This window comes from Peribacillus sp. 05N428 (genome assembly GCF_056397085.1).
Genome location: NZ_JBFTMS010000005.1, coordinates 57672 through 115342, shown reverse-complemented (window position 1 = coordinate 115342; position 57671 = coordinate 57672). Strand labels below are relative to the sequence as shown.

Below are 57671 nucleotides of genomic sequence, written 5' to 3'. Positions count from 1 at the left end.
CAGGTATTGCAGGATCTCCCAAAACCTTTTACGGTAAAATTCTATATCACCCTCTATCGATTCAGGCTCCATAAAAACGAAAAGGCCATGCCTTATATATGGTGGTTCTTGAAATAAATCAAGAAAGCTTTCCACTGCTTTTGGGAGATTGGACCAATCTTCCTGTGTGATATAAGCATAACGAAGTTCCCCTTTATTTTCAGCTTTCATACCAAAATAACAAGGAAAGGTTTTATCGGTCACTGTTTCATGGAATGTTTGATATTCCTTGATCAGCCATTGTGGCACTCGATCGGGATTTGTCATATCTTCTTTTGTTAACAAGCTTGAATTCGCAGTCAGCATCATTTTTCTCCTTAAATCGTTTTATTATATGTTACCCGCTTTAAATAAACTAAAACTTCTTCGAATTGCAAATCAGGTTTATCATTTTCATTTCATTAGGATAACCTAAGAAAAAAATAGGAGGAGTGTTGCTGAATGGCAAGGAGAAGGAAAATATTAGTATCTGAAGCGCGACAAGGCCTTGATGATTTAAAAGCCAAAATCGCTGGTACAAAGAATCCCGAAGAGGCAAAGTTTGAAGTAGCAAAAGAAATTGGCGTACCGTTGAAAAAAGACTATAACGGTGAACTGACATCCAAGCAGAATGGAAAAATAGGGGGAAAGTTAGGCGGAGGCATGGTCAAGGAACTTATAAAGATGGCACAGGAAAACTTAGGAAAAAAACATTAACCAGAGTCTATCACTGTTGTTCTTAGACATCAGATAACGAAATGAACTGTTTGAATGAAAAATTTTGGGGCTTAACACGTTACAACGCAATAAAAGCCAACCTTTACGGGCTGGCTTTTTTAGTATCAGTTAATTTTCACGGGTGAAACTCTTGAAACAACTGACATTATTAATTCCTCCGACATTGGATAATTAGCGGCAGCTGGATCGGTCATTACTGCTTTCAGAATTCTTTCCATATCCGACTGGTTAATTTCATAGGCGCTGAAGTCTGAAGCCAGACCAAGATCAGATAGGAACACACGTAGCTTTTCTACCACTTTCGCTAAGATCCTTTTTGAATCTTCATCCTGTATTTTCACACTAAAGGCTTCAGCTATCAAATGGGCCTTTTGAAGATATAAATCCGGGATTGATTCCATGACGACCGGTAATAATACGGCATTTGCCAGTCCATGCGGAATACGGAATAACGCCCCATATGCGTGGGCAAAATTATGAACCGGAATCGCATTCAATGCACTACAAAATGCAGTGATTCCCATCATGCTTCCATGCAGCATTTCCATTCTAGCCTCAATATTCGTTCCATCTTTTACGGCCCTCGGTAAATTTCTTTCAATAACTCGAATGGCCTGATATGCATATGCATCGGTTATTGATGTCGCAGCAGGTGAAATGATCGCTTCAATTGCATGTGTCAATGCATCGGCACCAGTAAACGCCGTAATGTCAGACGGCAGTCCGACTGTTAACTCGGGATCAAGAATCGCAACATCCGAACTTAAAAAAACATTGTAAATATTCATTTTGACTTTTTTATGTTCATTATATATGACTGCGATCGGGGACACTTCAGAACCGGTTCCTGCTGTTGTGGCTACGGAAATATGCGGGATATTCATGGATTGTGCTTTTGGAAAACCCTCATATAGAAAACCGCTTGGTATTGAATCATTTATATCCGTAATTCCTTTATATAATCCGTATTTCAATGCTTTTGAGGTATCGATGACGCTCCCTCCACCAATGGCAAGGATGGCATCGGCATGAACTTCGCGTGCATATTTCAATGCTTCGTTTACACATTTACTCGCCGCGTCTTGTGTTACACCCAGAAACTGTCCAACTATTTCAGCTTTGGCACCCAATTTCTGCTGCTCAAAAGTTTCGGCAACTTTTTTAACGACGCCTGCATTTTCCAAGCCAGCATCACTCACGAGCAGAATCCTTCTTGCCCCGAGACCATTGAATAGGCCCGGTATGAGTGAACGAGTGTTAGTGCCACTGTAAACCGAAGACCTTAACCAAAAATTCGAATGAGCATTTACCTTCATATCGTTTCACCTCGGATTTAATAGTCAATATTCGGAGTTTAAGCTCCTTCATACGCTGCATTCAAGTTCCTGACGGCCATCCATTAACGAATGTAAACTCACATTATGCTTGTATCTTATTTCGGCATTACAAAACCCCATATTCAATTTCATTACTTTGATAGATTTCTTCAATCCCTTTCCCTTTTGCCCTGGCTAATATCTCCATCCGCACTGATAATTGTTTCAGGGTAAAATTCAATACAGCTTGTTGGTCATTACCAAAAGGATTTCCTAACCGATCATATCCCTCCGTATTTAACGTGATGGCCAGTGGTGAAAGCTCCTCCATCCTCTTTTCAACCTGTTTAAAGATATGTGGATGTTCACTAATGATTCGCTGCAGCAGGAAAGTTCCATATGCAATATGGCGTGATTCATCCTTCTTCAATAAACCCACACCTTTTAATAAACCAGGCATCATTTTATTAGCTTCAAGAGTCTGATAGAACCCGAAATATCCAGTTTCTGCAAGAACGCCTTCGGTAAACATATTATAAACAGTGGCTGCTTCTGCCAAGGCTTCTGGTGATTGATCGGTTAAAAGTTTCTCCATCGTTTCAGGCAATATTTCATAAAAAATCGATTTATAAGTGTCTGAGTGATACACCGTCAAATCACCCGTTTCACCAATTTGATCTAATGTATAGCGAAAGAACTCCATATGCTTCGCTTCCTCGAACAGAAATGTCGTTAAGTACATTTCTTCTTCGATCCGGCCTTCTTTGGCTATCGTCATTATGAGCGGCAGCAAATCCAAAGTCACAGCTTCTTCCCCGCCCTGAAAAAGGGAAATGATCCGTAATAACACTTCCCTTTCAATGTCAGTAAATGACTTCCAATCTTCTTTATCCTGGCTGAAATCAATGTCTCGAGGATTCCATATACCGAATTTCTTTGCCTTTTGGTAAAGTTTAAATGGTAGGGTATCTTCTCTAAAACTCCTGCTTGTGGTCGTTAAACTCTTTCTTTTCATGGTAATGCCTCCTTGAAATGAACTTTAAACTTTTGAATCTCTAAGGATTTTTAAATTTGTAAGAGTTTTCTTTATATTGTAAGATATTAGTAGTATTTATCCTAGTACTGAAAATGTAGGGAGGAATTAAGTCGAATGCTTGAGGAAACTCTGATGAATCATGTAAAAAAGATTTCCCACCAAAAAGATACGGCAAATAAATCACAAATGATCGTAAAGGGCTGTGTGGATTTTTTTTCATTTCAACGAGCATCTTTATTCAGTTACTCAAGTTTAACAGGAATGGGTGAAGGAATTTGTGCATGTACAAGTGAAGATACTTTTTCATTACATAATGTTAGAGAAAATATTCATGATATATACCCGATCCACCAAGCAGTCATCCATAACAAGCCCATATACTTAACCATTCAGCATGCTAAATCCTCCATCCCTGCAAAATACGTTAAAAGATTTTCCATTTCTTCATTGGCAATCATTCCGATAATTGTGAATGACTTGGCCATCGGTATAGTGTTGGTTGACCCCATTCACGCCAACGAGCCCGTTACCAAGAATGATTTAATGAAGCTTTCCCATTATTTGAAACTGGCTGTCAGTTCAACATTCGATTCCACCCCTCCCACCTACCTTCTAAGCAAACGTGAAGTGGAGGTCCTTCAATATTTAGCCAATGGGATGGGATTAAAGCAAATGGCACCAAAAATGGGCGTTAGTGAATTTACTGTCAGAGATCATATTTCTTCTGCTATCAGGAAATTGGGAGTGAATCACCGGACCGAGGCCGTCGCAGTTGCCATAAGGCACAAAATGATTATCTGAAAGCAAAAAAAAAACCTTCAAAGAAGGTTTTTTTAAGTATCATTGAGTCACTTTTTCTTCAACTTTCGTAGTCCAGCTCAACTCGTCTGCGACTTTACCTGTTTGGACACCTGTCAGTGTATCATAAAGCTTTCTGGAAAGTTCGCCCGTTTCTCCGCTTTGAACAATCATTTCTTCACCATTCCACAAAAATTCACCAATTGGTGATATGACCGCGGCTGTTCCCGTTCCAAAGGCCTCTTCCAAGTGACCCAATTTATAGGCTACATGGACTTCCTCCATCGAGATGCGTCTTTCCGACACGGGAAGACCCCAATGTTTCAGCAATTCTATAATGGAATCACGAGTAATACCCGGAAGGATGCTTCCATTTAAAGCAGGGGTGATGATTTCACCATTAATTTTGAAGAAAACATTCATGCTTCCAACTTCTTCGATATATTTTTTCTCCACTCCGTCTAACCAAAGAACTTGAGCATAACCCATCTTTTCGGATACTTCCTGGGCTTTTAAGCTCGATGCATAATTACCGCCCGTTTTGGCTTCACCTGTACCTCCATTAACTGCACGTGTAAAAGCTGACTCCACTGCAATTTTAACTGGATGGATGCCTTCTTTATAATACGATCCCACTGGTGACATGATGATGATGAACTGATACTTATTCGATGGAGATACTCCAAGATAAGGCTCAGTAGCTATAATGAATGGCCTGATATATAATGATGTCCCTTCTGCCTGGGGAACCCAATCCTTATCAACGCTAATTAAAGTCTTTAAGGCCTTCAACGCGAAATCAACGTCGACATCCGGTATGCATAATCGGCTATTCGAACTATTTAAGCGTTGGAAATTCTTTTCCGGACGGAATAAGATAATTTCATCCTCAGGTGTTGCATATGCCTTCAATCCTTCAAAAACGGATTGACCATAGTGAAAAATCATAGCTGACGGCTCCAATGAGAGCGGTTGATAAGGAACAATTCTTGGATCATGCCACCCTTGCCCTTGTGTGTAATCCATAATAAACATATGATCGGTAAACTGCTTACCGAACTCAAGCTGGTCCGCTTGTGGTTTTTCTTTCTTTGTTGTACTAAGCGTGATTTGCATGTCATGTTCCTTCATTACCAAAACCCCTTGTTGATTAAATTTACAAGATTTCACTTCCATAAAATCTATCTTTCATTAGTTTACTCCTATAAGGAATCATAGTTCAAGCCTTTAAGACGAAATTTTCGGAATTTTTTAAAATAAATTGGTTTTTCTTTGATTTCCAGACTATGATACCTGAAAAAAGAATCAATTATTCCTGAAACCACTAAAAATATCAATTCCGAGTGGTACGCTAATATGTCTTGAATATTAGATTAATTTTATCAAACTAATCACTATAAAGCCAATGAGAATAAATCTGGTTCATCGCACCTTAAGAGTAAATTCAATCGTTTCCCTTTTTGTAACCAGGAAAATCGATAAATGAAAAGACTTCGTGAATAATGCACCAAAGCAATACCTGCAAACCTTATATGTATATTAAAAGCCTTAGAATAAATAACATTTTTAATTCGAATCCATAAAGTGTTTTTTCCCAACTCTAAACACCGAGGAAAATTTTACATGAATTTCAATTTAGCAGTTTACTACTAAATAATATTCTTATATACTTATCCCACGAGATAGATAAAATGCATGCAAAACGATATATTATAGATAAAATGCATGCAACTTTCTTATTCTTTAACGAAAAGGGGTAACAACATGACAAAAAACAGATGGTTAATCGCTTTATCCGCTATCGCCATTCACCTATCCATTGGCGGTGCATACGCATATAGCGTTTACAAAAAACCATTAGTCGAGACCATGGGGTGGTCAGAAACTGAAGTTACGTTAGCATTCACAATAATGATGGCGCTTGCAGGAACTTCTGCTGCCTTCTTTGGCAAATTCGTAGAAAAAAATGGTCCAAGGAAGTCAGCTATGGTCGCTGCCGTATTATTCGGATTAGGACAAGCCGGTTCCGGTTTAGCAGTAATGGTCGATTCACTTCCGCTTTACCTATTGACATATGGGGTGTTAAGTGGACTTGGTATGGGGATTGGGTACATTTCACCAGTATCCACTTTAGTCAAATGGTTCCCAGATCGCAGGGGATTGGCAACAGGAATGGCAGTATTAGGTTTCGGTGCCGGAGCTCTCATTACAGCCCCAGTCGCTGCAAGCCTTATGGAATCCGTTGGCATTTATACTACATATTATATTTTAGGCGCAGGCTATTTCATACTGATGTTCTTAGGGGCATCCTATATTGCACCTCCAAAAGCCAACTGGCTACCTGAAGGAATGAAGAAAGATATTGAGTCCGGTAAGAAAGAACTGAAGAAAGACCTAAGGCAATTAACTGCAAAAGAAGCGGTTAAAACTAAACACTTCTGGATGTTATGGTCCATGAAACTGATAAATACAAGTGCAGGGATCATGATGATTTCGGTAGCTTCACCTATGGCTCAAGACGTTGTCGGGCTGTCTGTAGCAGGTGCAGCAACATTAGTTGGTATTATGGGAATCTTTAATGGCGGAGGAAGACTTGGCTGGGCAGCAGCATCTGATTATATTGGACGTCCAAATGTTTTCGTCATTTTCTTCATCATTCAAATCGGAGCGTTCCTTTTACTTCCTACCACTACAAATACACTATTGTTCCAAGGACTCATCTTGCTGGTCGTGAGTTGTTACGGAGGAGGATTTTCAAATCTCCCTGCGTTTGCCGGGGATTTATTTGGAACTAAGGAAATTGGGGCCATCCACGGTTACCTTTTAACTACATGGTCTCTAGGCGGAGTTTGCGGACCTATGTTAGTTACCGCAATCAGGGAAAGTACGAACAGTTATATCCCGGTATTCTATGTTTTCGCAGTATTAATTGCGATAGCATTCGCCATTTCCATCTGGTTGCGTCTGGACATCAAAAAAATGCAAAGAGAACAGAAACAAGGCGCAACGAACACATTAAGTAAAATATCCTAATTTAATAACCTTTATAAAAAGGCATGATCAAGTAAACTTCCATAACCGGAATTTACCTTGGTGATGCCTTTTTTGTTTTGGCCTAACCGGCGGCTGCTCTTAAAAAACTTTCGGATATCTTCCGGATCGATATCTTTTTGGGAACTTTTTACGATTTATCATCCCAGCAGGATTTCTAGCTGGTGCAGTTTTGCGCATTGCTTAAACTTAACCGCAGTAGTCTAGGAAATGCATTTATTGGGCTTATCGACTTATGAACGTGAGGACAGGTAAAAATCAAAGTGACCAAATATTTTTAAAAGTTGACTTTCTTATTTCAGTGAAATTCTTGTTTTTGTTTGCTTGCCGCTATATTAACAGACTGTATTCCCATTTAATTCTGGTCAGCCATATCGAAAAAAGTTGAATGATCATTTTACACCAAACAATTAGAACAAGTTATTTAGTTTAACATTAAGCTAAATCAGGGAATCAAGTAAGAGATGGAATTAGGGGGGATTGTCTTGTGGATCAATAAACCGTTTTTCAAATATGCTTGCGCGATAATTTTGATCATTTTGATTATTTTTTTACTGGGTAAGATTGATTATGTTCTGCTGCCGCTGCAAAAAATCATTGCTGCCATGTTTTTTCCTATTATTGCGGCTGGGCTTTTATACTATATATTACGGCCGGTCGTTAACTTGTTAACTGAATTTATCCCGAGGTCAGCTAGCATCTTTACCGTGTTTTTGATTATATTTAGTATGATTGGGATGGTAGGTTACTTTGGCAGTCCTGTAATCGTTGACCAATTTCAAAAGTTATCTGAAAACCTCCCCAGCAAAGTCAAGGAATTCTCTAAAGAATCTGAAGTCATGATTGAAAAAAATGATTTTGGCATGGTAAATATGGAAGAGTTGAAAGAAAAAGCGGTCACACATTTGAAAGATTATTCGGAAAAACTCATCGTGAATGTCAATACCATTTTATCCACGGTCACTAGTGTATTAACAGTATTGGTCATTACACCATTCATCTTATTCTATTTCTTGAAGGATGGAGATAAATTACGACCATTTCTATTAAAATACATACCGAACGATGTAGAATCAGAGGGGAACACAATTTTAAAAGACGTCGATAAAGCCCTCTCAACTTATATTATCGGTCAATTCATCATATCAATTGTCATAGGGACTTTGATGTATGTTGGCTACCTTATTATCGGTCTCGATTATGCACTCGTATTAGCCTTATTCGCCATGATTTTTACCGTTGTACCATTCCTTGGTCCATTAATAAGCATCATCCCCGCCCTTTTCATTGCCTTGCAGCAAGACATTGGGCTGGCAGTGAAAGTACTCATTGTCCTTACTGTCGTTCAACAGGTCGAAGGGCACTTGGTTACACCGAATATAATGGGTAAACGGCTTAACATTCACCCGCTTACCATTATCCTATTGCTGCTTGCTGCTGGATCAATATACGGATTCATTGGCATTTTAATCGCTATCCCTACCTATTCCGTAGTAAAAACGATTATAGGGAATTTCAGGAAGTTTTACAGGTTACGGAATAGGGTTACATAAACAGGAAAAGTTGTATACACACTTAATTAAAAGAACGATTAAAAATAAAAACAAAAAGCACTCGTTTCAGACTGTAGACCAACTCTTAAGTAAGAGAATTGAACTGCCCCGTAAATGTTAGACACCAAACTAACATTTACGGGGTGTTTTTTCTTTCAAAAAAAGTTCCATTCCATTTCATAAATCACTAAAAACCATTATGGAAAACCTAGTCTTACTATCATGGTCCGGAATAGTCCATTCCCCCCCTTTTTTTGTAGACAAACTAAAAACGTTGATAGTTACATCAACGTTTTTTTAATAATTTTTTAACACAGCGTTTAAAAAAGGCTGTGAAGCTTTTCTTTTTGATGACTTGCTGGGCATGAATTTGCTTCTCTATATAAATTTCTTCTTTGTTTATGGCGTTACTTTCCGCTAACACCAGACCCAAATCGGAGTTATGATCTTTGTTTAGGACGATTTTGTAAGGAATATCATGACTCATTGCCAATTTAATATATTTTCCTAGATATTGATAGTCCATCTGCCCATTTAAAAACAACTTTGAATGGGGATACTGCTTCATCATTTGCTCTATCTCCGGGTATACATTCGTTTCAAAGACTTGGCTTCTTTTTAGGACGATGACTACGCGTTCCCGTAATGTGCCCAGAAACTCCCTTCGTTCACCAGCCTTGATTTCTTTTGGACCATGGATGCCTTGTTCTAGATAGTCCTCCACCTTTAGGCGTGACAAATCTTACCCACCTCCGCTTTCACTTCAATAATGTATGTAATATGGCCAAAAATAGTGCCCATCATTCTTTTGATATGCATAAAAGTGAAATTGGATCTAAGTTTGACTTTTCCCATAGTTAATTAGTCTACCCTTTTTTAAAAAAATTGTCACTTTAGCCTCACTTCATGCATAGGATAGTATATGTGTAAATGTAGGTTGCTTAAATGAGGGACGGGGAAAAACATGAAAAAATTAATTGTATTTATTTTGATTTTCGCCTTTAGTTTTTTGGGGTTCAGTAATACTTCAGGTGCGGCAGCAAGACAACTGATTATCATCAATAAAGCCAATAATCAGCTTGCCTATTACGAAAATGATAAATTGGTGAGGGTATTCATCGTGGCGACAGGTAAGAAAGCCTCCTACACTCCTGAAGGAAAGTTTAAAGTAGTGACAAAGATTGTGAATCGACCCTATTATAAAGGCAACATTAGAGGCGGAGACCCAAAAAACCCTCTAGGTAAAAGATGGCTGGGGATCAATGCAAGGAATACACCAGGAAATACGTACGCAATACACGGCAATAATGATTCTACAACCATCGGGAAATATATAAGTGCCGGTTGTATTCGTATGTATAACAATGATGTACAATGGCTTTACGATAGGGTGAGAATGAATACTGTAGTATTGATTGCCAGTTCGAATAAATCATTTGCCAACATAGCTGCCACGAATGGATTTAAAGTGAGCGGATCTGTGAGCCTTCCGGTAAATACAAACGCTACCCTGAAGAAAGGAAGCAGTGGCCCCCAAGTTATCGAACTGCAAAAAAGATTAACTAAACTTGGATACAGCACTAAAGGAGTAGATGGGTCATTTGGAAAAAACACCGAAACAGCCGTAAAGAAATTCCAAAAGTCCAAAAAACTTACTTCTGATGGAATCGTCGGACCAAAAACAAAAAAAGCACTAGGACTTAAATAATTTTCTCACTGATATCCACTGATTAGAGGATATCTTTTTTATATTTTAACTGTACACCCTATACATTATTCCCCATATCGTCTTTAATTTTCCACCAACAGATATTGACTTTATGTTATAATTTATACATCAACAGCTAATCATAATCGCACTGTCATTACATACAAGGAGGTAATACAAATGTACGATGAAATTCTAGTGAATTCCATTAAAGCAATTTTTGTTATCGGCACCATTTCGATGTTTGTGATTTTAGGATTCGTAAAAGGACGCAGGTTTTAACTTTATCCAATCGTTAAAATATCTCCACCTGCCTGGTTTCTTGTATTATTTTCGTACAGGTAATCAGGCTATGTTCTCTTTAAAAAAAGCATATCCTCTATGGGCATGCTTTTCTTTACCAATTCCAATTATCCGTATTATCTAAAAGTTGATCGATGTCAAATGTATCTAGATGGAATGGAACTGACTCTTCTGCTATCGCTTCAGTGGCTAACAATAATTGGTCGATATCAATAATGGCCAAAACAGTCCTCTCCCTTTTTTAATGGTCTTTACCCTCATTTTTAATACTTTAAACAATTCGTTCAAAAGAAATTTTATTAGAGGGTATCCTTAAAATTTTACATTTGACATTTATTTAAGATGCAGTGAATCTTGTTCAGATCCTTCCGGAGAAAGCGTATGTATCAATTTAACCAGCTTATAAAAGGTCCCGCTGCAGATTGTTACCTCGGGCAGATTATGAAATATTGATTTTTTATTAATATGATAATTGTCTTTCTCAGGCGAATATACAATTATTTTCTTATTTAAAGATAAAGCATAGCCAAGCTCATATAGATTACCTTTTCCTGCGGTTAGGAAGATTAGCATGAAATCGGCTTCCTCTATCCCCTTTTTTTCATATTCTCCAATGTCGTCCGTTATTTGGTTTTTCTCATCATTCGTAATTAAATTCATGTCATTCACACAAGTAAATCCTTTTGAAGTCAATTTCTTGATCAATGATTTTACTTGCTTCAAATTTTTTTCGTCTGATGCTATATAATATTTCACACACACACCTCCAAAATATATAACTATTGATACTTTTTACCTATGTTACCTATACTATACATATTCGTTATAAAGAACGCAATATCCTTTCCCCAAAAATAAAAAATAATTAAATGGCGAATTTTTTAGTGAAACTAAAAACCATCATTCCTTTTACAGGTAATGATGGTTTTTTTATATTTTATGAAGTGGCACTATTATCACTATCGACTTCAGCTTACTAAAAAAATAATATGTATGTACTGGTCTGACATTCCGGGTTACAAATTCAAGTAATCCAAAATAAAAACCTTGTCCTTTAACCGGCAAGGTTTTTTTATTTTTCATATGTGATATTTTCTATTTCAATTCTGAAGGGTGCAGCCTCACATATATTAATTCCCCGATCCAGATTCACCTTTTCCATTTCGCTTGCATCCGGGATTGTTTTTTTATCGTGTATAAAATGTTCGACCATGGATTCCAACAGTTCTTGAGCACAAGCTAAGGCATCTACCCGATTCCTACCGCTAACGGAAGAAATAATTCCTTCTCGCCTAAAATCCGGGAAACAAACTTGAACGGAAAAAGAGTCGATAATCAACGGGTGCTTTTCATAATAGAATACGGCTGGGTACTCAAAGATTTGAATGGTCAAAATATCATCCCTTCATACAATATTTAGATATTTATAATAATTATAACATGAATTTCCATTTTATATAGGTTTAAATTACTTTTCTTTGTTTGTCAAGTTAATACTTACATTCAATAGGTTGATATGTCCGTATTGACTACGAAATAAAAAAACACCATGAAAATCAAAATCATGAGAACATTCAAGATTATTCCTATAATGCTGCACACTTTTCCAGCTGTCACTAAACCATTTCCAGATTCACCAGTAAGGTTCATTTCTTGTTTACTCTTCGATGCAAATATTAACCCTAAAATACCTAATATGATGCCGATGATTGGAATAAACAGGGATAATACCCCCATGATCAATGATACAATCGCTTTGCTATTGCTTCTTTTAATTTCCGACATATATTCCACCTTCTTTCTTCCTTTATATATACGGTTATTAAAAGCAAAAGATTCATTTTTTGTGTACTCATTCATCATGTAATATTCGAGTTGATTCCAGAGGTCCGCTCCCTTTCCGACGGCTATCTGCCAAGCCGCGTCAAAGTAAACGTCTCCGGGGTCTCGGCTAGCCAGTATTTCGGCAGGAGTGTCGTATATCTCTTCAATCCATTAAGGATTACAGTATAGAACCATGAAGGATAACTTAGTTTCAACTTGTTTGGGATGAGTCCAGCCTACGGTTGCTTCTTAAAATATTATTCCAGTCGATTTCAGAACTCCGCTCCTTTTCCGCTGACTGTCTGCCAAGCCTCCTCGGCACAAGCGCCTGTGGGGTCTCGGCTAGCCAGTTATTCGGCAGGAGTGCCGCAAATTTCTTCCATCCATTAAGGATTACAGTTATAAAATCATGAAAGATAACCTAGTCTTAAACTCGTTTAGAATGAGTCCAGCCTACGGTTGCTTCTTAAAATATTATTCCAGTCGATTTCAGAACTCCGCTCCTTTTCCGCTGACTGTATGGATCATGGAGTATAAACAAGTTTTAAAACAAGGTTGAGGGTGAGACACTTCCGAATCTCCTAGACAAATAGAAAACGACTCATTTCTGAGTCGTTTTTTTAGGTTCGTTTCAATTCAAGTCTCTGGGCTACCAAAGAAAGGCTATAGTTAACTATGAAATACATGAGAGCCACCAGGATCAAAATCGGTATTAAATACTTTTGACTTTGTCCATATATGATTTGACCATGATGCGTCAGCTCCGGTAAAGAGATGACAACAGCTAAAGAGGTGTCCTTTAATAAAGAAATGAATTGGCTGACAATAGGAGGAACCATGCGGCGCAGCGCTTGGGGCAGAATAATATGTATCAATGCCTGTGTATAGCTCAAACCTGATGAACGGGCAGCTTCCATTTGGCCTTTATCAATGGATTTTAGCCCACTTCGAATGACTTCAGAAAGCATGGCTGACTCGAAAATTGTCAAGGCAACTATGGCTGCTGGAATGATTTCCAGTTTAATCCGTATCTCCGGCAAAGCAAAATACGTAAAAAATATGATTAATAACAGAGGCAAATTACGTACAGTTTCTACAATCAAAGCTAATATTTGTGATAACACCGGCACTTTTGCGTATCGGATTATACCTACAAGACCGCCAATAATGAAACTTAGAATAATGGATATAAAAGCTACCTGGAGCGTTACCCAAAATCCTTCTAATAAAAACTTAAGATTATCTGGTGTATAGGCACCTGCAAAATCCATATCTTATACCTCCCTCAATTACTCTTAGCCAGACGTTTTTCCAAATAACCAACGCCAAAACTTAAAGGAATGGTAAGAATTAAGTAAAACGCTGCCACGAAAATGTACACATCAAACACGACAAATGTCCTTGAAGAAATCAAGTCCCCGTGGTACATAAGATCGAGTCCTGCAACAACGGCCAAAATGGAAGAATTCTTTACTAGATTGATAAATTGGTTTCCTAAAGGAGGAATGACTATTTTAACGGCCTGCGGCAGAATGACGAGCCTCATTGCCTGTCCATAAGTCAGACCTGATGAACGGGCAGCTTCCATTTGACCCTTTGGCACAGAAAGTATGCCTGCTCGAATTGCCTCAGCTATGAAAGATGAAGTGTAAATGGTCAAGGCTAATGTACCTGCGTATAGCCCGCTTAGTTTAAGACCGAGAAAGAAGAAAAAGGTAATGATCAATAACGGGATGTTCCGAATGAACTCAACATAGGCGGTACCCAGCCAGTTTAGTGGCTTTAATGGTGCAATCCGCATGATGGCAATTAGCACCCCAAGAATCAAACTCGCTATCAACGCGACCAAACTCGACATGATCGTATTTTTAAAGCCTAATAAATACATATCCAGATTCTCTGTTAAAATGGAGAAATCAAGCACGGCATACACTCCTTTAACTAGTAAGGATGAGCAAAACGCTCATCCTCACAGACAAATGTTATTTAAGGTCAGCTTCCCATATCCATTTGCTAAAATGTTTAATGTTTAATCCATTTATCATGGATTTCATCGTACTTGCCTGAATCTTTAAGAGACTTAAGGGCTTTATTCAACTCTTCAACAAATTCAGCATTTCCTTTTTTCACGGCAATACCATAAGGTTCTTCCGTAAATGTACCGCCAACAAGCTCATAACTCGGATCTTCATCTGCCATTCCATAAAGGATGGAATCATCCGTTGTCAATGCATCCCCTTGTCCGGATTTAAGTGCAGCGAACGCTTCGGAATAGTTTTCAAATTCAAGCACTTGTGCTTCAGGAGCTTTTTCACGGATATTTATGGAAGAAGTAGAGCCTTTGACAGCCAATACCTTTTTCCCTTTTAAACTATCAATACCCTTGATATCGCTGCCCTTTTTAACTAACAAAGATTGTCCTGCGTCGAAATAAACATCTGTGAAGTCTACTTCTTTTTTACGATCTTCCGTGATTGTCATGGTCGCTACAATCGCATCGATATCACCATTATTCAATAAGGCCATCCTGGTTTTAGAAGTCACTTCTTTAAATTCAACTTTAGTCTCATCACCAAGGATTTCTGCTGCAAGAGCTTTGGCAATATCAATATCAAAGCCTTCAACCTCTCCAGTACTAGGATTCTTCAAACCGAATAGTCTTGTATCATTTTTCACCCCAAAAACGATCTTATCCTTTTCCTTCACTTGTGCGAGAACATCTTTTTCTTTGTCTTTGCCTCCACCCTCTTCAGCTTTGTCTGAATCGTTCCCCCCGCCGCATCCAGCTAATAAAATGACAGCCAGTAATGATAGCAAAGATAATTTTAACCATTTCTTTTTCTTCAACATGTAATTCACCCCTGTTTTTTATTTAATGATTTAATATACGGCTAAGGAATAAACGAGCCCTCTCTTCACGAGGATTGGCGTAAAACTCAGCCGGTGTTGCCTCTTCTAAAACACTGCCTTCGTCCATGAATACGATTCGATCCGCCACTTCACGGGCAAATCCCATTTCGTGCGTGACCACTACCATCGTCATTCCTTCATGGGCAAGTGCTTTCATTACATCCAGTACCTCGCCAATCATTTCCGGATCCAAGGCTGAGGTAGGTTCATCAAAAAGCATGATTTCCGGTCCCATTGCCAAACCTCTGGCAATAGCTACCCGTTGCTGCTGTCCACCTGAAAGCTGGGAAGGAAATGAATTTGCTTTATCTCCAATCCCCACTTTGTCCAAATACTTCAGTGCAATCTTTTTCGCTTCCTCTTCGGATTGTCCCAGGACTTTCCTTGGAGCAAGCATGATATTCTCAAGCACGGTTTTATGGGGATACAAGTGAAAATGCTGGAAAACCATACCGATATTCCGACGGAGTTTGTTTATGTCCGTCTTTTTATCCGCTACATTTAACCCATTTATTGAAAGGGATCCTTGCGAAATGGTCTCTAGACGATTAATGCATCGGAGCAGTGTACTTTTTCCTGATCCGGAAGGTCCGATGACCACTACCACTTCCCCTTTTTTGATTGTTAGGTCAATTTCTTTCAATACATGGAAATCGCCATAATACTTGTTCACTCGGTCAAAAACTATCATAATTAGCCCCCTGTCTAAAACTGAAAATTTATAATAATCAGAATTCTAAAAGCGTAATATATCACTCTCTTAACTCGAAACAAATCTTATGTATAATCCTTTCTGCAAAAATTATTTCCCAATATTTCATAATTCATTGTGAAAAGTCCATTTTTATTGTTATTTTAAACTAGTAATTCAAATAATATATTCAATATTCACATTTTTATTATATATAATATTTCTTAAAATTACCATATAAACTTTAAATTGTTAAAATGATATTATATTTCATGATATTATTGCTATATTTCATAAAACTGATAAATTTAAACTGATATCCCATAAAAAAATTCCCTCTTTTTGTAAAAATACATTTATTTCCCGAAGGCTTAATAAGCTCTTAAAAATACAAAAAGACAGCTATCGCTGTCTTTTTCATCATTCCTTTATCGCGTCTTTAAATGGGGCTGAATATAAACCCCTTGGCGCCAGCATATCCGTATCCGATTCACGGGTTTTCCCATTGTGGGTATATGGACCTGCTGAAAAAAAATCAAACAAATCACTTTCCTTATGTATGATCAAGAAATAATCGTATAAATCATCCATAAGTTCCTGATGTTCATCTATTTTCACGATTTCGCCATATTCATCAATTTCAAAGTTTTCATTTATCGCATCCTGAAGTTCCTCATTATTTGAATACGCGATATAAAAATCGACATCACCGCACTCCATGCATAGTAAGAGTTTTTCTTCCAGTGATTCTTCATAGGTTTTCAGAACGATTCCCTTTAAAATGGCATCAATCTTTCCAGTATTAGTCAGTTTAATTTTAGTCTGGAACATAAAACCCCTCCAATCAAATACAGGCATTAAAAAAATAAACGCCAGTTTAACAAGCTTGCCCTTTAATTTTAAATGAAAATGTTTGGACACCTAAATCCAAGTCCACAAGTCGTTCACTAACCGCGAGGTCAAAGGTAATCCATCCGGATCCCTCTTTTAATTACCAGGATGCTTCCGCTTCTTGTATATAATAAGTTTGCCCACATAATTAGAATCATAATCTCCTATAATACAAAGAAAAATATGATTGGAAGCGTAATAAGGCTTAATGATGTACTTATGAACGTAGCACTTGATACGAATTCAGGCTCCGTGTTGAATTGGAGCGCATACATCGTAGTGTTGGCCGCCGTTGGCATTGCAGCTACGATGATCATGATATGCCTGACCATATCACCCACTGGCAGGGCAAGAGATAGCAGGAAGGCAATGGCAGGTGACACGGCAAGTTTAAGTAGCAGCGAAACTGATAGCTTCCGATAGGCTATTTTTTTCAGGGAAATGTTGGCCAGCTGCATTCCCAGTGTAATCATTATTGTGGGGATCGCTGCATTTGCAACAAGGTTAATAGCTTCCATGACCGAATTGCTTAAAGGTACGTTACCGAACTGAAATATTATACCGGCAATGGCTCCATAAACAATTGGCATTCGACATACCGCTTTAATCGCTGTTTGAACTCCGTTACCTTCCGGGCTGCCCTTTGCTGCGAAATAAATGCCGATCGTGCACATCACTAACTGCTGTCCCACCATAAGGATGATTGCATAATCGAGTCCTGCGGCTCCGAATAACAGGAAAATGACGGGTGTTCCGTAATTTCCGTTATTCATGAATGCAGATGCCAATATCATGCCGCTTGTCTCAGTGACTGTATAATTGCGAAAATAAGATATGATGTAGACTACCAGTATGAGAGAAAGGCAAAGTACTATCGTGAATAAGAACAGGTAAAAATAATTAATCGTAAATTCTGCGGAATAAAAAGTCCGGAACACGAGAAAAGGTGACATTAAATATAATGCCATCGTGGAAATCGATTTTGTATCAAGATTAAACTTTTTCTGACCGATGAACCCTAAAACAAAAATACCGAATATCGGTAAAAGAACTCCCAAAAACCCCATGCACTTCACCTTCATAATCTCAATGATTTTCTTCTAACAATATCAGTTTTATTACTATTTGTAAAAATTCTTTTAAACCAATTTGTTTGCAGTTCATATATTTTAATACGAACTGAATTTTCCTTATTTTCAGAAAATAATATTCCATTTCCCCAGACATATGGTATATTGTTTATTATATTTACGTTAATAAACGTAACATTAACACTTTTGGGTTATTAATATATGAAGGGGTGTTTTTTAGTGGATGTAAAATTCATGGAAATGGCCGTTCGACTTGCAAATGAAAATGTATTGGCGAAGAACGGAGGTCCTTTTGGTGCTATTATCGTAAAAGATGGCAAAGTCGTAGGCAGAGGATGTAATAATGTGACAACGGCCAACGATCCTACAGCGCACGCCGAAGTACAGGCGATTCGTGATGCATGCAGGAATCTCGACAGCTTCCAGCTTACAGATTGTGAAGTTTACACTAGCTGCGAGCCATGCCCCATGTGCATCGGTGCTATTTATTGGGCACGTCCAAAAGCCATTTATTACGCATGCACTAAAGAAGACGCTGCAGTTATTGGCTTTGATGATCACTTTATCTACCAAGAACTTGCCTTGCCAATGGAAAACCGTACAATTAAAATGAAACAATTGTCTTTTAATGACCACGATTTACCATTCCGAACATGGGAAACCAATACGGAAAAAGTGAAATATTAACCGGTTATATATGGCCAAAGGGGTTATGAATATGAAAAAAAACTTGCTTAAAAGGAGAATTGACGTTGCATCAGGAAGAACACCTGCAGATTGCGTCATTAAGAACGGGCAAATCATAGATGTATTCAATGGTGATATCTATACTGGCGACATTGCGATCACCGATGGTTATTTTGCTGGAATTGGGCATTATGAGGGTACTTCGGAAATCGATGCTTCAGGAAAATTCGTATGCCCTTCCTTCATTGATGGCCATGTTCATATAGAATCATCGATGGTCAGACCTTATGAACTTGCAAAAATCCTCCTTTTACATGGTGTGACCTGCATCGTTGCAGATCCTCATGAAATTGCCAATGTTTCTGGCAAGAAGGGCATGGAATATATGATTGAACAATCCGATCAACTTCCTTTTGATTTTTACTTCATGATGCCCTCTTGTGTACCTGCTACGGAGTTTGAACATTCTGGTGCTGTCTTAAGAAGTGAAGATTTAATTTCCTTTTATCAAAACCCGAGAGTGCTTGGATTAGCCGAAGTAATGAATTTCCCTGCCGTTTCACATACAGATGAGGATATGCTGCAAAAAATATACGATGCAAACAGACTGGGCAAAAGCATCGATGGTCATGCAGCTGGATTATCTGAACAACAGCTCGATGTTTATCTAAGTGCAGGCATTAAAACAGATCATGAATGCACTACAGCGGAAGAGGCAAAAGAAAGAATGCGTAAAGGAATGTATCTTATGATCAGGGAAGGCACCGTCGCCAAAGACTTAATTAACCTGATTCCAGTTATTAATGAGAAGAACTCCCGCCGTTGTTTATTCGTCACCGATGACCGGCACCTAGATGATATAGTTTCTGAAGGAAGTATCGATCACAACGTTCGACTTTCCATAGAAACAGGTGTCCCGCCAATTACCGCCATTCAAATGGCGACCATTAATGCAGCAGAATGCTTTGGATTAAAGGAACATGGTGCAATTGCACCTGGATACAAGGCAGACTTCCTACTACTGGATGATCTTGATTCAGTCATCCTCCATTCGGTCTTCAAAGATGGAAAGCTTATGGTACAAAATAATCGATTGCTTAACTATCCAGCTGATGAGAAACAGGTTATTACCGACGGGTTGAAGCACTCTGTTCAATTTCATGAAATAACCGGAGATGATTTCGCGATACCTATTAAAAATGAGTTTGCTAATATTATTGAGATAACTCCAAACAGCTTGATTACAAAGCATTCGATTGAACCGGTCACAATTAATCATGATGGTCTATTTCAGTTCTCCGAACATGTTGATCATCTAAAACTTGCTGTTATTGAACGGCATCATATGACCAAACAAGTGGGCCTGGGAATCGTCAAAGGGCTCGGGTTGAAATCAGGAGCCATTGCCACGACAGTAGCTCATGATTCACATAATTTGATCATTGCCGGAACGAATGACCAGGATATGCTTCTGGCAGCTAAGGAAATCAAAAAAATGCAGGGTGGATTGACTGTAATCCAAAATGGGGAAATACTAGCTTCCCTTCCCCTTCCAATAGCTGGATTGATGAGTGAATGCAATTATATGGATGTGGTCCATTCATTGAAGCACATCGATGAAGCCTTATTGAAACTCGGTGCTAACAGGCATTTCAACCCTTTTCTTACACTTGCCTTCTTGGCGCTACCAGTCATCCCTGAAATCAAACTGACGGATCAGGGTTTATTTTCCGTTTCTGAGTTTAGGCATATACCCATCGAAGCATCAAAGCCAGTCGATTTAAATTAACCCGCTAGGCGGGTTTTTTTCTTATCACCCAAAAAAATTCTAAAAGAAAAAGGTTCCGACTCAACATAAAATGGGAAAAGGATATATGCGCATCATCTATGTTAAAATAAAAATAAACACAATTCTTTCTTGGAGGAGATAAATATGGCAAAACATGATCAACAGAACATCATTGGATACATAGGCACTTACACAAAAGGAAACAGCGAAGGTATTTACCGATTTACTTTAGATACAGCAGAAGGAAAGCTCAGCACACCGGTTCTTGCAGCAGAATTGACCGATCCGACTTATGTCGCCATCAGCCAGGACAAAAAGAATCTCTACGCCATTTTAAAAGAAGCGGGTAGCGGTGGAGTTTCAGCCTATTCGATTAATGAGGATTCAGGTGAGCTTACCTTCTTAGGCAAACAACTTACACCAAATGGCTCTTCCTGCCATATAAGTGTCGACAGCAAGAAACAGGTTTTGGTCACTTCCAGTTATGGAGAAGGCGTGATTGAATCATATCCGCTTCATGACGATGCGACACCTTTGCCTGTATCATCAACTGTTCAACATGAAGGGCATGGACCGAATCAAGAACGTCAGGAAAAAGCACACACTCACTTCGCTGGTTTCACGCCGGATGAAAGGTTCATTGCTGTTGTCGACCTCGGAATAGATAAAGTAATAACCTATAAAATACATAATGGGGTTTTGGAAGAAGTAAACAGCTTATCTGTTGCTCCCGGCAGCGGACCACGGCATCTGACCTTCCACCCAAACGGTAAATTTGCTTATGTCATGGCAGAACTTGTACCAGAAGTGATTGTTTTGAGCTTCGATAGTCAAACCGGTAGTTTTTCTGAATTGCAAACGGTACGGACCGTCCCGGAAGATTTCAAGGAAAATAACCAAGGAAGCGCCATTCATATTTCTGATGACGGGCGATTCATATATGCCGCAAACCGCGGACATGATAGTATTGCCGTTTACGAAATCAATCAAGAAACAGGCAAACTGGCATTCGTGCAGCTGGTTTCCACCGAAGGACATTGGCCGCGTGATTTTTCATTGGACCCTAGCGGAAAATTTCTGATCGCTTCTAATGAACAATCAGGAAACTTGACACTATATGCCCGGAATGAGCATGACGGAAAATTAACATTATTGCAAAAGGATGTTCAAGTTCCCTTCCCTGTTTGCGTTAAATTCTTATAATTCATAATAAAAGAGGATTGAAGCTTTAACTGCAGCTTCAATCCTCTTTTTTATGCCCTACTTTAATTCCAATTCTCTGCCATTTCGGGAAAATCTATATATGGGTTACGATTACCCTGCATTTCATGTATAGCGAGGTTTCTATGTTTTTCATAAGTGCTGACGGGAAAAAGCCGATGCCATTCCAAAAGCAGTGCCAGGTCGATTTTGCCGCTATCGATGATTCCCTCATATCTGAGTAAAAAATACAAAGTTGCCCTCGCCACGATCCCTTTTCCGTATTCGGGCTCGAATTTACTTTCGTCTGATTTCCCGCAACCCGCTTTTATACCGGCAGCCGATCTTTCAGGGATATAATCCTCAAAATCATGGTATGGATAGTTACTCCGGCTGCTATTACACGTTGGTTCACAGGCGAACAGATGATGCAAATCCCCCCTCATCGGTTCTTTTTTATCGAACCATGATTGAGGTACTACATGTTCACAATTAACGAGAATATTCTCCGAATTTGTTGATTCAATACCTCTTGACAACACTTCCAGTATACGGATATCTTCCTCAATCACTTGTGCAGGATCCATCCCTTTACCGGAATACAGACTTTTTAGCTGGCCATCTTCCTGTAAGTCCACCCATGGGTAAACATGACGATGCGGTGAGTAGTTCAGCTGGTTTTTATGGGTTGCCACAAGTAGGTCCTTCAATCCTTCCCGGTCCAAGGAACCATCTTTGTAGTATGCCAGCTTAAGTTCCTGATCTTTGGTTTCATCATAGTATTCGCGGTTTTCATTAAAGTTGACTAGTGCAGCCATTGCCATTTCCCGTTCTTTTTCAAGTACTTCAAAACTATACTTCATCCACTCATCCCCCCGCTTCTATTAAAAACCTAACTTTTACCATAATTAAAGTTTAATAGAAATAGACCGAAAAAAAAAGGTGCTTTAGAAGGGTCTAACGAAGAATTTCAATAAAATGGGTAAGGATTTTCGCTGTCATTCCCCAGATTACCCGACCATTATATAAGTAAAAATACTCTTCCATCTGTTTTGGCTGCCATTTATAATTCTCCCCGCCAACGACTAAATCATGGGGGAAGTTTGCATGCGGTTCCACTTTATATTCCACATGATAAATTTCTGGCGGTTTTTCCATGAAAAAGGAAAGCGGGACCGTAAAAATGGTTTCTACCTCAGCTGGATTAGGTATTATCCGTTGATGGTTACGAACAAATCCTGCATAAGGATAGACAATCATCCCGAATGGAGATACCAAATAATCGATTGGAAAGACGTTTTCGATATCTTCTTTTCGCAAATTAAGTTCCTCATATGTTTCCCTTAGGGCAGCAGCCTGTTCATCATGATCCAGCTTGTCTATTTTCCCGCCCGGAAAACATATATCCCCCGGCTGCCTCCTCAGTTTGTGTGAACGCTCTTCGAAAAGAACATGAATTCCATCTTCTTTCTCTATTAGCGGTACCAATACAGCATACTTTGAAAAATTCCCACTCCCTAAAATTTCAGGGATATGTAATGTTAATTTTTTTGTTATATCTTCATTATTCATGTCCCTCACCTCTTCTGCCGGATAATATAGATATTCTATCACTACTCCTTATCATTCCATTTTCGAACATCCGCTATAACTAAGCAAGGAAAACGATTCCAAAATATCGCCTATAATTTCTATTTGATTCCTTTACCTCTTATTCTTCCTTGATCATAGACAAAAGCACCGTTCAAAGTTCCGAACGGCGCTAAAACTGACGTATCAGCCTCATTTAAAAAGCAAGTTATGTGTATCAACAGGCACCTGCATGAAATTATTGAATATTCTGTTTTTTCATTTTATTTTCATAGTTCAGCTAACGTTCGCTTTACCGTCGCTATGATGAATGCAAAATCCTCTTCAGTTATACTAAGCGGGGGAGCAAGAGTCAGGATATTATTGAAACCTGCTACTGTATCGCCATTTTTCCCTATGATCAGCCCCTTTTCTTTGCATGAAGCAATGACTTTATTGATTTTGGAAAGTTCGATCGGCTGTTTTGTCAGTTTATCTTCCACTAGTTCAATGCCTACCAACAAACCTTTCCCGCGTACATCCCCAACATTGGGATGAGATTTGATTTCTTCAAACTCTTGCAGAAAGCGTAGCCCTAACTCCTTGGACCGTTCTATTAGATTTTCATTTTCATATATTTCAATATTCTTCAAAGCGACGGCACAGGCAGCAGGATTGCCGCCAAATGTATTTACATGCCGAAAGCGGTCATAAACGTCTGAGCCAATATACGCTTCATAAATTTCACGTTTGACGGCAGTAGCTGATAATGGCAAATATGCGCTCGTGATTCCTTTAGCCATTGTTACGATGTCTGGTTTTACATCATAGTTCATAAATCCGAATTTCTTACCAGTACGACCGAACCCGCAAATGACCTCATCCGAAATGAGAAGGACACCATTTTTCTCACAAATTTCTTTGACACGTTTCATATATCCATCGGGCGGCATCAAAATTCCGCCCCCGGTGATGATTGGTTCCATGATGACCGCAGCCACCGTTTCGCTCAGCTCCCATGTAATGGTACGTTCAATTTCCGCTGCACTTTTTTCACCGCTTTCATCCTCTGGATTTCGGTAAGAATCTGGCGGTGATACATGAAGAAACCCTGGGGCGAGAGGTTCGTATTTATATTTTCGCTGTGCCTGCCCGGTAGCTGACAGGGCTCCCATTGAATTGCCATGATAGCCGCGATAACGCGAAATGAATTTATAGCGTCCATGTTCACCCTTTTGCTGATGATACTGCCGCGCAATTTTAAAGGCCGCCTCATTGGCTTCTGAACCGCTGTTAGAGAAGAAAATCACATAATCCCCACCAAGCCATTCATTTAATTTCTCCGCTAGCTTAATAGCCGGGATGTGGCTATTCGTTAAAGGGGCATATGGAAGTTCCTTCAGCTGCTCGTAAGCTGCTTCAGCCAGTTCCGTGCGGCCATAACCGACGTTGACACACCATAAACCAGACATCCCATCCAGGAAGCGATTCCCATCAACATCCGTAATCCATGCTCCTTGCCCGTTTTTAATCACCATTGCACCAGGGGTGGGTTCAGCCCCTTTCATATGATGCCACACATACTTACCATCCATCGCTTTAAGATCCTGACCCTGTTTTTCAACCTGCATAATCTACACTCCTCCTAAAATAATGTATAAAGGAAGGCCGACCACAAATTGCGCCGACCCCCTTTTTCCTATCAGTATCTTGCCGTTAACATTTTCTTTCTCGTGTAAAATTCCACGCCGTCTTTCCCATTGGCATGAAGGTCCCCATAAAACGAACTTTTATATCCGGAAAATGGAAAGAATGCCATTGGCGCGGGTACCCCAAGGTTAATACCAAGCATACCTGCATCAATTTCTTCGCGAAATTCCCGGATGGCTTTTGCACTATCCGTATAGAGGCAGGCACCATTGGCAAATTCGGATTGATTGGTCAATTCAATTGCTTCTTCAAGAGTATTAACTCGTACTATGGATAAGACAGGAGCAAAAATTTCATCACTCCATATTTGCATGTTTGTTTTTACATGATCAAATAATGTCGGCCCAACGTAATAGCCTTTTTCCTGATCGCCTTCATTCCTGCCATCACGAAGGAGGACAGCTCCTTCTTTTTCCCCGATTTCAATATATTGTTCTGTTCTTTTTTTATGAGTATCACGGATTACAGGTCCCAGGAAAACGTCCTTATCCATTCCATTTCCAATCTTGATGTTATCCGCTGCAGCCTTTAATTTCTCAACGAGCGTATCTCCCACTTCTCCCACCGCAACAACCACTGATGCAGCCATGCAGCGCTCGCCTGCAGATCCGAAAGCTGCATTCGTTATGTTCGTTACGGCATTATCCAAATCTGCATCAGGCATGACGATCGAATGATTTTTCGCACCCGATAAAGCCTGGACACGTTTTTTATTGGCAGCTGCCGTTTTGTATACATACTCTGCGACAGGCTGGGATCCCACAAATGATACCGCTTTAATGTCTTCATGTTCCAAAATCCCATTCACGACATCGTGGGCACCATGGACAATATTGACAACACCATCCGGAACACCGGCTTCTGTCAATAATTCCACGAGACGGTTGGCCAAAAGCGGTGTCCGTTCTGAAGGTTTTAAGATAAACGTATTTCCACAAGCTATTGCCAGCGGGAACATCCAACATGGCACCATCATCGGGAAATTAAACGGCGTAATCCCGGCAACGACACCCATTGGATAACGATACATGCCAGATTCAATGCCTGGGGAAATATCAGGAAGCTGACTTCCCATCATCAAGGTAGGGGCACCTGCTGCGAACTCCACGCATTCAATCCCGCGCTGAACCTCACCATATGCTTCTGTATAGCTTTTTCCGTTTTCGATAGTGACCAGCTTTGCAAGCTCATCCCAGTGTTCAATCAGTAATTGCTGGTAACGGAATAAGAAGCGAGCTCTTTTTGGAACGGCGACCTTTTTCCATTCTTTATACGCCTTTTTAGCAACCTCCACCGCTTGGTTTACATCTTCCTTAGTTGAAAGGGGTACGATTGCCAATGCTTCTCCTGTTGCCGGGTTAGGCACTTGTTCATGTTTCGAAGTTGTGGAATCAACCCATTTGCCACCGATATAATTTTTCAACGTTTCTACTTCATTGATAACTGTCATTAAATAAACCCTCCATTTCAACACGATTTCATAGTTTCATTATATTTTTCAAAACGACTTTTTACATTAGACGTTTTGTATAGTTTTTGATTCAATATTTGCACATATTGTTTGTTTCTGGCTTTCCCATATCCATCATAATCAACAACAGAAATTCACGCTTCGCAAACGATGTATATTTTTCTTATTACTTTCCCTTTAATCAGCTGACTTCGCAGCCATCATTTTATAATGGAATATAGCTTTAGGTCTTGATGCTTCCCCTTGACGAGCATTCCTTTTCTTATGATTCCCTCAAAAGACATACCAGCCTTTTGCATGACTCGCTCTGAACCTGAATTTTCAACGAAGCACCTTGCTTGTATTCGAACTAGGTTCATATTTTCGAAGCCAAAGGCGATTATCTTTTGGGCTGCCTCCGTCATCAAGCCACTCCCCCAATATTCTGGTGCAAGCACATACCCTATTTCCGCACTATGATGGTCAACCTGCCATGAAACAAAATCAATGGTACCAATCAACTTACCGCTTTCCTTGTGTTCTATGCCCCATGGAGCGATTTTCTTATCCTCATAATTTTGAAGGATAAATCGGATAAAATCTTTTGTATCACTTAGGGAACGATGGGCTTCCCATGTGACGTAACGGGAAACTTCATTGTTGGATGCATAAGCGAACATGTCTTCGGCATCATTCATGGTGACTTTCCTCATGATCAATCGTTTTGATTCCAGGGCAGGCAGCTGTCCATATATCTCTTTCACGTTCATGATTACACCCCATTCCATTGATTATTAGTATTATAGCAAGATTGGTAAGCAATCGCCTTCCCAATTGAAATATTGTCGAAACTTACGTATAATTCAGAAAAAATATCCAGGGGGATAATTATGACAAAAAGAAAACTCATAATAAGCCAAAATTTGAATGAAATCTTATTACAGAAGATCCAAGAATTGATTCCCGAGTGGACTGTTATCACCGGGAGATCCCCGGAAAAATGGAGAGATCATATTGCCGATGCAGAAGTCATCGCAGGCTGGAAAGCGGAAATGTCTGTATCGATTGCTGCAAGCGATGTTAAATGGATCCAGACATGGAGCGCAGGAGTGAATGCTTTACCCCTGGAAAATTTAGAACAAAAGAATGTTTAGATTACAACTGCAAACGGCGTTCATGCGTATCCCATTTCAGAGACAATTTTCGCGTTAATGCTTGCCTTAACAAGAAAAGTAGATACATATATTAAGCAACAGCAGACAAGGACCTGGCATCACGCACATATGAAGCAGGAAATTCATGAAAAGACCATCGGAATCATCGGTGTCGGGAAAATCGGAAAGGAAACCGCAAAAATTGCCAAGGCTTTTGGCATGACCGTATTAGGGATGCGCCATTCCGGTGAATCAGAAGAATTCGTAGATGAGATGTTCACACAAAAACAATTGATTGATCTTCTTCCTAGGTGTGATTATATTGTCGTGACATTACCATTGACCCCAGAAACAAGGAATATGTTCGGTAAAAACGAATTCAAGTTAATGAAGCGCTCCGCATTTTTCATTAATATAGGAAGGGGAAACCTGGTCATTCAAAACGAATTGATTCAAGCGCTTAAGGACAAAGATATTGCAGGTGCTGGTCTTGATGTGTTTGAAACGGAGCCACTTCCTGAGAATAGCCCTTTATGGGAGTTGAACAACGTAATCATCACGCCGCACACATCCGGAAATACGGAATTTTACGACCAAAGGCTAATTCAGGATATTTTCATGCCGAATTTAAAGGACTATCTAAATGGTAAAACACCTTCAACAAATTTACTTGATTACAAAAAAGGGTATTAAGAATTGTTCATTTTCTGTATACATTAATAATCTTTCCTTGTTAGCTTGCAGATTCCGACATTATCTGTTATATTTAAAAAGAATTATTTTTGTTCGGGAAGATTGATAAGTGAAAAACTTTTCGTCTAATGATTGAGCAAGGGTAGTAACACAATGTGTGGATTCACACTAGGAGGCAACAACAATGGAACAAGGTAAAGTAAAATGGTTTAACGCAGAAAAAGGATTTGGCTTCATCGAACGCGAAAACGGAGACGATGTATTCGTACATTTCTCAGCTATCCAAAGCGAAGGATTCAAATCATTAGACGAAGGTCAAGAAGTTACTTTTGAAGTTGAGCAAGGTCAACGTGGACCCCAAGCTACTAACGTTCAAAAAGCATAATTTTAAATACAATATATAACGGACCCTACTTGTAGGGTCTGTTTTTTTTGATCAAAAAAACAATCATAAAAAAACCCTATTCACAGGGAATAGGGAACATGAAACAAGTTTAGTAAATGGTAAACCTAGTATAACACACTAAGAAAAGAAACCCTAATTTATCCGAAAAGTAAAAATTATCAAGCACTTCCGAAGCCCTCGATATCGACTTTACCATTCATTCATTTCTTATCCGCTTCATATGTTCGATCCGTTCCCCACGGATAAAACGGAGGCATATCCGTGCTGCTTTTCATTTTGAAATCGGCTTTCCTTTTTTCGAGAAAAGCTTCGATTCCTTCTAGTGCATCAGCTTGTTTTCCGGTCCAATGAATCATTTTCGATTCTATTTTGTGTGATTCAACAGGATGGTTCGCACCGAGCATGGACCACATTAACTGCCGGGATAGCGTCACAGAGACAGAAGATGTATTTTCCGCAATGTCTGTCGCAATCTCCATTGCTGCAGACATCAATTCTTCTGGCTCGACGATCTTGTTTACCAGCCTTCCCTCATATGCTTCACTGGCCGTAATCATCCTGCCGGTAAAAATCCATTCGGAAGCTTTGCCCATTCCAACAAGTCTAGGCAAGAACCAGCCGCTGCATGCCTCCATCGTTATCCCCCGCCTTGCAAATACAAAACCCATCTTTGCATCTGTTGAAGCAATTCTAATGTCCATGGGCAAAGTCATTGTTATCCCAATCCCGACTGCCGCTCCATTAATGGCAGCTATCATAGGTTTCTTCATCTCAAAAATCCGTAATGACAACATTCCTCCTGCATCGCGATATTCAACCAAAGGAGTGTGATCCATAAACGTTTCTGCACCTTTTTCCAAATCCATTCCAGCACAAAAAGCATCCCCAGCGCCAGTTAATATGACGGCTCTTACTTCATCATTTTCATCCGCTTCATTAAAAGCGCGAATCATCTCCTCACACATCTTTTCATTGAAAGCATTCATTCTCTCTGGACGATTAAGAGTAACAATCATGACACGATCGACGATCTCACTAGTTATCGTGGAATACAATAACAGTCCCTCCTTCTCTCACAAATTGAAACATTCAACAGAATTTTATATTTACATATAATTACATTTTATATGTTTTATTTTCAGATTCCTAGTTTTTTATTTTGACATGCTGATAAATAATTTGATAATCGTTTCTATTCTAAAAATATTTTACATAAATGTGTAAAAAAAGACCAGTCGCAAATGCAACTGGTTTTTTTTGTTTACCAATATAAATGACAAGCAACGAAATGTCCTGGTTTTTGTTCTTTCCATTCAGGTACAGCACTGGAGCATATCTCCATCGCCTTAGGGCAGCGCGTCCGAAATACACAGCCGCTCGGCGGATTGATCGGACTTGGTACATCGCCTTTAAGGACGATCCTTTCCCGTTTAATAGTCGGGTCTGGTATCGGCACTGCGGATAGCAAGGCCTGTGTGTATGGGTGTAGCGGATCTTTCGTTAAAGAATCACTATCCGAAAGTTCCATCATTCTTCCAAGGTACATGACTAAAATACGATCTGAAATATACTTGACCATCGATAAATCATGCGCGATGAATAAATAAGTCAATCCCATTTCTTTTTGCAGTTCTTTTAATAAGTTGACCACTTGGGCCTGTATCGAAACATCCAAGGCAGAGATTGGTTCATCACAAACGATGAATTTAGGATTTAAAGCCAAGGCCCTTGCAATTCCAATACGCTGGCGTTGTCCGCCACTGAATTCATGCGGAAAACGAGTGATATGTTCCGGACTTAAACCAACCAGCTTTAACAGGTCTTCCACCCGTTTTCTTCGCTCTTTACCTTTTGATATCCCATGAATGGCAAGTGGTTCCCCAATCAATTCCTCCACCTTCATCCTTGGGTTCAAGGATGCGTAAGGATCTTGGAAAATCATTTGTATTTCACGGCGGATATGTGACATTTCCCCGGGTTTGTAATCGAAAATATTTTTCCCCTGAAAAAGAACTTCTCCATCTGTCGGTTCATATAATCGAGTGATTGTACGACCTGCAGTCGACTTACCGCAACCGCTTTCCCCAACAAGACCGACAGTTTCCCCTGGATAGATTTTGAGATCCAAACCATCTACCGCTTTCAGCGATTGAGAACCGATAGGAAAATGCTTCTTCAGATTCTTTATTTCAACAAGAGGAGAATTTTCGTTGTATGTCTTTTCTTTTAAGGCCTTATTTTTCAGTGAAACCATTGGTTCTCCTCCTTTATACATTAGTCGGTGCTTGTACCTGCGCTGCCTTGGCCATCGGGTGGTGCAGCCAGCATGCGGCTGTCTGACCTTCTTCCACTACTTCAAGCTCCGGATCATGGTCTTTGCACACTTTCATTGCTGATTCACATCTTGGGTAAAATGGGCATCCTTTTGGCGGATCCAATAAATCCGGTGGTGATCCGATAATCGGAACCAACGGAGCCGTTTTTTCCATATCCAGCCTTGGCACCGTTTTAAGCAGACCTCTTGTATAAGGATGCTGCGGGTTTGAAAATATAGCATCTACCGTACCCGTCTCCACAACCTTGCCTGCATACATGACGACTACCCGTTCACAAGTTTCCGCAACCACACCTAAATCATGAGTGATTAAAATGATGGAAGTATCCATTCTTCGTTGGATATCTTTCATCAGTTCCAATATTTGCGCTTGTATCGTTACATCCAATGCAGTTGTAGGTTCATCGGCAATCAGCAATTTCGGTTCGCATGCAAGGGCCATCGCTATCATTGCCCTTTGGCGCATACCACCTGAAAACTCATGCGGATATTGCTGCATTCTTTTTTCCGGCTGTGGAATACCTACTAGTTTCAGTGTTTCCAACGCCCGTTCGTATGCATCATTGCGGGACATGTTTTTATTATGCTTTAAAATGCCTTCCATGATCTGGCTGCCGATTTTTGTCGTTGGATTGAGCGAAGTCATCGGATCCTGGAAAATCATGCTGATTTCATTCCCGCGAATCCTCTGCATTTCCTTTTCACTCATTTTAAGAAGGTCTTTACCGCCAAAGTTTATCGACCCTTTTCCATACTCTGCCGGGGGTGTTTCCAATAATCTCATGATAGATTTCGCTGTAACACTTTTGCCGCATCCGGACTCCCCAACAATCGCAACGGCTTCCCCCTTTTTCACGCCAAAGTTCACACCGCGAACCGCTTGCACTTTACCTGCATAAGTATGGAAGGTGATTTGTAAATCGTTGACTTCTAATAGGTTCTCCATCATCGTCCCTCCTATTCTAGTAATATCAAATCATTATGTTAGGACTCATTTATTTCCGTAGTTTTGGATCTAAGGCATCCTGCAATCCGTCACCAACCACATTGAACGCGAACATCGTTAAGGAAATCAAAATTGCCGGGATTAACAGTTGATAGAAATTCCCTACCAGAATGCTTCCCAGTGCATCACTTGTCAATGTTCCCCAGCTTGCCTGAGGTGCCGGAACTCCCAGTCCCAAAAAGCTAAGTGTAGCTTCGGCAAAGATGGCAGTAGGTACAGTCAACGTTAAATTGACAAGGATCGGTCCCATTGTATTTGGAATCATGTGTTTTCTTAAAGTCCAGCTCGTATTGGCTCCAGAGATTGTTGCAGCATGGATATATTCATTCTCTTTCAGTTGTAAAACCTGGCCCCGTACCAGTCGCGCCATCGGAATCCACCCCGTAATCGACATCGCAATGATGATCGGCAGAATACCAGGTTTTAATACGACCATCATCAAGATAACCATCAATAGGTATGGAATCGCATAGATCACCTCAGCGAAACGCATCATGATATTATCCGTGCGTCCGCCGCGAATGGCAGAAATCCCGCCATAAAGGACACCAATTAAAAAGTCGATCAGCGCTGCCATCAATCCAATGAACAAGGATATCCTTGCACCGTACCAAGCTCGCGTAAATAGATCCCTTCCTGATGAATCCGTTCCAAACCAATGCTCGCTATTTGGGCTAAGATTCTTTTTCTCGAAATCTTGTCCATAATAAGTATATCCGTTAATGTACGGACCAAAAATCGCCATCAAGACCAAGAGAATTATTAGAATAAACCCCGTCATCGCCAGCTTATTTTCTTTAAATCGACGCCAGACGTCAGACCAATATGAAACTGTAGGTCTTGCTATTTTTTCAGCTTCCTTAAAGTTGCCTTCGGCGGGTTGGAACATATCTTCGGTTAAATGCACTTTATCTGCCATTATTTCTTCTCCCCCGTCACTTTAATTCTAGGATCAATCAACGTATAGGCTATATCAACGATGAATATCAATAGAATAAGCACCGCACTATACACAATTGTGGAACCAAGAATCACCGGGTAGTCCCTGTTGGATATTCCCTTTACGAACATATCACCCATGCCCGGAATACCAAAAATACGTTCAATGATGAAGCTTCCTGTCACGATATTAGCCGTAAGGATGCCCAGAATCGTGATAATCGGCAATAACGCATTCCGAATCGCATGTTTGATTATGACACCGCTCCGTTTCAATCCTTTGGCTTTTGCTGTCAAAATGTAATCCTGCCCCATTACTTCAAGCATGCTTGTCCGCATCAGTCTCGCGATGAAAGCAAGCGGCATCATGGAAAGGGCAATGGATGGTAAAATGGTATGCTGCCATGTCGCCCATGTAGCAACCGGGAATATATTCCATTTAATTGCGAAATAATTGATTAAAATAGTCGCAAGGATAAAGTTAGGAACGGAAATCCCTACGATGGCAATGATCATTGATAAATAGTCGGGCCATTTATTTCTTTTCAGTGATGCCACGACACCCAAAATGAGGCCAAAGAAGATGGCAATCACCAAAGCTTGTGCCCCTAAGTGCAATGACACCGGAAACCCCTTCAAAATGTAATCATTCACGGTAATGGATGAAGATTTCAATGAAGGACCAAAATCAAATTGAACGACTTCCAATAAATAATTCCCATATTGGGTCAACAACGGCTTGTCCAATCCATAGTGGACTTGAAGGTTTTCATAAACAGCAGGAGGCATGGCTCCTTCTTTTGCAAATGGATTTCCCGGAATCGTATGCATTATGATGAACGTTAATGTAATAACAGCCCATAAAGTAATAATCGCCCATTTAAAACGGTTTAATGTATATCTCAACATGGTAATCACCCCAATCATCGATTTTCTAAGAAGTTGAAAACGGAAATGAATGCATGAAATATTCAAATTCGCAATTGAAAAATGGGGTATGACCTTAATCGGACATACCTCCCATTTCACTATTATCCTTCTATTATTTTTTATCCGCGTAAATAAAGTTCGGATAAGCGTTAATTGGAGCAAAAACTCCAGTAACATTCGATTTAACCATATATGGTTTTGTATAGAAGTAAACCGGAAGGATCGGCATTTCGTCAATCATGACTTTCTCTGCTTTATGCAAAGCATCCATGCGTTCTTTTGGATCCATTGTAGATTTTGCTTCTTTTAATAAATTATCATATTCTTTGTTTGACCAACCTGCATCATTATAGGCGCCGTCCGTTTCCCAAAGCATGAATGTCATCGGGTCAACATAGTCACCAACCCATCCTGCACGGGAAATTTCAAAATCACCAGCTTTTTCACGGTCAAGCTTAACTTGGAATTCTGCATTTTCAAGTGTCACTTCAACACCCAGGTTATCACGCCACATTCCTTGAACCGCTTCAGCAATTTTCTTGTGTGAATCTAAAGTGTTATACAAAATTGAAAACTCAGGTAATTCTTTCATGCCTTCTTCAGCAAGTCCTTCTTTTAACAATTTCTTAGCTTCGGTAACATCTTCCTTAAATAGGTTACCTGTATTTTCCTGGAAATCTCCAGATGCATCAGGAATACCCGGAGGGACTACGCCGAAAGCAGGCTTTTGTCCGCCTTGAGCAACATTTTCGGTGATTTTTTGACGCTCGATAGCCATTGAAAGCGCTTTCCTTACTTTAGCATTATTGAAAGGTTTCACTTCTGTATTAAAGTTGTAATAGTAAACGGCAAGTTCTTTGCCCATTTTGAATTCTTTATCATCAGAATTGACCATTTGACCTTGAATATCCACTGGCAGTGGATAAGCGAGGTCCAATTCGCCACTCTGATACATTTGCCATGCTGTATTTTCATCTTCAATTAGAGCAAAGTTAACCGCATCCAATTTGATTTTATCTTTATCGTAGTAATTTTCATTCTTTTCGATTTTCAGGCTTTCTTTATGTTTCCATTCCGTTAATTTGAACGGCCCGTTTGAAACGTGAGTTTTTGCATCCAAAGCCCATTTTGGATTTTCTTCCTGTACCTTTTTATTGATTGGATAGAAAGTATAGAAAGATGTCAAGTCAAGGAAATATGGTGTAGGCTGTTCCAAAGTAACGACCAATGTATGTTCGTCTGTCGCTTTAACCCCTACATCCTCTTCCTTCCCTTTCTTACTGTTGTATGCTTCCCCGCCTTTAAGATAATAAAGTTGGTAAGCATAATCTGCAGCCGTTTCCGGTTTCAAAGCATATTTCCAAGCGTATTCGAAATCATTGGCTGTAAGCGGATCTCCATTTGACCATTTCAAACCATCTTTCAATTTGAATGTCCAAGTTAATCCATCTTCACTGATTTCCCATGATTCTGCAGAACCAGGGACGATTTTGCCTTCCTCTGTTTTCTTTGTCAGCCCCTCGAACGTATGTTCAAGGATCCAAGATTCATGAGTACCTTGAGCATTTGCAGGGTGAAGCGAACCAGGTTCACTCGAATTGTTTACGTTTAATACTTTTGATCCGGATGAGTCACCCGAGCCTCCTTCTTTTTCATTCGAAGTTTCCTTCGAACCGCCATTGCATGCCGCAAGCATAAGCATGATGGCCATAAGAAGAGCAAGCACTGAAAATTTAGACTTTTTCAAAAAATATTCCCCCTCATCTTTAATCTTTCTTAGGATATTCCCATTTAAGAGATTATCCTTCTAACACCTATTAATCTTCCGTATAGTACATATAATGATTGCGAGGAAAAGTAGAAGCATTCATTGCAGAAATTCACCCAAATCAATTAGCGAACCGTTTGCATAAATCTTAATTTCTACCTAAAAATAGCAATTAATGCAGTTTACTAGGTAAAAAATCACCTTTTTTTCACCTCGCCAAGGATACTATACCTCGAATTAAAGATGTTGAATTTTAAGTATATTACGAATAAATCAAAAAATCAATAAACCGGTGAGTACTTTTTCACAATATAGTAATTAATTGCTAATCAATTCGATCTAGATACTAGGTAAATAGAAATAATCAACTAAAAGGACTTCCGACTTCCAGGTGTTTTTACAAACCCCTCTAAATCAGTATTCATATAGGTTCTCTTGTCTATTTATTTCTAAATATTCTAATAATTCATATCAGGTTGATTACTAAGACAACTTTCCTAGCAAACCATCCCCTCTCAAATAAAATATTTTAGCAGGATAATGCATTACTTCGTTAAAATATTTAGTTCTCTTTAATCAATCTCCAAATAATAGGCATTAACTATAGGAGAATAGAAATATTCCCCTATATGCACCCGTCGTTTCAATGAAAAGTGCCCCTTCTTCATTTATGATTAAACAAATATAATGACACGAAAAGTAAACAAATTCCTACCACCTTTTTCGCGTCCAATGGGATGCGTACGCCTCCAAATAAACCGAAATGGTCAATGACTGCCCCAATAATTATCTGGCCTGCTATAACCCCGACCAATGCCGGTGCCACTCCAATCCGAGGCACGACCAATACGATCACAATGACATAAATAGCCCCTAACAGTCCGCCTGTTAATTGCCATTTGGGTACAGACGCGATGGCAGAAATATTTCCATTTCCCGCAAACAAAACAATAAATAATAAAGCGAGAGTCCCGATTCCAAACGAAATGAAGGAAGCTTCAATGACCCCCACTTTTTTTCCTAATCCACCATTGATTTGTCCTTGTATGGCAATGGTGATTCCGCCCAGGACCGCAAGCAACGGAAATAATATCTTCACAATGATTTTGCTCCTTTTTATGTCCATCCGGACTGATTAATGAATTCGCATACCATTTTAACATGAAAAATATGTATATTGTCCTTTACTGATATAAAATCATCTGCAAATAAAAAAACTGGCACTTTGGGCCAGCTGCAATCTTCTATACCAAACTAAAATCTATATGATTCCTGAACACTTTGTTGCCTTAACTGGCAATACTCCGTATTCAACAAGGAAAATACCAGGGCATCATGCGACTGATCACGAAGAAATAGATAACTTCTGAGGCTGCCTTCCTCTTTGAATCCAAATTTCTTCAGAAGGTTTCTGGATGCAATATTATCCTTGAAAGTTAAAGCGGCGATTCTGTTTAGTCTCAATTCTTCAAAGCAATAGCGCAATACTTCGTTGACAGCTTCAGACGTAAAGTGTTTCCTCCAATATTCAGGATGGATTTCATATCCTATTTCGGCGCGTTTGTTGGCTAGGCTTAATTGATGCAGGCCAACAGTACCGATGAATTTGCCTGAATCCTTTAGAATTACTCCCCAGCGCATCCCTCGTTTGTTTATATAAGCACTTTTAAACGAGTCGATTAAGCGGCGGGCATCTTCTACTAGAGTTAAACTTTCTATCCCATCATATTGGGTCACTTCATCTTTAGAGAGGATTTCAAACAGACTCTCGGCATGATGGTGACCTATTTCGATTAAATGCAGCCTTTCTGTTTCCAATTCCTTAAACCACATCGAAAAATCCCTCCGTATATTCAGCTGTCTACTTAATTCTATTCATGATGAAGAGATACCTGTCTTAATGGACAATACTTTTTGAAAAATGCCTTTCCTTAACGTACAATGCAGAGTCCTCATGTCCTCCCTTTGTAATCAAATCCCTGATGATTTGGGAAAGGATGACACTGTAAACCGTCCCATTCCCGCCATAACCCAATAAGAAGTAGCAATTAGGATGGTCAGGATACATTCCTATTGTCGGTAAACCATCTTGGCTCTCACCAAAAAAAGCTCCCCAATAATAATCAGCCCAGATCCGATTCTCTAATTCTGGAAACAGATTGAAAAGCTGCTTTATTAATTTATCTCTTTTGTTCAAAATCATTGAATCCCTTTTCTCCAGATAACCGGTCGATTCATCAAGGCCACCAATGATAATTCGATTGTCAGGAGTTTTTCTTGCATATAAATAAGGCCGTGCCGTTTCCCAAATCATCATATTATCATGCCATTTAGCTTGATCGGCTATTTGATTTGTTGCTATGGCATATGAACTGAGAATCACTGCATTTTTATCCTTCACTTCTTCTTGGGCTTCATAACCAATTGCCAAGATGACCGTCTGTGCATGTACCGTGTGACCCGTTTCGGTAAATAACTGGGTTTGATTCTCTATCTTTTCATTGATTTTTGTTGTTGCATAGACACTTACGCCTCTCGAAAAAGCCTTTTCAATCAATAAATGTGCATGTTTATAAGGATTGATTTCAGCATCATTATCTGGACCAGCGCTCCTGCTTTCGGAAACGAAAATTTTCGGTTAATCTCTTTTTCTGTATAATATTCAACAGGGAAATTGCGGGTTTTAAGATTCCTATATTCTTCTTTAAGCTTAGAAACGTGCATGGGATTGGGTGCATAGTACAAGCTTTTTCTAATTTTAAAATCCGGATTTTCCTTTAAACTTGGAACGACCTCTTTCTCAAGTGTCCGAATGGTGTCCCAGCTTCTTCTCCAAAACTATGAATGAGGGAAGTTAAAGTTTTATCATTTGAAAACTGTAAAAGTCCAGTATACGCAACCGTACTTCCTTCACTTATATCCCGTTTATCGATCAGGACGACATTCAGACCAGTCTCTGCCAAAAAATAGGAAAAGTGTGCCCCTGATGAACCGCTCCCTACTATACAAACATCACATGAAAGTTCTTCCTCCAACATGGGATATTTTCTCGCTTCAAATGTATCTTTCCAAAACACTTTCCCTGCCTTTAAATCCATACAAGCTCCACTCTTGGGATAATTAATTAGTTTCATCCTTTTTAGTTCCATATAACTATATCGTTTTGATGCACTTATTATTTCCCCTGACAAACATGGCCTGCAAACGTAAAATGATTCTTTTTTTCCAGAAATCCATCATTCCAATTTATCAAATAGACCTATGATTTGGATTTACCATATAATCTGCCAAGTCATATGTACCTGTATTATGTATATTCTCATACTATCCCTTTTTCCTAGTCCTATAAAGAATGGAATGAGCTAATTTTACACAAAACTATTTTTATAGGATACTATACTTCCAATCCAGATATTCTACTAGGAGGAATTAAAATGAAGAAAATCATCCTTTTATCCGCACTGTCACTATCACTTCTATCTCCAAAAGTCGCTTTGGGAGCCAATACTTACGAGGTGGCAGAAGGAGATACCTTAACGAAAATCGCTTCTGAATATGGTGTCAGCATTGACGAATTACTTAAATCGAACTCTGCTATAAACGATGCAAATCAAATTCGAATCGGACAAACCATAAATCTTCCCGAATCATCCAATACCACGGTTAATCGCAAAGAAAGTCAATCAGTTGAACAGCAGGTCCTTAGTTTAGTTAATGAAGAACGTGCAAAATCGGGCCTCCCTTCACTTAAAATGGATACAGCCATTTCCAACGTAGCCATTCTAAAATCTGAAGATATGCGTGATAATAATTATTTCAATCATACAAGCCCCAGTTATGGATCGCCTTTTGATATGATGAAATCCTTTGGAATCAGTTACGAGTACGCTGGGGAAAATATCGCAGCAGGTCAACCTAGTGCGGATGCTGTCATGAAATCATGGATGAACAGCCCCGGACATAAGGCGAATATCCTTAACAAAAACTATACGCACATTGGAATCGGGCATGTAACTGGAGGGAAATACGCCCACTATTGGACCCAACAATTCATTGGAAATTAAAAGCTTTAGAGGCGGCAGATTGCCGCCTCTTTTTATTTATTCTTATATTCCAAGTCTCATGATTGCTATTATCAATGATTATATACCTTTCTCACTTTATATAGAAAAGACGTAATTTCAGTTTGATCGCTTCAATAAGAAAACGTTCTTCGTTATTTTTTAGTTGGATGGTATTCAAGGAATACACGTAAAGTAGTTATATCATACTATCTTTCAATTATCTTACTGATAAAAATTAAATTATGTTAAAATAGAATTCTAGATATAGGTACAAAGGGGCAATTGTAATGAAAATAGAGGTTGGCTCTGTTATCAACGAATTACGAATAAAACAAAATCTTACAAGAGAAGAACTGGCTAAGGATATATGTGAACCTAATGCCCTGACAGATTATGAAAGAAGCATCACTTCTCCAACCATTGATGAATTGGCACTTTTTGCGGATAAACTTAAAGTTGATCTGCCGTATTTCTTCACTACTAAAAATGAACCGATTTATAATTACATAGAAACCATTAAACTTTTGATTAACAAATACAAACGGACACGTAATTATGAAGCAATTTATGAAATCGTCCAAAAAGAAATGGCAACTGCACCGGAAAAATCGATATCATTTTATCAATTCTTAAAATGGCATGAAGGTATCTCTTTTTTTCATTTGTACAATGACAAACAAAAGGCTATAGAATTGTTGAATGAGGCCATGCAGATTACCATGGGTAAACGGGTCATTCTTCATCAACAGGAAATAGAAGTTTTAAATAGTATCGGGATCATCCATTTTAAAACGAAAAATTATGAAGAGGCCATCACCATCTTCAATGAAGCACTGGAATTTATCGAGAATATTCCCCATGTGAATCAGGAAGGTACCATTATCGTGAAGATCATTCATGGATTAGCACAAACATTGACTGAACTCCATTATTATCAGGAATCATTAAATTATACTCTTAAAGGGATCAACATTTGTAATTCGATAGAATCATTATATTTATATGCGGAACTCCATCTTTTAACTGGTAAGAATCTGGTTCAGCTGAAACAACCTGAAGAAGGACTGCACTATATAAAGCAATCCAAAAACATTTTCAGTCTTCAAAAAAACGAAGAATTCGTACAAATTGCCGAACATGAATTGCAAAACATTTTGCACTGCATATGAACATGGATAAAAAAGATAGAGATTGCTTATAATCTCTATCTCAGTAGACAAAAGGAGTTCTATCTAAATTTTTAAACATAGTTGATTGGAGCGGGTGTGCGAGACTCCTGCGGGAATAGCAGTCCAAGGGAGACGACACAGGCGCAAGTGCGCCGAGGGCGGACCGCCCGTGGAAAGCGAGTGCCTGAAGTGGAAATTAACGTCCAAATCTGTATAAGCAAAAAAACAGTAGACAAATTCGATTTTCATCAAGTTTGTCTACTGTCTAAGTTAGAGATTGCTTAAAAATCTCTATCTTTTTTTAGTTTCGTTAGTTCACCCTTACCTTCAATATTTCAAATCCTTTAAAACGATCATAATGCTTTCAATAGCCATTCTATGTCAGCTATAATAGAAGAATGTAACCCAACTGGAGGAAAAAAATTGACTAATAGATTAGGTTTAGTACTGGACGTAGAAACAACTGGTTTACGTCCCTCTTCAGATGAAATTATCGAGCTTGCCCTTATACTCTTTACATACAGCAGTGAAACAGGGGAAATCATTAATCTTATTGATCAAGAATCATTTTTAAGGGAGCCTCTCTCCTATGGAGCAAGAAGGAATTATGATCAAGCATACAGAATTCATGGAATTCCATACAGCTCCGTAGAAGGAAAGAGTTTTCATGATGAAAAAATTAAAACCTTCATTGACCGTACCGATTCGATTTTCGCACATAATGCTTCTTTCGATAGAAGTTTTCTCTACCAAATGTATCCGGAAATCAATGATCAAAAGTGGTACTGTACGATGCGTAATGTACCTTGGAAGCAATATGGATTTGAGAATAGTAAACTCTTAACATTACTGCAGGCACATAATATCACTAATTTTCAAACACACAGGGCCATGGACGATATATCTTACCTAATGGAGCTTATGAGAAAACCAGGTCCTTCTGGTGATCCTTATTTAAAGGATGTCATTGCAAAAAATCCAATGAAGAAATATGCACCTGCTTCCCAAAAGACAAGGGTATAAAAGCTGTTTAAATACTTTTACACTCAGGTTGCGCCATAGTTTTGTCACTATAATCGTTTTTTGACATCTTTCCCTTTCCTTGTGAACAGGAAGCGCTTGGCACATATATTCAGGTTTTTAATAGCGACTCATGACGGGTACCTGTTTCAGTTTGTAGACAATGGGGTTCGGAATTAAAAAATTCAGAACCCCCTTTGAAATATGTTTAGAAAGGATCCTCATCACCTCAGCTTTTAAAATTATATTTCAAAAAAATAAAGACTTTAGGCAAAGGGTTCTATCTAAAAGTTAAAACAAAGTTGATTGGAGCGGAGGGTGCGAGACTCCTGCGGAAAAAGCGCGTCTAGGGGAGACCCCGCAGGCGTAAAGGCGCCGAGGGCGGACCGCCCGCGGAAAGCGAGTGCCCGAAGCGGAAATCAACGTCTAAATTGTACACCCATAAAATACTGTAAACAAACTCACTTTCCTCGAATTTGTCTACAGTCTGAAACAGCGACCCAGATGGGTCGCTGTTTTTTTGATCATTGTACAGTTGCTTCTTCCTGATTTTCATTCAATGTGCCGTTCATTTTCTTATACCGATAAATAAAGTAAAGAAGTGATAAGATTAATGCCGTAACGAGGAATATCGCCAATATGGCAAGATTATGCCGCATGAAGCTATAATCTCCTGTTGAGATGACAGCACGAAAAGCATTAATGGAATAAGTCATCGGCAGGAACGGTGTGAATCCTTGCAAGAAACCAGGTACTAATTCATTGGGGAATGTCCCGCCACTGCTGGTCAGTTGGAGAATCAAAATCAATAATGCTATGAACCGGCCTGGATTGTCAAAGGCTGAACCCAGGAACTGGATGATTGCCATGAATGTGCAGCTAGCAAGAATGCTTACTGCAAAAAACAGCGGCAGGCTCGTAACATTGATTCCAAGGCCCAAAATTAAAATCGAGTCCACCAATATGGCTTGACAGATTCCTATGAGTGCCATGACGCTGTATTTACTAATAAACCAGCTAAATCCACTCGCAGGTATAACAGCAGGATCTCTTAACGGGAAAATGATCGTCAGAACGATAGCCCCGATAAATAAACTTAATGAAATTAAATACGGTGCAAAACTAGTGCCATAGTTCGGTACATTATTAATTGGTAATTTATCTACTTTAACTGGGCTTGCAAACATGTCATAAACTTCTTCATTGGATTTGATCTTGCCTGCTTCATTTGCCCCGTCATTCAATTCGTCATGTAATTCTGCAGATCCATCTGAAAGTTTGGCGATTCCATCTTGTAACTTAATGGCTCCATTCGCCAGTTCTCCCATACCGCTAGTTAGGCTGTTTGACCCCTCCTTCAATCTATCCGTTCCTGTAACCAGACCTTTGGAACCTTCGGAAAGCTGTGAGGTTCCACTTGATAATTGCTTGGAGCCATCTTCAAGCTGATCAAGCCCGCTTACCAAGTTATTGCTGCCTTCCGTTAATTGTCCAAGTCCACTCTGCGCTGAATCGATACTTTCGCCAAATGTTGTCAAACCAGACACCAATTGACCTTGACCGTTTTTCAGTTCATTCGCCCCATTGGCGAGTTTATCCTGAGCTTGCTTCAATTGCGTGAAACCGCCGCTTAACGCACTAGTGCCTTCACTTAACTGATTGGCTCCATCACTAAGGCTATTTGAGCCTTTAGCCATTTCGGTTGCACTGGCCGATAGTTTTCCCACTCCTTCAGATACTCCTTTACTACCTTCACTGATGCGTGTTAGAGAAGAAATCACTCCCTCCAAACGCGCTTTCTCTGCAGGATCATCCGTAGCTTCAGATTGTTGTTCCAATCCGGAAATAACCTCATCCAAACCTGCCGAAACTTCAGATGCCCCCGCTTTTGCTTCGTTCGATGCTGCACTCCATTCAGACAATGAACCTGAAAGCTGGGCGGCACCAGCCGCTACACCATTTGCTCCCTCAGTCAAAGCGGGCAGCTTTTCATCTATCTGATTGAAGCCCTCTAATGACTGCTGCAATCCAGAGGCCAATTCACCAGTTCCCGCTTCAGATTTCTTTGCCCCTTGCAAAAGCTCGGATTGACCATCTTTCATTTGCCCAACACCAGAGCTGAACTGTTGTAACCCTTGATTAAGTTCCTTTGATCCTGCAGCTGCCGAACCGACCCCATTCGAAAAGGTCAATGATTTTTCAGCTAATTTTTCCAGGTTTTCATGGATTTCGACAGAACCTGAATGAAGGGAGTCAATTCCTTCATCCACTTTTTTGGAACCTTCTTTAGCTGAGATAATCCCTTCACCAAGTTCACTGGAGCCGTTTTTCACTGTATCTGTTCCGTCTTTCAATTCTCCAGCTCCATCACTGGCACTTTTGAGTCCGTCAGCCACTTCGTTCAAATTATCGAACATTGACTCCGCATAGGTTTTCGTAACCGCCGACGAAACCTCCCCTTTGATTCTCTCCGAAGCTGCATCACCTATTTTAGTGGATATATAATTGAACCCTTCATTGGACGTATAAATTAAATCAAGTTTTTTCGGATTGTCCTCCTGCAAGGTCGTTGCATTCTTCGAAAAGTTTTTCGGAATTTCTATTTTCATGTAATAATCTTGATTTTCCAGGCCTTCATTGGCTTCTTTTTGACTGACGAAATGCCAATCGAAATCCTTCTTTTCCTTTAACTCCTTGACTAAATCTTTTCCTATTGTAAGTTCCGTTTCATTGAACTCCGCACCCTCATCCAAATTGACAATGGCTACAGGCAATTGATCCACCTTACCATATGGATCCCAAAATGCCCAAAGGAATGTGCCGCTATATAATAAAGGAATCAGTATGATCCCTATTATGGAAATTAGTATCATAGGATGTTTTATTATGGCTAAAAATTCACCCTTTAAAGATTTTAACACGCCTACCAAGCCCTCCTATACGACGAATATGCCGTTTATTTAATCTATCTCGGTGAAAACGGATGAAAGAATACAAAATTAAGTCATATGCTTCTGCAATGTAAATTTAAAATTCTTCATCTTCACCTAAATATATATTACTTTTTAAACAATTAATAATATATGACTAAATTGTTCATTTGGTCATTATCACGAAAATAATATAACATTTATCCATCTTTTTATCAATATTTTTTCACAGCGATACTTTCTATATATACTGCTGCTTTTATCTTTAAATCCATTTAGATTGCCTTTTAAGCTGAAAATACTTTATTATGAATTAGCTCTGATATTACATGGCAAAAAAGGGTACCCATAATGGATACCCTTTTTATTAGCTATATTAGCATAATTAAATAAAGCGCTTTCATATCATTTCGATATAATTCCTTTTAATTTTTCCGCCTGCCCGGTCAATTTATTCAAGGACTCCTGATACTCTTTTTCTAATTGTTTTATGATGCCTGCAGCGGTATCTATTTTTTTAATCGCCCCCACACCATGACCCGCTGACCAAATATCACGCCACGCTTTAGATTCAGACGATTTGGACATGCTGTCAAAATCGACTTTTTCTTTTTTGGCTAATTGTTCTGGGTCCAATCCTTCCTTCCTTATGCTCGGTTTAAGCATATTACAATTAACGCCTGAAAATGCATCAGTCAAGATGATGTCATCATGGTCAGAATCGACAAGCATTTCACGATATTCATCATTTGCCCTGCTCTCTTTCGCCACGATAAAACGTGTACCCATATATGCAAGATCCGCTCCTGCCGCCTGAGCTGCCAAAATACTGTGACCAGTACTGATCGATCCGGCGAGCAAAATGATTCCGTCCCAGAATGTCCTAACGCTGTCCACGAAAGCAAAGCTATTTATGTCACCAGCATGACCGCCTGCTCCCGCAGCAACCAAGATCAATCCGTCCACACCTGATTCCGCAGCTTTCTTTGCAAAATCCACAGAGCTGACATCCGAAAAGACCAACCCGCCATAGCTATGTACGACATCCACCACATGTTTTGGTGAACCTAATGATGTAATGACGATGGGAGGCTGATGCTTTTTGACCAACTCCAACTCTTCTTCAAGCCGGCTATATGTACGGTGAACAACCATATTCATTGCCCATGGGGCTATCTTTGAGCCTGGTTCTTTATCCTTTGCTGCAAACAATGTATCGTTTATGTCACCCATCCATTGATCCAGTACCTCTATCGGCCGCGCATTCGGTGCTGGAAAAGAGCCGATCACCCCATTCAAACAGCATTCTTTCACTAACTCAGGACCGGATATTAAAAACATAGGTGCTGAGATAACTGGTAAAGTTAATTGATTCCACCACTGTTCAGGCAAACTACTTGTCATCCTTATACCTCCCATTATTAATATATTACCAAAATATAACACTACAAGATTATCATACTTCTAAAAGACACAATTTTCAAGAAATTAATTCAGCAGCTAAAATTTAATTGTCATGCAGCGCCATTTAAATAAAAAAACTGTATATGGAATACGTCCCATATACAGTTTCGATTCAATTTGAAAGCACCCATTTCCGAATGGCCTTAGCTACTCCATCTTCTTCGTTTGTCGCTGTAATCCATTCTGCTTTTTCTTTCACAATTTCTTGGGCATTTCCCATTGCCACGCCCACTTTTGCTTCAGAAATCATCGCAAGGTCATTTAGGCTGTCACCCACTGCCATTACATTTTCCATGGTAATGTCGAGCAATGAACATACGAGCTTTATCGCTTTCGCTTTATTGACGCCCATGGCATTCACTTCAATATTCGTTGGGCTTGAATTGCTTATTTCAAAGGTTCCTTTTGATACCAGTTCATCCATGATGATTTGGCGGATGCTTTCATCATTTGTATCAAAACCGAATTTAAGCCATTGCGAATCATGGATTTTTTCAGGCATTTCAGCCCTGTAAATATTATCGCAGCTAATGGCCCAAAAATGTGTACCATGTTTTTGGCTTAATTCCCACATCCATTGTATGGATTCACTATCGACGATATTCCTTTCAACCAGTTTTCCTTGGTTATCGTAAATTTCGCTTCCGTTTACTGTAATGAGGTATGATTGGAGTTCCATTGACTTTGCAAAATCACTGCACGTCGCATAGGATCTTCCTGTGCTCAATACCACAAAAACCCCTTGATTTTCGGCTTCTTTTATCGCTCTCCGATTTTCTTCAGATATCTCTCCAGCCTTATTGAGAAGCGTGCCATCCATATCAAGTGCAACTAGCTTAATATTTTGTTTCTCCATTCTTATTCACCCTTCCATAAACCTTCTTTATGTAACTAAGTCCATGATAGCTTATAATGCATACCCAAGGAAAGTACGTGATGAATTGAACAGGCATTATCATTAGTGTCATGATTTATAATCACCTGATCATGACACTTAGTATTCTGTCAATATTTCTACTTGCTGTCTTTTTTCATTTCATTCAGTTCTTTTTTTATCTGACCTTCCCATTTTGGGATACCATCATTTTCATCAAATTCTATAATGACATCCGTTACCCCTCTTTCCTTTAATATCTGATTAAACAGCCGATCTTTAATGTCGTCCGCCTGTGCGATTGAAATATGGGGATCCAGTTCAACTTCAAGTTCAACATGAAAGTCTTCCCCTTCTTTTATTACGGCCAGTTTCTGTATATCCCTTACGTCTGCATCATCCATGACCATCGTTCCAATTTTTTGCCGCATTTCAATATCGGCTTCCCCAAGAGCACCTGCAGCATTGTCAAGAAAAACCCTTCCAACCACATAGAACATACCAAGACCGATCATGACGGAAGCAACTCCTTCCGCCTGGATAAAAGGCGTGAAGTTTGCTAATAAAATGGCAATTATCGCAAGTACGCCGCCACCGGTCGCAACCATATCTTCCATAAATACTAATTTCGTCGCTGGTTTTGCCCTTCTTAAACCAGAAAAGCTCTTGAATATGACGGCTGCCCCTTTAGCTTCGATGCCAGTCTCATGGACCACTTCTTTCATCGCTTTAAATAATACATATGATTCCAACACAACCGCTAACGAAAGGACGGACAAGTTAATAAGGATACCAGTTGATTCTGCAGGGTGTAAAATGTGATGGAACCCTTCTTTAATCGTTTCATAAGACATGATCCCGACAACCAATACTGCCCCTAGTAATACAAGGTTAACCAAACGTCCAAAACCATCAGGGAATCGATCAGTTGGTGACTTTTTACTTAGTGCGGAACCAATGAAGACGAAAAACTGATTCGCAGCATCGCCCAAAGTATGTAAAGTTTCTGCGAACATAGCGACATTTCCTGTCATGAAATAGGCAATCCCCTTTAGCACTGCGATGATACTATTCACACAGGCAGCAATGAACGCCGATTTATTACCTTGTTTCAATAATCGAAATAATTCTTTCATATAAAAATCCCCCCTTATCTTTTTTATAAATGCATGATCATACTGTATTATCCCCAACACTGGAAAATATGAAACCACAAACCCAAAACCAATACGATTGGAGAAAGGTTATAAGTTGTATCTCCCACAAACGAATATATTCCAGTGGTGGACGCATCTATTCTAATAAGTTCAGGTAATCATTCATTTCTTTAGATGCCTGAATACGGCAAAAAAAAGGAGTAAGCGGCGGCTTACTCCATATCATCCAATAACTTCGTGTGTTTATCCTTCTTTTTTCACTAACTTGGATGGATTATTTACTTTATAGCGTATTTCTTTATTGTATTTTTTGTCGACCACTTTTCCATCAAATTCGATTGCGTCTCCTTCTTCGAGCTCAGCTTTTTTTAATGTCTTGCTATATCCACACCAAGCATCGCCGATAGTCAATTCAGGCTCCGTTGTCACTTTGACATTCTCCAAGAGTATGACTTCATCTTCTTCACCAGTGAAATGGTTCATTTTTGCCGCGAACTCCTTGACGGTCGCGGTGAAATGCACTTTTTCCCCAGGCAAGTCCAGCTTAGGTTTTGCTGTCGTTTTTTTAGTTTTGGTTTTTGCCTTTTTTGGTTCTTCACTTGGCTGATCGGCGTTTTCCGTAATTGGTGCTTCATCCACCTGCTCAGTTTCACTTGAAACTGCAGCTGTTTCGGAAACCGGGCCACTCAACAGTTCTTTTCCGAAACTGGAGCTTTGCATTTCCTTTAAATAGGAAGGGTTAATGCAGCTAAGCTTACCATTTTCAAATTGAACGACTACAGTGTCAAGTCCGTTGCCATATTGTTCATAACCTGCCAATTTGACTTTTGCTTGAAAACTTCCGCTTTTATATAATAGTTCTCTTTTAACCGAACGGGCAGTGAATAATTTCCATTCCAATCCTTTAGCGATATAGTCCGTATCATCTAAAAAAGGGATATACTCTCCTTTTGGTGCAATATAATGAATCAAACCTTCAGCTGGAGTTTCAGCCACAGTCACCACTCCTAATCTTTTCTATAGATTATATTCTAGCAAAGGATTTCAAAGTTGCAAATGAATGAGTATCATAATTGATCAGAGGGGGTGGCAGTCATGGTTACGATCATACATAAACGCCCTCATGAAATGAATGCAATCATTTTTGGAACCAGAAAAAAAGCTGCCCACTAAGGGCAGCCCAGGCTGTAGACAAATTCAAAAGAGCCTTTGCCTGCAATTTTATTTAAATAAAGTTCCAGTTGATTTCAGAAATCCGCTCCCTTTCCACCAAGCCTCATCAAAGCAGGCGCCTGTCGGGTTTCGGCAAGCCAGTTATTCGGCAGGATTGTTGCAAATTCCTTCTATTAAGTGAGGATGGTTTCATAAAACAGTAAAAACCATGAAGTAAAACTAGTCTTTAACATGGTTCGGGATGAGACCAACCTACTGTTTTTTCTTAAAAAACAATCCAATTGATTGGAGCGGGTGTTCGAGACTCCTGCGGGAAAAGCGCGTCCAAGGGAGACCACACAGGCGCAAAGAGCGCCGAGGAGGCTCCCGGGACCGCCCGCGGAAAGCGAGTGCCTAGAGTGGAAATCAACGTTCAAAGTGTACATACCCCGAAAAAAAGTAAAAAACATGAAGGATAACTTAGTCTTCTTTTAAAATCATGGTTTGGGAAGAGACTATTTCGAAACCCCTATAGTCGACAAACGGAGCTGCCAAAGGCAGTCTTTTATTAGAATAGTCAATCTTTTTTCTCTATACGGACAAAATGACTACATTCCTCACCCTTCCTTAACGTGGATATTTTTTAGTTTTCCTTCTTGTTCAGCAGCAATTACGTTTTTCTTATGATAAAACAGAAAGTATGACCCAATAACTAGAATCGTGAGAAGGGTTGTAAGAAAGAATTGCAATCTCATGGAATCAATAAACGCCTGAGCAACGAATATAATAAATAAGACGGCAATGGTCGCATAGGTTAAATAAGGGAATAGCCACATTTTCACTTTGAGTGTCCCGGGATTTTCTTTTTCCGTCTTTTTCCGTAAATATAGATGAGAAAAGGCGATAAAGATATACATGATCATTGTGACTCCTCCCGAGCTGTTTGCGAGAAAAGCAAACAATTTATCAGGGGAAACAAATTTAAATGTCGTGAACACATAAGCAAAGAAAACACTTGCCATTAACGCCCAAATCGGGATTCCCCGCTTATTCACTCGGGAAAGGATTTTCGGTGCATCACCTTTTTTTGATAAAGAATATAACATACGAGAGCTTGTATATAGGCCTGAATTCAAAACAGAAAGCAATGAAGTGAAGATTACGATATTCATGATTTGACCCGCTGCCGGCAGGCCTGCCATGTCAAAAACGCTGGCATAGGGGGTTTTCAGTAAATCTTCAGCACCTTGGGGGATTACGAGAACCAACACGGTCACTGAACCAACAAAGAAAAGAAGAAGACGCCATACGACACTGTTTATGGCTCTAATAATGTTTTTTTCAGGGTTTTCAGACTCACCTGCAGCAATGGCAGCTACCTCACTTCCCGATAAAGAGAAAGTAATGAATATCACACTAAGAAGGACAGGCAGAAAACCTTTTGGTAAAAATCCTCCCTCTCCAGTAATGTTTGAAAGGCCTGGTGAATCAAATCCCGGAACCAATCCAAAAATCATGGCGGCACCCAGGAAGAGGAATATTACAATGGCAGCCACTTTCATGAAAGCTAACCAGTATTCAAATTCCCCATAAGCTTTGACTGAATAGATATTCGTAATCGTCATTAAAATAGGGAAAGATAGACTGGCAGCCCACATAGGTATACCAGGAAACCAATCATGAATCATAGTTCCCAATAACGTAGTTTCAATAGCAATGATGATAACCCAGTTGAACCAGTATAACCAGCCGATCGTGTACCCGGCCCAAGGACCGAATGCTTGATGTGCATATGTTGAGAACGATCCGCTATCAGGATTTACAACAGCCATTTCACCCAGCATACGCATTATAAGCACGATCATCAATCCTGCGATTATATACGATAAAATCGCACCAGGACCAGCTGAATCAATTATGGTTCCGCTTCCGATAAATAGTCCTGCCCCAATTACCCCGCCAATAGAAATCATTGTGACATGCCTGGTCTTGAGACCATGTTTCAATTCATTTGTTTGAAGTGCCACTATTGTCACCATCCTTAAAAACTGTCATTTTAACGTTTTGTAAGCAGTAAACCACTGCTCATGGGTACCCTAGTAGAAATCTTTCATTCAAAAAAACAATGTTAACAGTCCTATACCCGTTTCATCATCGTTTTCATGAGGCCAAATTCACAATCGTTATATGTATATTGAACAGCGTATATTCTATTAACCGGTAATGCATTTCTATTTATACTGTCTCTTTACTACCATCAGCCCCTCAATGAACGTACAATGGTCCTTGTTGATATTTCACTTTCGCTTTTTGTTGAGTGAAGTTCTTTTATGTAAAATAACCAGCTCTTATTCTTTCTTTCCTCACTCTTCTTTTTTTATAAAAGCACCCTCTCTCATTAAAATTTCATACCTACATAAAATAAAAGCAATATCCATGCCAAAAAAAGGATAGTTAGTTAATTAGGTTTTAACGCTTTTATGGATTAAAAACGATTCAATGTTGCATCATAAATGTATTTTTTGATTCAAATATTAATTATTAACCCTTTTTGATTCACAATTGAATTAAAAAATGACAATTTAACTGATTTCATTTTAGATTTCGACACCTTTACATACCGAAAAATAACAGAGATAAAAAGAAGATGCCAAAAACCAAATATGATTTTGCATCTTCCAAATATATTTATTTTCATTGAGAATGTCTTATGTAAAATACTAGCAGTCCCAAAACGACCTTTCCTATTAAACAAAGATTTGTACATGCTTCGAAAAATAACGATATGTATAATATAATGCTATATGAAAAGTCACTATATGATATGTATTATACCCTTTGAAGTTCATTCTGTACTTTAGGGAAATGGATGCTGAATGTGGTTAAATTTTCATTGGAGACACAATTCATATATCCATCATTACTTTCAATGATCTTTTTACATACGTATAACCCAATTCCCGTTCCTAACTCTTTCGTCGTGACAAAGGGTTCAAAAATAGATTCAATCAATTCACTGGCAATGGCCGGTCCATTATTTGAAATTCTAATTATTCTCTCATTCGCCTCGATTAAAGAGTTTATCCTCAAAATTCTTGGATGTTCCTTATCCTTTAAGGCATCAATCGAATTTATAAAAAGATTCAAGAACACTTGTTTTAACCCATCCTTGCTCGCTGTCATGACGAAGTTTGGATAAATATCTATTTCCACATTAACACTGGCATCCACAATATTTGCATAAGTCAGTTCTTGAATTTCTTCAATTAGCTTTAACACTGAAATTTCCTCTCTTTGTTCCTCATTAAAATCTGATTTAGAGGTATGGAGGAATTGGGTTATCCTGAAATTCAGCTGATTTAACTCATAATCAATGATATCCAAATATTTCAAATCCGGATTCTCCCTCTTCAGTAATTTATTGAACCCCATGATAGCTGTAAGAGGATTTCGGAATTCATGTACAAAGCTTGATGATATCTGGCCCAATACCGCTAATTTATCTTTGTGGTTTTCACTTATATAAGACTTTTTTTCCTCAATCACTTCATTTGTAAGATTCGTATATCTCGTTACTGCATGGTAACTAAACGTATCAAAGTGCAAGTTGATGTCATTAATGAATTTCTGCATATAATTAATCGGGATATTTGCCCCAAAAAGATTTCTGATTATGATATTTCTCCCCAAATTGATATTATATAGAAAATCCCCAATGTTGATATTCGCTTCAAGACGTTCTTTTGCAACCTGGTAAGCCAATTTAATCAGCAAATCTTCAGATAGTACTTCCTTGAACGTTTGGATCACCAATGAGTACATTCCATAACCATTTTCTTTAATCTTTTCTTTGTAGGGGTCTATTTCATTGATCTTAATAGTCTCGTTCCATTCATTTAAAAACTCAGATTCTTTTTCTTCCAAATATTGGATCAATACAAATTTATACTTCTTATGTTCAGATGACAACTTCATACTATTGACCACACATCCCCTTACGGAAATTTAGATACTATATCAATAACATCATTCTATATGAGATTTTGATTTCCTGCACTTCATTATTTATAGTAGTGAAATGTAGCTTATAAGGAGACAAGGTATGCATGTTCGCATATAGTTACTTGCAATAACAAGAACCGACCAAATCAGGTCGGGAATCTGAGATTTTAAAAGAAAAATTATCATTCATGTTTTTTTATATACTAAGGAACTCTTACTTTTGAAAGTTGATTCCATATTTTTTCATTTTTCTATAAAGCGTATTTCGGCCGATGTCGAGTTGTTTCGCGGCGTTACTGATATTTCCACTTGTTCGTTCCAATGCATTTCTGATAATCTGGGTTTCTTGTTCTTGAAAGTTTCTTGGTTCTCGATCGGCAATTGCCCCTTCCTCATTTGTAATGGAAGAAACAGGACAAAGTGCCACAAGCAAGTCCCTTGTAATCGGGCCCTTATCAGCTAGGAATACAGCCTGTCCGAGAACGTTTTGCAATTCACGGAAATTTCCTGGCCACGAATATTCCAAAATGAATGTTTTAGCTTCGACTGTTAGTTCGGTATGTTCGCTCTTATAAGGTAAATCCGCTAAAATGTATTCTGCTAAGAGCAATAAATCTTTACGACTCCTCAGATTTGGAAGTTTTAAAGATAATCCACAAAGGCGGAAAAATAAATCTGCACGGAATTCTCCAGCTTCCATTTCTTTTTGTAAGTCTTTGTTGGTGGCAGCAATGACCCTGACATCGATTGGAATGGAAGCATGTCCGCCGACACGCGTCACACATCGTTCCTGAAGTACACGGAGCAGAGACGCTTGAGCTTGAAGCGGCATGTCCCCGATTTCATCCAAAAACAGGGTTCCTCCATCTGCAGCTTCGAACTTCCCCTTATGCCCGCCGCTTTTTGCTCCAGTAAAGGCACCCTTTTCATACCCAAATAACTCACTTTCCAATAAGTTTTCTGGAATTGCGCTGCAATTGATGGCGATGAATGGCTTATCACTTCTTAAGCTATATCCATGAATGGATTGAGCGAACAATTCTTTTCCCGTTCCGCTTTCTCCCGTGATTAGCAAGCTGATATCCAGCGCTGAAGATCTTTTAGCAATGGATATGGTTTGATTCATTTGCGGATCATTACTTATAATATCGGTAAATTGATAACGATTGGTTGTTAATCCATCAATCAATTTCTGTTTTTTTAACCGTACGATCACGGATGATTGATGTTCCATATTTTTGCCAAGGGTTTGAACCAAGAATTCCTGGTCTTTGATTGAAACCCTCCGTTCTAAAACGAGTGGGTCAGTTCCTGATACAATATTCGATACCGGTTTTTCCAATGTGCCGATAACATGTGACGCCGCTGAATTGAGATCTGTAACTTTCCCTTCTTTATCTAGGGTAATTAACGGATCAGGGTATGAATCATATATAAAATAAAGGTTTTTCTCCCTTTTTTGTGTTTGGGACAACAAGAGTGCTTGTTTAATGCTTTCAGCCACCCTCTGAACTAAGCTAATGGAAAAAGGATGATAATTCTGTTGATGACTGCTTAAGTTCAAAACACCAAGCAGGTGTCCATCAGGGTGATAAATGGGCGATGCGGCACAAGTAAGGAAATGGTTATCCTGATGAAAGTGTTGACTGCCATGAATCAATACAGGATTCTTCTCCACTATGGCTGTTCCTATTGCATTTGTTCCTTTTGATTCCTCTAGCCAATTGGCCCCTTTTCTTAAGGAAACATTATCTGCATGGCGGATGAAAGCTGGATCCCCAACTGTTTCGATGATATATCCTTCAGGAGCAGCAAGTAATAAAATGGACCCCAAACCATTAATCGAATGATAAACTTCTTCTAAAATGGGAGAAGAATGGTACAGAAGTTCCGCATATCGTTCGTGGTATTCGGCCAACTCAAAAGCACCAAGCATATCTTCCTTATCCATCATGCTTGGCTGAAGTCCCTTCGAAATGCACCGCTGCCATGATTTTTGAATAAATGCCGGTATGGTTCCTTTATCCGCGCTTATATTAACAGACATTGAATAATCCTCCCGTATGTATAATCAAGTAAATCGGCTTCTGTTTTTTATTCAATTTCATTAATGAAACTCTAAGTGATCCAAAGTTTCAGAGCATTCAGGGTTCGTTCCTTCAATTTAATTATAACAGAAAATTCAGATATCCACCAAAATGAAAACAAGCTTATGTGTACTACTAAACTTTTTTGTTCCATATTGGAACACCTGCCTGTTCCAATATGGAACAGTAAGGCACCTTCCCTTTTCCCTCCACCACCTTTTAACTGATTTCATCGGTTTTTTGTTATGGCATCAGTCTTGCATAATTACATGTCGAGATATTGATTCCTTTTGATAAAGGGGGGAAAGAAATCAAGATAGTCAGAATTGCTGCAAGTCTGCCAAAGGGAATTGGATAAAAAACATAATAGTATGCTTGATCCTTTTACTTAGAGCCATTGTCCAAACAGATATCGAACAATATAATCCAATTGAAAAGGGGTATTATACATGGAACAAACTATTAAACTCAATCCACGTGTGCAAGCATTCTTGAAGGGCACTAAAAAGCTTTTAATAAATGGGGAATTGGTGGAAGCTGCTTCAGGAAAAACCTTTGAGACTCTCGATCCTTCAAACGGCAAGGTTTTAGCGGTTGTGAGTGAAGCAGGTCCGGAAGATGTAGATAAAGCAGTCAAAGCAGCCCGTACGGCTTTCGACAACGGTCCTTGGAAAAAAATGAGTGCATCTGAACGCAGTCGCCTCATTTATAAATTAGCGGACCTCATGGAGGAACATAAAGAGGCGTTAGCGCAATTGGATACCCTGGATAATGGCAAGCCAATTGGCGAAACCACTAATGCCGATGTCCCCCTTGCAATCGATCACTTCCGTTATTATGCGGGATGGACCACTAAGATAGTAGGACAAACAATACCTGTTGCTGGGAATTACTTCAATTATACCCGTCATGAAGCGGTTGGAGTGGTAGGACAGATCATCCCTTGGAATTTCCCTCTACTTATGGCCGCATGGAAATTAGGTGCAGCCCTTGCCACCGGATGCACGATCGTTTTAAAACCAGCGGAGCAAACGCCGCTTTCAGCCTTATATTTAGGACAATTGGCGCTTGAAGCAGGTTTTCCTCCTGGCGTTCTCAATGTCATACCTGGATTTGGTGAAACAGCAGGGTCACCGCTTGTAGACCATCCAGAAGTCGATAAAATTGCCTTTACCGGTTCAACCTCAGTAGGAAAAATGATCATGCGCCAAGCTTCGGGAACCGTGAAAAAAATCTCGTTGGAATTAGGCGGGAAATCACCTAATATCATTCTACCGGATGCAGATATGAGTAAAGCCATTCCTGGTGCTTTAATGGGCATCATGTTTAATCAAGGACAAGTATGCTGTGCAGGTTCACGCCTGTATATTCAAAAGAAATCCTATGACAACGTGGTGGCTGATTTAGTGTCCCATGCAAAAAACATTAAACAAGGGGCAGGTCTTGATCCAACAACCCAGATAGGACCTTTGGTTTCCGGTGAACAATTGGAACGAGTGGGCAGTTATATTGAAAAAGGAAAGTCTGAAGGAGCTGAAGTGGTTACCGGGGGCAATTACGGACAAGGAGAGGGTTATTTTGTAACACCTACAATTTTTGCTGGCGTTGAAGATGAAATGACAATCGCTAAAGAAGAAATCTTCGGTCCAGTTGTAGCTGCCATGCCTTTTGATGATTTGGATGATGTGATAAACCGGGCAAATAACTCAGAATATGGATTGGCTGCAGGTTTATGGACACAAGATGTAAAAAAAGCCCATTATGTGGCAAATGAATTAAAAGCCGGAACAGTTTGGGTAAACTGCTATAACGCTTTTGATGCAGCTTCTCCATTTGGCGGTTATAAACAAAGTGGAATCGGTCGGGAAATGGGCAGTTATGCTTTGGATAATTATACGGAAGTCAAAAGTGTCTGGATTAACTTAAACTAAAATAACAGAGTGAACGCTCCATATGATCATTTAGCTCAAATACCGTTATTGAAATGCATGTTATCGCTTGCTTAAAAATTCGCAAAAAGGTATACCAAAGTACGGGCTTTGGTATACCTTTTTTGTTTTGTAACTTATAGGGCTTAAACAAAAAAAGAGACCTTTCATTTTCGAAAGGTCTCTTTATATCCATCATCCATTACGTTCAATTTGCATTTTTTCTCTGTTTGCTTTTTCTTTTTCGATATTTTTCTGTC

At 39.3% G+C, this 57671-nt stretch carries 52 protein-coding genes and 1 pseudogene (2 of these 53 cut by a window edge); 14 read left to right on the top strand and 39 right to left on the bottom strand.

Features of this window, described 5'->3' with window-relative positions; translation table 11 throughout:
- A protein-coding gene (locus tag AC1DIV_RS07045; protein ID WP_063593658.1) for a YqcI/YcgG family protein crosses the window boundary here: on the bottom strand, positions 1-345 show its 5' portion. The gene continues 390 nt to the left of window position 1, outside the view; the window shows 345 of its 735 coding nt (coding positions 1-345); its start codon is at positions 343-345; its stop codon lies off the left edge, out of view.
- A 135-nt stretch (positions 346-480) separates the two neighbouring features.
- Between AC1DIV_RS07045 and AC1DIV_RS07040 the strand changes: the two genes are divergently transcribed.
- Positions 481-735 (top strand): alpha/beta-type small acid-soluble spore protein, encoded by a 255-nt coding sequence (locus AC1DIV_RS07040; RefSeq protein WP_054395714.1) that lies wholly within the window; start codon positions 481-483, stop codon positions 733-735.
- 125 nt (positions 736-860) lie between these two features.
- Here AC1DIV_RS07040 and AC1DIV_RS07035 read toward each other — a convergent pair whose 3' ends face one another.
- Entirely contained in the window at positions 861-2072 is a 1212-nt protein-coding gene (locus tag AC1DIV_RS07035; protein WP_477576065.1) for an iron-containing alcohol dehydrogenase, read from the bottom strand.
- A gap of 127 nt (positions 2073-2199) precedes the next feature.
- Positions 2200-3087: a R2-like ligand-binding oxidase gene (locus tag AC1DIV_RS07030; RefSeq protein WP_340876549.1), complete on the bottom strand. Its 888-nt coding sequence runs from the start codon at positions 3085-3087 to the stop codon at positions 2200-2202.
- A 135-nt stretch (positions 3088-3222) separates the two neighbouring features.
- Between AC1DIV_RS07030 and AC1DIV_RS07025 the strand changes: the two genes are divergently transcribed.
- Positions 3223-3909, top strand: coding sequence for a helix-turn-helix transcriptional regulator (locus AC1DIV_RS07025; RefSeq protein WP_323597061.1), 687 nt, complete (start codon positions 3223-3225; stop codon positions 3907-3909).
- A 39-nt stretch (positions 3910-3948) separates the two neighbouring features.
- Here the strand turns inward: AC1DIV_RS07025 and AC1DIV_RS07020 are convergent, their stop codons facing one another.
- On the bottom strand, positions 3949-5037 hold the full coding sequence (locus tag AC1DIV_RS07020; RefSeq protein WP_477576063.1) for a branched-chain amino acid aminotransferase: 1089 nt from the start codon (positions 5035-5037) through the stop codon (positions 3949-3951).
- Between the two features lie 633 nt (positions 5038-5670).
- On the opposite strand from AC1DIV_RS07020, the gene AC1DIV_RS07015 reads away from it, so the two are divergent.
- Together AC1DIV_RS07015 and AC1DIV_RS07010 are read left to right on the top strand one after the other, a co-directional pair.
- Positions 5671-6939, top strand: coding sequence for an L-lactate MFS transporter (locus tag AC1DIV_RS07015; protein WP_095392175.1), 1269 nt, complete (start codon positions 5671-5673; stop codon positions 6937-6939).
- Between the two features lie 503 nt (positions 6940-7442).
- Complete coding sequence (locus tag AC1DIV_RS07010; protein WP_063593662.1) at positions 7443-8510, top strand: AI-2E family transporter; 1068 nt, start codon at positions 7443-7445, stop codon at positions 8508-8510.
- A gap of 286 nt (positions 8511-8796) precedes the next feature.
- On the opposite strand, the gene AC1DIV_RS07005 is transcribed toward AC1DIV_RS07010, so the two are convergent.
- Positions 8797-9249, bottom strand: a complete 453-nt coding sequence (locus AC1DIV_RS07005; protein ID WP_340876552.1) for a YueI family protein — start codon at positions 9247-9249, stop codon at positions 8797-8799.
- Between the two features lie 225 nt (positions 9250-9474).
- Between AC1DIV_RS07005 and AC1DIV_RS07000 the strand changes: the two genes are divergently transcribed.
- Positions 9475-10218, top strand: coding sequence for a L,D-transpeptidase family protein (locus AC1DIV_RS07000; RefSeq protein WP_063593663.1), 744 nt, complete (start codon positions 9475-9477; stop codon positions 10216-10218).
- A 397-nt stretch (positions 10219-10615) separates the two neighbouring features.
- Here AC1DIV_RS07000 and AC1DIV_RS06995 read toward each other — a convergent pair whose 3' ends face one another.
- From AC1DIV_RS06995 to AC1DIV_RS06950, 10 genes are all read right to left on the bottom strand, one after another.
- Complete coding sequence (locus AC1DIV_RS06995; RefSeq protein ID WP_255256757.1) at positions 10616-10744, bottom strand: hypothetical protein; 129 nt, start codon at positions 10742-10744, stop codon at positions 10616-10618.
- Positions 10745-10854: 110 nt separating this feature from the next.
- Positions 10855-11298, bottom strand: coding sequence for a nucleoside 2-deoxyribosyltransferase (locus AC1DIV_RS06990; protein WP_260088850.1), 444 nt, complete (start codon positions 11296-11298; stop codon positions 10855-10857).
- A 295-nt stretch (positions 11299-11593) separates the two neighbouring features.
- Entirely contained in the window at positions 11594-11914 is a 321-nt protein-coding gene (locus AC1DIV_RS06985) for a type II toxin-antitoxin system HicB family antitoxin (RefSeq protein ID WP_048686335.1), read from the bottom strand.
- Positions 11915-12024: 110 nt separating this feature from the next.
- Entirely contained in the window at positions 12025-12306 is a 282-nt protein-coding gene (locus AC1DIV_RS06980; protein ID WP_063577730.1) for a DUF4190 domain-containing protein, read from the bottom strand.
- Between the two features lie 659 nt (positions 12307-12965).
- Entirely contained in the window at positions 12966-13616 is a 651-nt protein-coding gene (locus tag AC1DIV_RS06975) for an amino acid ABC transporter permease (RefSeq protein WP_034307000.1), read from the bottom strand.
- 14 nt (positions 13617-13630) lie between these two features.
- On the bottom strand, positions 13631-14269 hold the full coding sequence (locus tag AC1DIV_RS06970; protein ID WP_048687123.1) for an amino acid ABC transporter permease: 639 nt from the start codon (positions 14267-14269) through the stop codon (positions 13631-13633).
- A 98-nt stretch (positions 14270-14367) separates the two neighbouring features.
- On the bottom strand, positions 14368-15195 hold the full coding sequence (locus AC1DIV_RS06965; protein ID WP_048687121.1) for a transporter substrate-binding domain-containing protein: 828 nt from the start codon (positions 15193-15195) through the stop codon (positions 14368-14370).
- Positions 15196-15217: 22 nt separating this feature from the next.
- Complete coding sequence (locus AC1DIV_RS06960; RefSeq protein ID WP_340876553.1) at positions 15218-15946, bottom strand: amino acid ABC transporter ATP-binding protein; 729 nt, start codon at positions 15944-15946, stop codon at positions 15218-15220.
- Between the two features lie 420 nt (positions 15947-16366).
- Positions 16367-16777, bottom strand: a complete 411-nt coding sequence (locus AC1DIV_RS06955) for a hypothetical protein (protein WP_340876554.1) — start codon at positions 16775-16777, stop codon at positions 16367-16369.
- A 224-nt stretch (positions 16778-17001) separates the two neighbouring features.
- Entirely contained in the window at positions 17002-17904 is a 903-nt protein-coding gene (locus AC1DIV_RS06950) for an AEC family transporter (protein ID WP_323597084.1), read from the bottom strand.
- 225 nt (positions 17905-18129) lie between these two features.
- On the opposite strand from AC1DIV_RS06950, the gene AC1DIV_RS06945 reads away from it, so the two are divergent.
- The 3 genes from AC1DIV_RS06945 (at position 18130) to AC1DIV_RS06935 (ending at position 21607) form a co-directional block, all read left to right on the top strand.
- Entirely contained in the window at positions 18130-18615 is a 486-nt protein-coding gene (locus tag AC1DIV_RS06945; protein ID WP_340876555.1) for a nucleoside deaminase, read from the top strand.
- A 25-nt stretch (positions 18616-18640) separates the two neighbouring features.
- Entirely contained in the window at positions 18641-20404 is a 1764-nt protein-coding gene (gene ade / locus AC1DIV_RS06940; protein ID WP_477576062.1) for an adenine deaminase, read from the top strand.
- A gap of 144 nt (positions 20405-20548) precedes the next feature.
- Positions 20549-21607 carry a lactonase family protein gene (locus tag AC1DIV_RS06935; protein WP_477576060.1) on the top strand — a complete coding sequence of 353 codons (1059 nt, stop codon included), beginning with the start codon at positions 20549-20551 and terminating at the stop codon, positions 21605-21607.
- A 62-nt stretch (positions 21608-21669) separates the two neighbouring features.
- Here the strand turns inward: AC1DIV_RS06935 and AC1DIV_RS06930 are convergent, their stop codons facing one another.
- The 5 genes from AC1DIV_RS06930 to AC1DIV_RS06910 form a co-directional block, all read right to left on the bottom strand.
- A complete protein-coding gene (locus tag AC1DIV_RS06930) occupies positions 21670-22467 on the bottom strand; it encodes an endonuclease I family protein (protein WP_095393134.1) in 798 nt (265 codons plus the stop codon).
- A 94-nt stretch (positions 22468-22561) separates the two neighbouring features.
- Positions 22562-23176 carry an NUDIX hydrolase gene (locus tag AC1DIV_RS06925; protein ID WP_053535163.1) on the bottom strand — a complete coding sequence of 205 codons (615 nt, stop codon included), beginning with the start codon at positions 23174-23176 and terminating at the stop codon, positions 22562-22564.
- Between the two features lie 287 nt (positions 23177-23463).
- The gene (locus tag AC1DIV_RS06920; RefSeq protein WP_477576058.1) at positions 23464-24804 is read right to left on the bottom strand and encodes an aminotransferase; all 1341 of its coding nucleotides are present in this window, start codon (positions 24802-24804) and stop codon (positions 23464-23466) included.
- A gap of 71 nt (positions 24805-24875) precedes the next feature.
- A complete protein-coding gene (locus AC1DIV_RS06915; protein WP_477576056.1) occupies positions 24876-26333 on the bottom strand; it encodes a CoA-acylating methylmalonate-semialdehyde dehydrogenase in 1458 nt (485 codons plus the stop codon).
- 221 nt (positions 26334-26554) lie between these two features.
- Positions 26555-27103, bottom strand: a complete 549-nt coding sequence (locus AC1DIV_RS06910) for a GNAT family N-acetyltransferase (RefSeq protein ID WP_477576054.1) — start codon at positions 27101-27103, stop codon at positions 26555-26557.
- 120 nt (positions 27104-27223) lie between these two features.
- On the opposite strand from AC1DIV_RS06910, the pseudogene AC1DIV_RS06905 reads away from it, so the two are divergent.
- Both AC1DIV_RS06905 and AC1DIV_RS06900 read left to right on the top strand, forming a co-directional pair.
- Positions 27224-28180 (top strand): annotated as a pseudogene (locus AC1DIV_RS06905) (D-2-hydroxyacid dehydrogenase).
- A 184-nt stretch (positions 28181-28364) separates the two neighbouring features.
- Positions 28365-28565, top strand: a complete 201-nt coding sequence (locus AC1DIV_RS06900) for a cold-shock protein (protein ID WP_029714163.1) — start codon at positions 28365-28367, stop codon at positions 28563-28565.
- Positions 28566-28786: 221 nt separating this feature from the next.
- On the opposite strand, the gene AC1DIV_RS06895 is transcribed toward AC1DIV_RS06900, so the two are convergent.
- The 10 genes from AC1DIV_RS06895 to AC1DIV_RS06850 form a co-directional block, all read right to left on the bottom strand.
- Positions 28787-29641 (bottom strand): crotonase/enoyl-CoA hydratase family protein, encoded by an 855-nt coding sequence (locus AC1DIV_RS06895; RefSeq protein ID WP_323597119.1) that lies wholly within the window; start codon positions 29639-29641, stop codon positions 28787-28789.
- 206 nt (positions 29642-29847) lie between these two features.
- Positions 29848-30840, bottom strand: coding sequence for an ABC transporter ATP-binding protein (locus tag AC1DIV_RS06890; protein WP_095393125.1), 993 nt, complete (start codon positions 30838-30840; stop codon positions 29848-29850).
- A 13-nt stretch (positions 30841-30853) separates the two neighbouring features.
- Positions 30854-31867 (bottom strand): ABC transporter ATP-binding protein, encoded by a 1014-nt coding sequence (locus AC1DIV_RS06885; protein ID WP_323597123.1) that lies wholly within the window; start codon positions 31865-31867, stop codon positions 30854-30856.
- Positions 31868-31916: 49 nt separating this feature from the next.
- Positions 31917-32846 carry an ABC transporter permease gene (locus tag AC1DIV_RS06880; RefSeq protein WP_048679430.1) on the bottom strand — a complete coding sequence of 310 codons (930 nt, stop codon included), beginning with the start codon at positions 32844-32846 and terminating at the stop codon, positions 31917-31919.
- The gene (locus tag AC1DIV_RS06875; protein WP_048679446.1) at positions 32846-33775 is read right to left on the bottom strand and encodes an ABC transporter permease; all 930 of its coding nucleotides are present in this window, start codon (positions 33773-33775) and stop codon (positions 32846-32848) included. The genes AC1DIV_RS06880 and AC1DIV_RS06875 overlap by 1 nt, the downstream gene beginning before the upstream one ends.
- 133 nt (positions 33776-33908) lie before the next feature.
- Positions 33909-35543 carry a peptide ABC transporter substrate-binding protein gene (locus AC1DIV_RS06870; protein WP_230175882.1) on the bottom strand — a complete coding sequence of 545 codons (1635 nt, stop codon included), beginning with the start codon at positions 35541-35543 and terminating at the stop codon, positions 33909-33911.
- A 685-nt stretch (positions 35544-36228) separates the two neighbouring features.
- On the bottom strand, positions 36229-36663 hold the full coding sequence (locus AC1DIV_RS06865) for a DMT family transporter (protein ID WP_477576053.1): 435 nt from the start codon (positions 36661-36663) through the stop codon (positions 36229-36231).
- 155 nt (positions 36664-36818) lie between these two features.
- Positions 36819-37397 (bottom strand): GNAT family N-acetyltransferase, encoded by a 579-nt coding sequence (locus AC1DIV_RS06860; protein WP_048679424.1) that lies wholly within the window; start codon positions 37395-37397, stop codon positions 36819-36821.
- Positions 37398-37461: 64 nt separating this feature from the next.
- Positions 37462-38148: an NAD(P)/FAD-dependent oxidoreductase gene (locus AC1DIV_RS06855; RefSeq protein ID WP_477576125.1), complete on the bottom strand. Its 687-nt coding sequence runs from the start codon at positions 38146-38148 to the stop codon at positions 37462-37464.
- A gap of 193 nt (positions 38149-38341) precedes the next feature.
- Positions 38342-38662: an FAD-dependent oxidoreductase gene (locus AC1DIV_RS06850; protein ID WP_477576051.1), complete on the bottom strand. Its 321-nt coding sequence runs from the start codon at positions 38660-38662 to the stop codon at positions 38342-38344.
- A 336-nt stretch (positions 38663-38998) separates the two neighbouring features.
- On the opposite strand from AC1DIV_RS06850, the gene AC1DIV_RS06845 reads away from it, so the two are divergent.
- From AC1DIV_RS06845 to AC1DIV_RS06835, 3 genes are all read left to right on the top strand, one after another.
- On the top strand, positions 38999-39628 hold the full coding sequence (locus AC1DIV_RS06845; protein WP_323597132.1) for a CAP domain-containing protein: 630 nt from the start codon (positions 38999-39001) through the stop codon (positions 39626-39628).
- 287 nt (positions 39629-39915) lie between these two features.
- The gene (locus tag AC1DIV_RS06840) at positions 39916-40797 is read left to right on the top strand and encodes a helix-turn-helix domain-containing protein (RefSeq protein ID WP_340876562.1); all 882 of its coding nucleotides are present in this window, start codon (positions 39916-39918) and stop codon (positions 40795-40797) included.
- A 423-nt stretch (positions 40798-41220) separates the two neighbouring features.
- The gene (locus AC1DIV_RS06835; RefSeq protein WP_251539903.1) at positions 41221-41820 is read left to right on the top strand and encodes an exonuclease domain-containing protein; all 600 of its coding nucleotides are present in this window, start codon (positions 41221-41223) and stop codon (positions 41818-41820) included.
- 521 nt (positions 41821-42341) lie between these two features.
- Here the strand turns inward: AC1DIV_RS06835 and AC1DIV_RS06830 are convergent.
- From AC1DIV_RS06830 to AC1DIV_RS06795, 8 genes are all read right to left on the bottom strand, one after another.
- Positions 42342-44738 (bottom strand): YhgE/Pip family protein, encoded by a 2397-nt coding sequence (locus AC1DIV_RS06830; protein ID WP_477576050.1) that lies wholly within the window; start codon positions 44736-44738, stop codon positions 42342-42344.
- A gap of 414 nt (positions 44739-45152) precedes the next feature.
- Positions 45153-46151, bottom strand: a complete 999-nt coding sequence (locus AC1DIV_RS06825; protein WP_054395689.1) for an NAD(P)H-dependent flavin oxidoreductase — start codon at positions 46149-46151, stop codon at positions 45153-45155.
- Between the two features lie 172 nt (positions 46152-46323).
- The gene (locus AC1DIV_RS06820) at positions 46324-47067 is read right to left on the bottom strand and encodes a Cof-type HAD-IIB family hydrolase (protein WP_340876564.1); all 744 of its coding nucleotides are present in this window, start codon (positions 47065-47067) and stop codon (positions 46324-46326) included.
- A gap of 158 nt (positions 47068-47225) precedes the next feature.
- A complete protein-coding gene (locus tag AC1DIV_RS06815; protein WP_477576048.1) occupies positions 47226-48221 on the bottom strand; it encodes a cation diffusion facilitator family transporter in 996 nt (331 codons plus the stop codon).
- Between the two features lie 264 nt (positions 48222-48485).
- A complete protein-coding gene (locus AC1DIV_RS06810) occupies positions 48486-49238 on the bottom strand; it encodes a hypothetical protein (RefSeq protein ID WP_318292483.1) in 753 nt (250 codons plus the stop codon).
- A gap of 773 nt (positions 49239-50011) precedes the next feature.
- Positions 50012-51430: an amino acid permease gene (locus tag AC1DIV_RS06805; RefSeq protein ID WP_251540202.1), complete on the bottom strand. Its 1419-nt coding sequence runs from the start codon at positions 51428-51430 to the stop codon at positions 50012-50014.
- Between the two features lie 793 nt (positions 51431-52223).
- Positions 52224-53369, bottom strand: coding sequence for a histidine kinase N-terminal domain-containing protein (locus AC1DIV_RS06800; protein WP_098864378.1), 1146 nt, complete (start codon positions 53367-53369; stop codon positions 52224-52226).
- 241 nt (positions 53370-53610) lie between these two features.
- Positions 53611-55443: a sigma-54-dependent Fis family transcriptional regulator gene (locus AC1DIV_RS06795; RefSeq protein WP_340876566.1), complete on the bottom strand. Its 1833-nt coding sequence runs from the start codon at positions 55441-55443 to the stop codon at positions 53611-53613.
- 489 nt (positions 55444-55932) lie between these two features.
- Between AC1DIV_RS06795 and AC1DIV_RS06790 the strand changes: the two genes are divergently transcribed.
- The gene (locus tag AC1DIV_RS06790) at positions 55933-57414 is read left to right on the top strand and encodes an aldehyde dehydrogenase family protein (RefSeq protein ID WP_340876567.1); all 1482 of its coding nucleotides are present in this window, start codon (positions 55933-55935) and stop codon (positions 57412-57414) included.
- Positions 57415-57606: 192 nt separating this feature from the next.
- Here AC1DIV_RS06790 and AC1DIV_RS06785 read toward each other — a convergent pair whose 3' ends face one another.
- Positions 57607-57671, bottom strand: the final stretch of a protein-coding gene (locus AC1DIV_RS06785) for a TerC family protein (protein WP_053535188.1). Its footprint extends 640 nt past the window's final position; the window shows 65 of its 705 coding nt (coding positions 641-705); the start codon falls outside the window, past its right edge — the gene reads right to left on this strand; the stop codon is at positions 57607-57609.

Bases quoted from the DNA above. Each gene is read 5' to 3' on its own strand.
- AC1DIV_RS06930 (WP_095393134.1), bottom strand. From the start codon at position 22,467: ATGAAGTATAGTTTTGAAGTACTTGAAAAAGAACGGGAAATGGCAATG.
- AC1DIV_RS06920 (WP_477576058.1), bottom strand. From the start codon at position 24,804: ATGCAGGTTGAAAAACAGGGTCAGGATCTTAAAGCGATGGATGGTAAG.
- AC1DIV_RS06900 (WP_029714163.1), top strand. From the start codon at position 28,365: ATGGAACAAGGTAAAGTAAAATGGTTTAACGCAGAAAAAGGATTTGGC.
- AC1DIV_RS06820 (WP_340876564.1), bottom strand. From the start codon at position 47,067: ATGGAGAAACAAAATATTAAGCTAGTTGCACTTGATATGGATGGCACG.
- AC1DIV_RS07025 (WP_323597061.1), top strand. From the start codon at position 3,223: ATGCTTGAGGAAACTCTGATGAATCATGTAAAAAAGATTTCCCACCAA.
- AC1DIV_RS06825 (WP_054395689.1), bottom strand. From the start codon at position 46,151: ATGACAAGTAGTTTGCCTGAACAGTGGTGGAATCAATTAACTTTACCA.
- AC1DIV_RS06795 (WP_340876566.1), bottom strand. From the start codon at position 55,443: ATGTCTGTTAATATAAGCGCGGATAAAGGAACCATACCGGCATTTATT.
- AC1DIV_RS06860 (WP_048679424.1), bottom strand. From the start codon at position 37,397: ATGTGGTTTAAGGAATTGGAAACAGAAAGGCTGCATTTAATCGAAATA.
- AC1DIV_RS06875 (WP_048679446.1), bottom strand. From the start codon at position 33,775: ATGTTGAGATATACATTAAACCGTTTTAAATGGGCGATTATTACTTTA.
- AC1DIV_RS06950 (WP_323597084.1), bottom strand. From the start codon at position 17,904: ATGGGGTTTTTGGGAGTTCTTTTACCGATATTCGGTATTTTTGTTTTA.
- AC1DIV_RS06955 (WP_340876554.1), bottom strand. From the start codon at position 16,777: ATGTTCCAGACTAAAATTAAACTGACTAATACTGGAAAGATTGATGCC.
- AC1DIV_RS06945 (WP_340876555.1), top strand. From the start codon at position 18,130: ATGAAGGGGTGTTTTTTAGTGGATGTAAAATTCATGGAAATGGCCGTT.
- AC1DIV_RS06790 (WP_340876567.1), top strand. From the start codon at position 55,933: ATGGAACAAACTATTAAACTCAATCCACGTGTGCAAGCATTCTTGAAG.
- ade (WP_477576062.1), top strand. From the start codon at position 18,641: ATGAATATGAAAAAAAACTTGCTTAAAAGGAGAATTGACGTTGCATCA.
- AC1DIV_RS07035 (WP_477576065.1), bottom strand. From the start codon at position 2,072: ATGAAGGTAAATGCTCATTCGAATTTTTGGTTAAGGTCTTCGGTTTAC.
- AC1DIV_RS06910 (WP_477576054.1), bottom strand. From the start codon at position 27,103: ATGAACGTGAAAGAGATATATGGACAGCTGCCTGCCCTGGAATCAAAA.
- AC1DIV_RS06850 (WP_477576051.1), bottom strand. From the start codon at position 38,662: ATGGATTTAAAGGCAGGGAAAGTGTTTTGGAAAGATACATTTGAAGCG.
- AC1DIV_RS06880 (WP_048679430.1), bottom strand. From the start codon at position 32,846: ATGGCAGATAAAGTGCATTTAACCGAAGATATGTTCCAACCCGCCGAA.
- AC1DIV_RS06965 (WP_048687121.1), bottom strand. From the start codon at position 15,195: ATGTTGAAGAAAAAGAAATGGTTAAAATTATCTTTGCTATCATTACTG.
- AC1DIV_RS06915 (WP_477576056.1), bottom strand. From the start codon at position 26,333: ATGACAGTTATCAATGAAGTAGAAACGTTGAAAAATTATATCGGTGGC.
- AC1DIV_RS06800 (WP_098864378.1), bottom strand. From the start codon at position 53,369: ATGAAGTTGTCATCTGAACATAAGAAGTATAAATTTGTATTGATCCAA.
- AC1DIV_RS07000 (WP_063593663.1), top strand. From the start codon at position 9,475: ATGAAAAAATTAATTGTATTTATTTTGATTTTCGCCTTTAGTTTTTTG.
- AC1DIV_RS06845 (WP_323597132.1), top strand. From the start codon at position 38,999: ATGAAGAAAATCATCCTTTTATCCGCACTGTCACTATCACTTCTATCT.
- AC1DIV_RS07030 (WP_340876549.1), bottom strand. From the start codon at position 3,087: ATGAAAAGAAAGAGTTTAACGACCACAAGCAGGAGTTTTAGAGAAGAT.
- AC1DIV_RS07040 (WP_054395714.1), top strand. From the start codon at position 481: ATGGCAAGGAGAAGGAAAATATTAGTATCTGAAGCGCGACAAGGCCTT.
- AC1DIV_RS06890 (WP_095393125.1), bottom strand. From the start codon at position 30,840: ATGGTTTCACTGAAAAATAAGGCCTTAAAAGAAAAGACATACAACGAA.
- AC1DIV_RS06960 (WP_340876553.1), bottom strand. From the start codon at position 15,946: ATGATAGTTTTTGACCGAGTGAACAAGTATTATGGCGATTTCCATGTA.
- AC1DIV_RS06975 (WP_034307000.1), bottom strand. From the start codon at position 13,616: ATGGATTTTGCAGGTGCCTATACACCAGATAATCTTAAGTTTTTATTA.
- AC1DIV_RS06980 (WP_063577730.1), bottom strand. From the start codon at position 12,306: ATGTCGGAAATTAAAAGAAGCAATAGCAAAGCGATTGTATCATTGATC.
- AC1DIV_RS06815 (WP_477576048.1), bottom strand. From the start codon at position 48,221: ATGAAAGAATTATTTCGATTATTGAAACAAGGTAATAAATCGGCGTTC.
- AC1DIV_RS06925 (WP_053535163.1), bottom strand. From the start codon at position 23,176: ATGAATAATGAAGATATAACAAAAAAATTAACATTACATATCCCTGAA.
- AC1DIV_RS06935 (WP_477576060.1), top strand. From the start codon at position 20,549: ATGGCAAAACATGATCAACAGAACATCATTGGATACATAGGCACTTAC.
- AC1DIV_RS06840 (WP_340876562.1), top strand. From the start codon at position 39,916: ATGAAAATAGAGGTTGGCTCTGTTATCAACGAATTACGAATAAAACAA.
- AC1DIV_RS06885 (WP_323597123.1), bottom strand. From the start codon at position 31,867: ATGGAGAACCTATTAGAAGTCAACGATTTACAAATCACCTTCCATACT.
- AC1DIV_RS07020 (WP_477576063.1), bottom strand. From the start codon at position 5,037: ATGAAGGAACATGACATGCAAATCACGCTTAGTACAACAAAGAAAGAA.
- AC1DIV_RS07015 (WP_095392175.1), top strand. From the start codon at position 5,671: ATGACAAAAAACAGATGGTTAATCGCTTTATCCGCTATCGCCATTCAC.